Annotated in this window: 67 protein-coding genes, 8 tRNA genes and 1 other RNA gene (2 of these 76 running past the window's edge); 54 read left to right on the top strand and 22 right to left on the bottom strand. The window is 49.5% G+C overall.

Features of this window, described 5'->3' with window-relative positions; all coding sequences use genetic code 11:
- A protein-coding gene (gene map / locus FZP57_RS08325) for a type II methionyl aminopeptidase (RefSeq protein WP_191216234.1) crosses the window boundary here: on the bottom strand, positions 1-678 show its 5' portion. 213 nt of this gene lie to the left of the window's left edge; the window shows 678 of its 891 coding nt (coding positions 1-678); it begins with the start codon at positions 676-678; the stop codon falls past the left edge of the window.
- 101 nt (positions 679-779) lie between these two features.
- On the opposite strand from map, the gene FZP57_RS08320 reads away from it, so the two are divergent.
- From FZP57_RS08320 to rnpB, 4 genes are all read left to right on the top strand, one after another.
- Positions 780-1178, top strand: a complete 399-nt coding sequence (locus FZP57_RS08320; RefSeq protein WP_238337901.1) for a hypothetical protein — start codon at positions 780-782, stop codon at positions 1176-1178.
- 13 nt (positions 1179-1191) lie between these two features.
- Positions 1192-1659 carry a hypothetical protein gene (locus tag FZP57_RS08315; RefSeq protein ID WP_074359535.1) on the top strand — a complete coding sequence of 156 codons (468 nt, stop codon included), beginning with the start codon at positions 1192-1194 and terminating at the stop codon, positions 1657-1659.
- A gap of 42 nt (positions 1660-1701) precedes the next feature.
- Positions 1702-1776: transfer RNA gene (locus tag FZP57_RS08310), tRNA-Met, on the top strand.
- 32 nt (positions 1777-1808) lie between these two features.
- Positions 1809-2105: RNase P RNA component (gene rnpB, locus FZP57_RS08305), an RNA gene on the top strand.
- A 144-nt stretch (positions 2106-2249) separates the two neighbouring features.
- Here rnpB and dnaJ read toward each other — a convergent pair.
- The 3 genes from dnaJ to grpE form a co-directional block, all read right to left on the bottom strand.
- Complete coding sequence (gene dnaJ, locus FZP57_RS08300) at positions 2250-3380, bottom strand: molecular chaperone DnaJ (protein ID WP_074359534.1); 1131 nt, start codon at positions 3378-3380, stop codon at positions 2250-2252.
- 78 nt (positions 3381-3458) lie between these two features.
- Positions 3459-5312: a molecular chaperone DnaK gene (gene dnaK, locus FZP57_RS08295; protein WP_191216232.1), complete on the bottom strand. Its 1854-nt coding sequence runs from the start codon at positions 5310-5312 to the stop codon at positions 3459-3461.
- A 13-nt stretch (positions 5313-5325) separates the two neighbouring features.
- Positions 5326-5844 (bottom strand): nucleotide exchange factor GrpE, encoded by a 519-nt coding sequence (grpE, locus tag FZP57_RS08290; protein WP_074359532.1) that lies wholly within the window; start codon positions 5842-5844, stop codon positions 5326-5328.
- 113 nt (positions 5845-5957) lie between these two features.
- On the opposite strand from grpE, the gene FZP57_RS08285 reads away from it, so the two are divergent.
- A complete protein-coding gene (locus FZP57_RS08285) occupies positions 5958-6458 on the top strand; it encodes an ArsR family transcriptional regulator (RefSeq protein WP_191216231.1) in 501 nt (166 codons plus the stop codon).
- Between the two features lie 110 nt (positions 6459-6568).
- Here FZP57_RS08285 and hypF read toward each other — a convergent pair whose 3' ends face one another.
- A complete protein-coding gene (gene hypF / locus FZP57_RS08280) occupies positions 6569-8869 on the bottom strand; it encodes a carbamoyltransferase HypF (protein ID WP_191216230.1) in 2301 nt (766 codons plus the stop codon).
- Between the two features lie 63 nt (positions 8870-8932).
- On the opposite strand from hypF, the gene larB reads away from it, so the two are divergent.
- Positions 8933-9688: a nickel pincer cofactor biosynthesis protein LarB gene (gene larB, locus FZP57_RS08275; RefSeq protein ID WP_074359529.1), complete on the top strand. Its 756-nt coding sequence runs from the start codon at positions 8933-8935 to the stop codon at positions 9686-9688.
- Between the two features lie 129 nt (positions 9689-9817).
- On the opposite strand, the gene FZP57_RS08270 is transcribed toward larB, so the two are convergent.
- A complete protein-coding gene (locus FZP57_RS08270; RefSeq protein WP_074359528.1) occupies positions 9818-10150 on the bottom strand; it encodes a helix-turn-helix domain-containing protein in 333 nt (110 codons plus the stop codon).
- A gap of 545 nt (positions 10151-10695) precedes the next feature.
- Here FZP57_RS08270 and FZP57_RS08265 point away from each other — a divergent pair.
- Positions 10696-11106 carry an N-acetyltransferase gene (locus FZP57_RS08265; RefSeq protein WP_191216228.1) on the top strand — a complete coding sequence of 137 codons (411 nt, stop codon included), beginning with the start codon at positions 10696-10698 and terminating at the stop codon, positions 11104-11106.
- A gap of 120 nt (positions 11107-11226) precedes the next feature.
- On the opposite strand, the gene hisE is transcribed toward FZP57_RS08265, so the two are convergent.
- From hisE to FZP57_RS08240, 5 genes are all read right to left on the bottom strand, one after another.
- Complete coding sequence (gene hisE, locus FZP57_RS08260) at positions 11227-11517, bottom strand: phosphoribosyl-ATP diphosphatase (protein ID WP_074359526.1); 291 nt, start codon at positions 11515-11517, stop codon at positions 11227-11229.
- Positions 11507-12316, bottom strand: coding sequence for a CBS domain-containing protein (locus FZP57_RS08255; protein WP_074359525.1), 810 nt, complete (start codon positions 12314-12316; stop codon positions 11507-11509). Before FZP57_RS08255 ends, hisE begins: the two co-directional genes overlap by 11 nt.
- 1 nt (position 12317) lies before the next feature.
- Positions 12318-12557 (bottom strand): DUF504 domain-containing protein, encoded by a 240-nt coding sequence (locus tag FZP57_RS08250; RefSeq protein ID WP_074359524.1) that lies wholly within the window; start codon positions 12555-12557, stop codon positions 12318-12320.
- A 5-nt stretch (positions 12558-12562) separates the two neighbouring features.
- Positions 12563-13912 carry an Asp-tRNA(Asn)/Glu-tRNA(Gln) amidotransferase subunit GatB gene (gatB, locus tag FZP57_RS08245; RefSeq protein WP_074359828.1) on the bottom strand — a complete coding sequence of 450 codons (1350 nt, stop codon included), beginning with the start codon at positions 13910-13912 and terminating at the stop codon, positions 12563-12565.
- Between the two features lie 66 nt (positions 13913-13978).
- The gene (locus FZP57_RS08240; protein ID WP_074359523.1) at positions 13979-14980 is read right to left on the bottom strand and encodes a radical SAM protein; all 1002 of its coding nucleotides are present in this window, start codon (positions 14978-14980) and stop codon (positions 13979-13981) included.
- A 256-nt stretch (positions 14981-15236) separates the two neighbouring features.
- Here FZP57_RS08240 and FZP57_RS08235 point away from each other — a divergent pair, with 256 nt between their 5' ends.
- From FZP57_RS08235 to FZP57_RS08185, 11 genes are all read left to right on the top strand, one after another.
- Positions 15237-15635 (top strand): zinc ribbon domain-containing protein, encoded by a 399-nt coding sequence (locus FZP57_RS08235; RefSeq protein WP_074359522.1) that lies wholly within the window; start codon positions 15237-15239, stop codon positions 15633-15635.
- 153 nt (positions 15636-15788) lie between these two features.
- A tRNA-Asn gene (locus FZP57_RS08230) sits at positions 15789-15861 on the top strand.
- A 4-nt stretch (positions 15862-15865) separates the two neighbouring features.
- Positions 15866-15939 (top strand) — tRNA-Ile (locus FZP57_RS08225).
- A gap of 18 nt (positions 15940-15957) precedes the next feature.
- Positions 15958-16032 (top strand) — tRNA-Glu (locus FZP57_RS08220).
- 48 nt (positions 16033-16080) lie between these two features.
- Positions 16081-16164 (top strand) — tRNA-Leu (locus FZP57_RS08215).
- Between the two features lie 19 nt (positions 16165-16183).
- A tRNA-His gene (locus tag FZP57_RS08210) sits at positions 16184-16259 on the top strand.
- 148 nt (positions 16260-16407) lie between these two features.
- A complete protein-coding gene (locus tag FZP57_RS08205) occupies positions 16408-16704 on the top strand; it encodes a hypothetical protein (RefSeq protein ID WP_074359521.1) in 297 nt (98 codons plus the stop codon).
- Between the two features lie 64 nt (positions 16705-16768).
- The gene (gene hjc / locus FZP57_RS08200; protein ID WP_074359520.1) at positions 16769-17179 is read left to right on the top strand and encodes a Holliday junction resolvase Hjc; all 411 of its coding nucleotides are present in this window, start codon (positions 16769-16771) and stop codon (positions 17177-17179) included.
- Positions 17180-17224: 45 nt separating this feature from the next.
- Positions 17225-17296 (top strand) — tRNA-Cys (locus tag FZP57_RS08195).
- A 20-nt stretch (positions 17297-17316) separates the two neighbouring features.
- Positions 17317-17458, top strand: a tRNA-Trp gene (locus tag FZP57_RS08190).
- A gap of 26 nt (positions 17459-17484) precedes the next feature.
- On the top strand, positions 17485-18102 hold the full coding sequence (locus FZP57_RS08185) for an MBL fold metallo-hydrolase (RefSeq protein WP_191216227.1): 618 nt from the start codon (positions 17485-17487) through the stop codon (positions 18100-18102).
- A 129-nt stretch (positions 18103-18231) separates the two neighbouring features.
- On the opposite strand, the gene FZP57_RS08180 is transcribed toward FZP57_RS08185, so the two are convergent.
- The 3 genes from FZP57_RS08180 to FZP57_RS08170 form a co-directional block, all read right to left on the bottom strand.
- Positions 18232-18882 (bottom strand): TrkA family potassium uptake protein, encoded by a 651-nt coding sequence (locus tag FZP57_RS08180; protein ID WP_191216226.1) that lies wholly within the window; start codon positions 18880-18882, stop codon positions 18232-18234.
- A gap of 118 nt (positions 18883-19000) precedes the next feature.
- Positions 19001-20431 (bottom strand): TrkH family potassium uptake protein, encoded by a 1431-nt coding sequence (locus FZP57_RS08175; RefSeq protein WP_191216225.1) that lies wholly within the window; start codon positions 20429-20431, stop codon positions 19001-19003.
- A 195-nt stretch (positions 20432-20626) separates the two neighbouring features.
- Positions 20627-20848 carry a TRAM domain-containing protein gene (locus FZP57_RS08170; protein WP_013296439.1) on the bottom strand — a complete coding sequence of 74 codons (222 nt, stop codon included), beginning with the start codon at positions 20846-20848 and terminating at the stop codon, positions 20627-20629.
- Positions 20849-21000: 152 nt separating this feature from the next.
- Here FZP57_RS08170 and FZP57_RS08165 point away from each other — a divergent pair, with 152 nt between their 5' ends.
- The 4 genes from FZP57_RS08165 to fhcD all read left to right on the top strand — a co-directional run bounded on the left by FZP57_RS08165 (position 21001) and on the right by fhcD (position 24980).
- Positions 21001-21492, top strand: a complete 492-nt coding sequence (locus FZP57_RS08165) for a metallophosphoesterase (RefSeq protein WP_084531290.1) — start codon at positions 21001-21003, stop codon at positions 21490-21492.
- Between the two features lie 120 nt (positions 21493-21612).
- Positions 21613-22629, top strand: coding sequence for a UPF0104 family protein (locus tag FZP57_RS08160; protein WP_191216224.1), 1017 nt, complete (start codon positions 21613-21615; stop codon positions 22627-22629).
- 169 nt (positions 22630-22798) lie between these two features.
- The gene (locus FZP57_RS08155; protein ID WP_191216223.1) at positions 22799-23875 is read left to right on the top strand and encodes a sensor histidine kinase; all 1077 of its coding nucleotides are present in this window, start codon (positions 22799-22801) and stop codon (positions 23873-23875) included.
- Between the two features lie 211 nt (positions 23876-24086).
- A complete protein-coding gene (gene fhcD / locus FZP57_RS08150) occupies positions 24087-24980 on the top strand; it encodes a formylmethanofuran--tetrahydromethanopterin N-formyltransferase (protein WP_191216222.1) in 894 nt (297 codons plus the stop codon).
- On the opposite strand, the gene FZP57_RS08145 is transcribed toward fhcD, so the two are convergent.
- Together FZP57_RS08145 and FZP57_RS09640 are read right to left on the bottom strand one after the other, a co-directional pair.
- Positions 24981-26744, bottom strand: coding sequence for a 3H domain-containing protein (locus FZP57_RS08145; RefSeq protein WP_255477805.1), 1764 nt, complete (start codon positions 26742-26744; stop codon positions 24981-24983).
- Between the two features lie 16 nt (positions 26745-26760).
- Positions 26761-26976, bottom strand: coding sequence for an ion channel (locus FZP57_RS09640; protein WP_255477803.1), 216 nt, complete (start codon positions 26974-26976; stop codon positions 26761-26763).
- Positions 26977-27081: 105 nt separating this feature from the next.
- Here FZP57_RS09640 and FZP57_RS08140 point away from each other — a divergent pair, with 105 nt between their 5' ends.
- Positions 27082-28584 (top strand): NAD(P)H-hydrate dehydratase, encoded by a 1503-nt coding sequence (locus tag FZP57_RS08140; protein WP_191216221.1) that lies wholly within the window; start codon positions 27082-27084, stop codon positions 28582-28584.
- Between the two features lie 176 nt (positions 28585-28760).
- On the opposite strand, the gene FZP57_RS08135 is transcribed toward FZP57_RS08140, so the two are convergent.
- Both FZP57_RS08135 and FZP57_RS08130 read right to left on the bottom strand, forming a co-directional pair.
- Complete coding sequence (locus tag FZP57_RS08135) at positions 28761-29030, bottom strand: pro-sigmaK processing inhibitor BofA family protein (protein WP_191216220.1); 270 nt, start codon at positions 29028-29030, stop codon at positions 28761-28763.
- Complete coding sequence (locus FZP57_RS08130) at positions 29031-30215, bottom strand: argininosuccinate synthase (RefSeq protein WP_074359512.1); 1185 nt, start codon at positions 30213-30215, stop codon at positions 29031-29033.
- Positions 30216-30346: 131 nt separating this feature from the next.
- On the opposite strand from FZP57_RS08130, the gene FZP57_RS08125 reads away from it, so the two are divergent.
- From FZP57_RS08125 to FZP57_RS08035, 19 genes are all read left to right on the top strand, one after another.
- Positions 30347-31051, top strand: a complete 705-nt coding sequence (locus tag FZP57_RS08125; protein WP_238337899.1) for a succinylglutamate desuccinylase/aspartoacylase family protein — start codon at positions 30347-30349, stop codon at positions 31049-31051.
- Positions 31052-31055: 4 nt separating this feature from the next.
- Positions 31056-31718: a metal-dependent hydrolase gene (locus FZP57_RS08120; RefSeq protein WP_074359510.1), complete on the top strand. Its 663-nt coding sequence runs from the start codon at positions 31056-31058 to the stop codon at positions 31716-31718.
- A 161-nt stretch (positions 31719-31879) separates the two neighbouring features.
- Positions 31880-32191 carry a monovalent cation/H+ antiporter subunit E gene (locus FZP57_RS08115; RefSeq protein WP_074359509.1) on the top strand — a complete coding sequence of 104 codons (312 nt, stop codon included), beginning with the start codon at positions 31880-31882 and terminating at the stop codon, positions 32189-32191.
- A gap of 10 nt (positions 32192-32201) precedes the next feature.
- Entirely contained in the window at positions 32202-32459 is a 258-nt protein-coding gene (locus tag FZP57_RS08110) for a monovalent cation/H+ antiporter complex subunit F (protein ID WP_074359508.1), read from the top strand.
- 4 nt (positions 32460-32463) lie between these two features.
- Complete coding sequence (locus FZP57_RS08105) at positions 32464-32730, top strand: cation:proton antiporter (RefSeq protein ID WP_191216218.1); 267 nt, start codon at positions 32464-32466, stop codon at positions 32728-32730.
- Positions 32731-32967 carry a DUF4040 domain-containing protein gene (locus FZP57_RS08100; protein WP_084531284.1) on the top strand — a complete coding sequence of 79 codons (237 nt, stop codon included), beginning with the start codon at positions 32731-32733 and terminating at the stop codon, positions 32965-32967.
- Complete coding sequence (locus FZP57_RS08095; protein WP_074359507.1) at positions 32968-33330, top strand: cation:proton antiporter subunit C; 363 nt, start codon at positions 32968-32970, stop codon at positions 33328-33330. It abuts the gene before it with no gap.
- Positions 33331-33390: 60 nt separating this feature from the next.
- Complete coding sequence (gene ehbF / locus FZP57_RS08090) at positions 33391-34887, top strand: energy conserving hydrogenase EhbF (RefSeq protein WP_074359506.1); 1497 nt, start codon at positions 33391-33393, stop codon at positions 34885-34887.
- An 11-nt stretch (positions 34888-34898) separates the two neighbouring features.
- Positions 34899-35225, top strand: a complete 327-nt coding sequence (locus tag FZP57_RS08085) for an energy-converting hydrogenase B subunit G, EhbG (RefSeq protein ID WP_074359505.1) — start codon at positions 34899-34901, stop codon at positions 35223-35225.
- Complete coding sequence (locus FZP57_RS08080; protein WP_074359504.1) at positions 35218-35496, top strand: EhbH; 279 nt, start codon at positions 35218-35220, stop codon at positions 35494-35496. The genes FZP57_RS08085 and FZP57_RS08080 overlap by 8 nt, the downstream gene beginning before the upstream one ends.
- A gap of 25 nt (positions 35497-35521) precedes the next feature.
- Positions 35522-35968 (top strand): MnhB domain-containing protein, encoded by a 447-nt coding sequence (locus FZP57_RS08075; RefSeq protein ID WP_191216217.1) that lies wholly within the window; start codon positions 35522-35524, stop codon positions 35966-35968.
- Between the two features lie 130 nt (positions 35969-36098).
- A complete protein-coding gene (locus tag FZP57_RS08070) occupies positions 36099-36326 on the top strand; it encodes an energy-converting hydrogenase B subunit J (protein ID WP_074359502.1) in 228 nt (75 codons plus the stop codon).
- Between the two features lie 21 nt (positions 36327-36347).
- Positions 36348-37700 (top strand): 4Fe-4S binding protein, encoded by a 1353-nt coding sequence (locus FZP57_RS08065; RefSeq protein ID WP_074359501.1) that lies wholly within the window; start codon positions 36348-36350, stop codon positions 37698-37700.
- Positions 37701-38213 (top strand): 4Fe-4S dicluster domain-containing protein, encoded by a 513-nt coding sequence (locus tag FZP57_RS08060; RefSeq protein ID WP_074359500.1) that lies wholly within the window; start codon positions 37701-37703, stop codon positions 38211-38213.
- 5 nt (positions 38214-38218) lie between these two features.
- Positions 38219-38665 (top strand): NADH-quinone oxidoreductase subunit B family protein, encoded by a 447-nt coding sequence (locus FZP57_RS08055; RefSeq protein ID WP_191216216.1) that lies wholly within the window; start codon positions 38219-38221, stop codon positions 38663-38665.
- Between the two features lie 64 nt (positions 38666-38729).
- Entirely contained in the window at positions 38730-39848 is a 1119-nt protein-coding gene (locus FZP57_RS08050) for a nickel-dependent hydrogenase large subunit (protein ID WP_074359498.1), read from the top strand.
- 8 nt (positions 39849-39856) lie between these two features.
- The gene (locus tag FZP57_RS08045; RefSeq protein WP_074359497.1) at positions 39857-40846 is read left to right on the top strand and encodes a respiratory chain complex I subunit 1 family protein; all 990 of its coding nucleotides are present in this window, start codon (positions 39857-39859) and stop codon (positions 40844-40846) included.
- A 13-nt stretch (positions 40847-40859) separates the two neighbouring features.
- The gene (locus tag FZP57_RS08040; RefSeq protein ID WP_074359496.1) at positions 40860-41114 is read left to right on the top strand and encodes an energy-converting hydrogenase B subunit P; all 255 of its coding nucleotides are present in this window, start codon (positions 40860-40862) and stop codon (positions 41112-41114) included.
- Positions 41115-41119: 5 nt separating this feature from the next.
- Positions 41120-41776: a DUF5612 domain-containing protein gene (locus FZP57_RS08035; RefSeq protein WP_191216613.1), complete on the top strand. Its 657-nt coding sequence runs from the start codon at positions 41120-41122 to the stop codon at positions 41774-41776.
- A 50-nt stretch (positions 41777-41826) separates the two neighbouring features.
- Here the strand turns inward: FZP57_RS08035 and FZP57_RS08030 are convergent, their stop codons facing one another.
- The 4 genes from FZP57_RS08030 to FZP57_RS08015 all read right to left on the bottom strand — a co-directional run bounded on the left by FZP57_RS08030 (position 41827) and on the right by FZP57_RS08015 (position 45409).
- Positions 41827-42096: a hypothetical protein gene (locus FZP57_RS08030; protein WP_074359495.1), complete on the bottom strand. Its 270-nt coding sequence runs from the start codon at positions 42094-42096 to the stop codon at positions 41827-41829.
- Between the two features lie 159 nt (positions 42097-42255).
- On the bottom strand, positions 42256-43023 hold the full coding sequence (locus tag FZP57_RS08025) for a Dna2/Cas4 domain-containing protein (protein WP_074359494.1): 768 nt from the start codon (positions 43021-43023) through the stop codon (positions 42256-42258).
- Positions 43024-43071: 48 nt separating this feature from the next.
- Positions 43072-44343: a homoserine dehydrogenase gene (locus FZP57_RS08020; RefSeq protein ID WP_191216215.1), complete on the bottom strand. Its 1272-nt coding sequence runs from the start codon at positions 44341-44343 to the stop codon at positions 43072-43074.
- Between the two features lie 46 nt (positions 44344-44389).
- The gene (locus tag FZP57_RS08015; protein WP_074359492.1) at positions 44390-45409 is read right to left on the bottom strand and encodes a DNA polymerase subunit beta; all 1020 of its coding nucleotides are present in this window, start codon (positions 45407-45409) and stop codon (positions 44390-44392) included.
- Between the two features lie 48 nt (positions 45410-45457).
- Between FZP57_RS08015 and FZP57_RS08010 the strand changes: the two genes are divergently transcribed.
- From FZP57_RS08010 to FZP57_RS07955, 12 genes are all read left to right on the top strand, one after another.
- Positions 45458-45814: a PPC domain-containing DNA-binding protein gene (locus tag FZP57_RS08010; protein WP_238337897.1), complete on the top strand. Its 357-nt coding sequence runs from the start codon at positions 45458-45460 to the stop codon at positions 45812-45814.
- 50 nt (positions 45815-45864) lie between these two features.
- Positions 45865-46431 carry a DUF366 family protein gene (locus FZP57_RS08005; protein ID WP_191216214.1) on the top strand — a complete coding sequence of 189 codons (567 nt, stop codon included), beginning with the start codon at positions 45865-45867 and terminating at the stop codon, positions 46429-46431.
- A gap of 53 nt (positions 46432-46484) precedes the next feature.
- Entirely contained in the window at positions 46485-46961 is a 477-nt protein-coding gene (locus FZP57_RS08000) for a 6-carboxytetrahydropterin synthase (protein WP_074359824.1), read from the top strand.
- An 8-nt stretch (positions 46962-46969) separates the two neighbouring features.
- Positions 46970-47704, top strand: a complete 735-nt coding sequence (locus FZP57_RS07995) for a 7-carboxy-7-deazaguanine synthase QueE (protein ID WP_074359489.1) — start codon at positions 46970-46972, stop codon at positions 47702-47704.
- Positions 47705-47716: 12 nt separating this feature from the next.
- On the top strand, positions 47717-48280 hold the full coding sequence (locus FZP57_RS07990; RefSeq protein WP_074359488.1) for a CBS domain-containing protein: 564 nt from the start codon (positions 47717-47719) through the stop codon (positions 48278-48280).
- Complete coding sequence (locus FZP57_RS07985; protein ID WP_074359487.1) at positions 48273-49091, top strand: CBS domain-containing protein; 819 nt, start codon at positions 48273-48275, stop codon at positions 49089-49091. Before FZP57_RS07990 ends, FZP57_RS07985 begins: the two co-directional genes overlap by 8 nt.
- 120 nt (positions 49092-49211) lie before the next feature.
- Entirely contained in the window at positions 49212-50153 is a 942-nt protein-coding gene (locus FZP57_RS07980; protein WP_074359486.1) for a CBS domain-containing protein, read from the top strand.
- A gap of 13 nt (positions 50154-50166) precedes the next feature.
- The gene (locus FZP57_RS07975; RefSeq protein ID WP_074359485.1) at positions 50167-51003 is read left to right on the top strand and encodes a CBS domain-containing protein; all 837 of its coding nucleotides are present in this window, start codon (positions 50167-50169) and stop codon (positions 51001-51003) included.
- A gap of 10 nt (positions 51004-51013) precedes the next feature.
- Positions 51014-51835, top strand: coding sequence for a CBS domain-containing protein (locus FZP57_RS07970; protein ID WP_074359484.1), 822 nt, complete (start codon positions 51014-51016; stop codon positions 51833-51835).
- A gap of 36 nt (positions 51836-51871) precedes the next feature.
- On the top strand, positions 51872-53002 hold the full coding sequence (locus FZP57_RS07965; RefSeq protein ID WP_191216213.1) for an RNA ligase: 1131 nt from the start codon (positions 51872-51874) through the stop codon (positions 53000-53002).
- Positions 53002-53817, top strand: a complete 816-nt coding sequence (pheA, locus tag FZP57_RS07960; protein ID WP_191216212.1) for a prephenate dehydratase — start codon at positions 53002-53004, stop codon at positions 53815-53817. The genes FZP57_RS07965 and pheA overlap by 1 nt, the downstream gene beginning before the upstream one ends.
- A 136-nt stretch (positions 53818-53953) precedes the next feature.
- Positions 53954-54438 carry the 5' portion of a hypothetical protein gene (locus tag FZP57_RS07955; protein WP_074359481.1) on the top strand. It continues 100 nt past the right edge of the window, so the window shows 485 of its 585 coding nt (coding positions 1-485); its start codon is at positions 53954-53956; its stop codon lies off the right edge, out of view.

Below are 54438 nucleotides of genomic sequence, written 5' to 3'. Positions count from 1 at the left end.
CCTGCCAAGCACCCTCCTTGCATGGACAAGCCTCAGCGGACGGTCCCTCAGGAAACGGAAGATATGTGTCTCGGGCATGTCCGTTACAAGACCAACACCATCCGTTGCAAAGGGTTCGATTGCAAGGACATCACCCTCCTCAAGGAGATGCGGATTTCTTTCCGTTATATTCGGAATTGAAAGGCCTGAATGAAGTATCCACCGGTCCATGCTGTGCCCTGTGAGGTTTGCAACGGGTTTCATTCCATGGGAGTGTATTTTCTCCTCAATAACCCTCCCTATTTCACCAACCTCAACCCCAGCCCTTATAGTGGCCAAGGCATCCTCGAGGGCCTCCCTGGCAGCATCCATCATGACGTAGCACCTTTCATCTGCATCACCAACAGCAACCGTGATTGCAGTATCGGCTATGAATCCATCAACATGGGCACCAAGGTCCAGCTTAACAAGGTCACCTTCCTTTATCAGGGTTTTATCTCCCGGTGGTGATGTATAGTGGGCGGTCACATCGTTAATTGAGACGTTACAGGGGAATGCCGGTTCGGAACCCTCACTTCTTATAGAACCCTCAACATGGTTCACCAGCTCCAGTACCGGCATACCATCCTTTATGAGCTTTGAGGCATCGTCACGGACCTTTGAAACTATTTTACCTGCCTTCAGATATGAACTGATCATATTCATCACTAAAATTCACTGATTAAAATTACTTAAGGGTGGAAGTATATATTCTTACCATTAAATAATATATTATGGTGAGGTATATGGTGTCGGGCACGGTGATTTCACAGCAGAATATTATATGGCTTATAATAGCCATCCTGGGTTTTATAACGGTTATAATAGTCTCTATACAGTGGAGGAGGGTCAGGGAATCCCAGAATGATATAGTCATTCTTGAGAAGCAGATTGAACTTAAAAAGATATCACTGGTGGAGAACGACCTTAAGGCCAAACGTTTAATGGAGACAACGATACCGCTTCCCAAGGAAAAACAGGAAAGGCTTTCTGCAATAAGGAAGGATACAATGAGTCTCATGCATGAGCTGGGATACCTCCAGAGTGAGATAAGTGAGCGCCTGGCACTCCTTGAAGCCCAGACAGAATTCAAAAAACTCAAGAAAATGCTCAGGGATATTGAGAAGAAGGAAGCGGAACTGGGCATTAAACTGAAATGATAGGGGTGATCCTATGGGTCCTGTGGAGCTACTTGCAATCCTGATACTTGCAGGTGCGGTTATTGTCCTGATATACTATTATCTGATGGAGTCAGGTAACGGTAGAGGCGTCAGGACACAGATATATGGTATAGGTGAAAGGATAGGTGCTGAGGAGGGAGAAGGCTACATGAGTGGTGTTGGAGAGAAGGTCTCTGGAATGGGTGACAGGATTATGGGAAAGGTCAGGGATGTTCCCATAAGTACCGATGTGATTTCAAACAAGATTGATGCATTCCTCAACGAAAAGAGTGATGAGCTAATTGAGGACTGGGAACTCGCAACAAAGAATGATATCAATGACCTTCAGAAGAGGCTGAACCTCATATCAAGGAACATCGATGAGCTTGAGCGGAGGTTCAATGAGTACAGGGGCTACACCAATAAGAAACTTGAATCCCTGGATGAACGCCTGAAGAGGCTGGAAGAGGAGAGGGAATAAACACCGCAACCTTTATATACTGAAATAACAAATCTAATGTTTAGCGGGGTGGGGTAGTCTGGTGATCCCGCGGGGCTCATAACCCCGAGATCCCTAGTTCAAATCTAGGCCCCGCTATCAGTTCTTATTTCTCATGTTTACTTACCGGGGCAAGCCGGAGGGCAGCTGACGGTCCTTAAAGGGCTGAGGAAACTCCACCCATCATACAGAACCGTGGTGCTGTGAGGCATCAGCTGAGAGGCTGGACCCTGGAACAGAAACGACACGTCTCCTGGTGGATGATAATGATGCTTCAGCTGAAGAAGCAGACTGACATCAGGAGGATCGGTGAAACGGCCATTCCACGGGATGCAAGGACAAATACTGCCTGTGACTACTGTAGGAGGCAGAGGTAGTCCGCCAAGATGAATGCTGCCAAAACAGAAGGTGGGTTACTCCCGGCATGCCCCACTCAATTATAAACTTCAGAGAAGGAGCGTTTCTCAATTTTAAGTAAAAAATAAGTGGCTTCAATGGATTCAGATTCAGTTAAAAAATTGATTTTGATGGTATCATCCTTCATTCCGGTGGCTGTCCGCTGTGGTGCAATGTTAGTGGATTATGGCGTCCTTCACCTTATCAAAGAAGCCCTTATCGTCATGGATCTCATCACCGCTTATACTTGCAAATTCCTTCAGCAGCTCCTTCTGTCTGGAGCTTAGTTTTCTTGGGGTCACAACCTTCACCTTCACATACAGGTTGCCGTAGCCGTTCCATTTAAGGTGTGGCATCCCGTGCCCCTTAACACGGAAGGTTGTGCCGCTCTGGGTGCCTGCAGGTATCCTGAGCTTCACGGGCCTGTCAAGGGTCGGAACCTTAACGGTGTCCCCGAGGGCCGCCTGCACGAAGCTTATAGGCTTTTCAGTGTAGAGGTTCGCACCATCCCTTTCAAATATCCTGTGGGGTTTGACCTTTATCACAACGTACAGGTCTCCTGGCTGGCCTCCGCGAAGACCCATCTCACCCTCACAGGGTATCCTGAGCCTTGAACCTGTTTCAACACCAGGGGGGATCTTCACGTGTATCGTACTGGTCTTCTTCACGATCCCCCTGCCGTTGCAGTTACTGCAGGGTTTTTCAACGACTGTTCCCTCACCCTGACAGTCCGGGCAGGTGCTTATGTTCATCATCTGACCCAGTATTGTGTTCCTTACCTGCCTTACCTGCCCGCTACCGCCACATGTTGAGCAGGTCCTTGTACCTGTACCCGGTTCTGCACGTGTACCTTTACAGACAGGGCACTTCTTTGTATGGGGCACCCTTATGTCTGTTTCAAGTCCCCTGTATGCGTCTTCAAGGCTTATTTCAAGGGTGTACTCCAGATCAGCGCCTCTCTGGGGTCCACGTCTTCTTCCCCGTCCAAATCCGAACATATCGAAGATGTTACCCACGTCAAATCCAAGGCCGCTGAATATGTCCTCAAAGTTGATGTTGCTGAATATATCCTCCTGGCTGAAGCCATCCATACCGGCATGGCCGAACTGGTCATATCTTCTTCTTTTCTCATCATCGGATAACACTGCGTAGGCTTCACTTATCTCCTTGAACTTTTCAGCTGCAGCGGGGTCATCACTGACATCAGGGTGGTACTTTTTTGCAAGCCTACGGTAGGCCCTTTTTATTTCCTTCTTATCAGCACCCCGATCAACACCGAGGACCTCATAGTAGTCACGCTTCGCCATCGAATTTCACCTGTACTCTAAAAGTAGTCCTGAAAATCAGTATGAGTTCATGGTATAAAAAAAGTTTGGGATGGAAGGTTAATTTTTAACCTCAAAGTCGGCGTCTATTGTGTCATCACCCCCGGCCTGGCCCCGGGATGCCTGGTCTTCGGAGGTGTTAGCTGCCTGCTGCTGGGCTGCCTGCTGGTATATGACCGCACCTATTTCCTGAACGGTCTTTGTGAGCTCCTCTGTCTTTGCCTTTATGGCCTGGATGTCATCACCGGCGATGAGTTCACGGAGTTCGCTGACCTGTTTTTCAACCGCCTCCTTCCTGTCTGATGGCACCTTATCACCGAGTTCCTGGAGGGTCTTTTCAGCCGTGTAGATCATTGAGTCAGCGTTGTTCCTTATTTCGATTTCCTCCTGCTTCCGCTTGTCTTCTTCGGCGTGTTTCTTGGCCTCCTCGATCTTCTGTTTTATTTCTTCCTCTGATAACTTGTTTGGTGCTGTTATGGTTATAGCTTGCTCCTTTCCGGTTCCAAGGTCCTTTGCTGAGACGTTCAGTATACCGTTGGCGTCAATGTCAAAGGTGACCTCTATCTGGGGCACTCCACGGGGTGCGGGGGGTATCCCGACAAGCTGGAACCTTCCAAGGCTTGTGTTGTCCGCTGCCATGGGCCTTTCGCCCTGAAGCACATGTATGTCAACGGATGTCTGGTTGTCTGCCGCGGTTGAGAATATCTGACTCTTCTTTGTGGGGATCGTTGTGTTCCTCTCGATCAGTTTGGTGAAGACCCCTCCAAGGGTCTCTATACCCAGGGATAATGGGGTTACATCAAGGAGCACAAGGTCCTTTATTTCACCTGCAAGGACCCCTCCCTGTATGGCCGCACCCATCGCAACACATTCCATGGGGTCTATTCCCCTTTCAACGGGTTTTCCTATGAAGTCCTCAACGAATTTCTGGACTATGGGCATCCTTGTAGGTCCACCCACAAGGATTATCTTATCAACGTCCTCCCTGCTCATGCTGGCATCCTTGAGGGCCTGTTCCATTGGACCTGCACATCTCTGGACGATGGGGTCAACAAGTTCTTCCAGTTTGGCCCTTGTGATGGTCTTTATGAGGTGTTTTGGACCGTCCTGTGCAACGGTTATGTATGGGAGGTTTACCTCGGTTGTGAGGGTTGTTGAGAGCTCTATCTTTGCCTTTTCGGCAGCTTCCCTCAGCCTCTGAACCGCCTGGTCATCCTCCATGAGGTCTATTCCTGTCTCTTTCCTGAATTCCTCGGCAAGATAATTCATTATGGCGTTGTCCATGTCTGTACCGCCGAGCTGGGTGTCACCGCTTGTGGATCTTACCTCAAAGACTCCTCCACCGAATTCCATTATTGTAACGTCCAGTGTTCCACCACCAAGGTCAAAGACCATTATGACAAGGTCCTCGTCTTCCTTGTCAAGGCCGTAGGCGAGGCTTGCTGCTGTTGGCTCGTTGACCAGTCTGACAACTTCCAGTCCTGCGATGGTACCGGCATCCTTTGTTGCTGTCCTCTGGTTGTCGTCAAAGTATGCGGGTACCGTTATAACTGCCTTCTTTATCTCCTCGCCAAGGAAGGCTTCGGCGTCCTTTTTAATCTTCTGGAGTATGAATGCAGAGATCTCCTGTGGTGTGTACTCCTTCCCCTGGACCTTGACCTTGCGATCGGTACCCATACTCCTCTTTATGGCCGTGATGGTGTTTTCAGGATTGGTGACCGCCTGTCTTCTTGCCGGTTCACCCACCAGCATCTGGCCGTCCTCTGTAAATGCCACGCAGCTAGGGAATGACTTACCATACTGGGAGGCACCCTCTGCACTGGGTATGATGGTTGGCTTACCACCTATAAGGACTGCGGCTGCAGAGTTACTTGTTCCAAGGTCAATACCGATGATTTTTTCTTTCTTCGCCATATGATCACCTCAATCAGCTTTTCTTACATACCTTAACAATTGAATGCTTTATTATTCGATCATTGAGCCTGTAACCCTTTGATAACTCCTCTATGATCATACCATCCTCGTATTCATCATGGTTTTCAACCATAACGGCTTCATGCTGGAATGGATCGAATTTCTCACCCTCTGCAGGGATTTCACTGAGGCCCTCCTTTCTGAGGGTGTCCCTGAACTTTTTATAGATCATCTCAAGGCCGTCATCCTCGGCCCGGTTTTCAAGGGCCCTTTCAAGGTCCTCGTACACATCAAGGAGTTTAAGTATCAGCCTTTCATTTGCGTTTTTTATGAGTTCTCTTTCCTGTTTCTGCACCTGTTTCTTGTAGTTCTCAAAGTCTGCCTGGAGTCTCTGGAGGTGTGAGGTGTACTCCTCTATTTTCTCATCCTTTTCACTCACTTCATCTTCAAGTTCACTTAAGCGTCTTTTAAGTTCGTTTAATTTTTCTTCACAGTCACTGTCTGGTTTAGAATCAGTTTTTTCCTTGCACATCACTTCACCTTTTTCTTCTTTTAAAAATAATTAAAGTTACCGTAGGTTACATATAGTCTATAGCTATTATACTAACAAAACGTTATATAAACCTTTCGACATAACATTATCCGATGACCGGAAATTCTACTGACGACGGAAACATGGAAGCAATCCTTGATGTTATGGGATGTAAAACAAGGAGGGAAATAATAAACCTCCTCCGTGAGGAGCCCAGGTTTGTCAGTCAGATATCAAGGGAACTAGATATCGGACAGAAGGCCATAATAGAACACCTCAGGGCCATGGAGGAGGCAGGGATTTTAAGTTCATTCTTCAGGAAGATAGAGAGGGGAAGGCCAAGGAAATACTATGACATCTCAAGGGACATACATGTCAGCATAACAATAAACAGGAACACATTCAGGGTCGATGTTGCCGACGAGGTCTTCAGGAGGAAACAGTTACCCCCCGGTGACGACTGGGCCAGGCTCATCAATATTGAGAGAAGAATAAAGAAGGGTGAATGGGAAGCCCTTGAGGAGCTTAAGAACCTCATAAGACTCTACGACCACCTTAAAAGAAAGGCCGAGGACATTTTATCAGAGGCAGAGGGCCTCAGAAGGACCGAGTAGGCGGCATCTTCTGAGGGTTCAGGATCACCATCTTTAGAAGGACTAAATAGTGGACTTATGTTGAGTATTCTGCATACCCTCGGCATGTCTGGAAGCACTGAAGGGTGAACTCAACCGTATTTGAGGGATGCAAGCACCGCCTGGCCAAGGGACACGGAACCGTCCCCGGCACATGAGTTCCTGTGCTGGATGAAACCGTAGCCCTCCCTGTTTATGTAGTCCCTCACGGCAAGGCTTATGGCTTCATTATAGAACACCCCACCTGTTCCACCTATACACTCAACACCCGTATCTACTGCTGCAAGGACAGCCATCTCTGCAAGACCCTCTGCAACAGCCCTCTGGCCTGCATATGCTATTTCATTCACATCTTCACCCCTCTCCAGGAGGTCCATCACCTGGAGGAGTATCCCTGACGTATTGAGGATGTACCTGCCCTTACTCCTTTTAACCTCAAAGGGGATTTTGAGGTGTCCCCTGGCAGCGAATGCTGCTGATTCAAGTTTCATTGTGCATTCCCCCTCATAGGTCCTCCTTCCGCAGATGTTAAGTGCGGCAGATATTGCATCAAGCACACGACCCGTACTGGTGCTTAAACTCACATTAAGACCTGATTCAAGCTGCTTTATCACTGTATCGATTTCCCTTTCACCGTGGGGGAAGTAGTGGATGTAACGCCTGGTGAAGATTTCCCTCAGTTCTTCAGCGTCATGGTACTCTCCAAGTATTGAAAGGAGCATCCTTGCAGGATACCTTGTTGCAAGGTCTCCGCCAGGCATCTTCTGGGGCATGAGGCTTCCAAGTCTCCTGTACTCGGGGCCAGTGCAGTGGAGGATTTCACCACCCCATGAGGTCCCGTCATCCCCGTACCCAACACCATCTGCAGCTATACATATGCACTCGTCCACCATGTTGTCGAACATGAGGGCAAGGGAGTGGGCGTGGTGGTGCTGGACCCTGAGGATTTCTGCAGATAATTCCTCAGCCACCTCCTCGGCGTACCCTGTGGTAAGGAAGCGGGGGTGGAGGTCGCATGCCACAACGTCCAGTTCATCTGTCCCTGTTATGTTCATGAGGTGCTCCACGGCTTCCTTCAGGAACAGAAAGGTGTCGTATCTGGACGTGTTCCCTATGTGCTGGGACACATAGCACTGCCCCTTCCTCAGCACCGAGAAGGTAACATCAAGTTCGGGTCCAAGGCAGAGTGCAGATACGTCCCCTGATATACCTGTAAGGTCATAGGGTTCAGGCGCGTAACCCCTGGACCTCCTTATGAACGCCATCTCACCACCCCTGAAACGGACAACAGAGTCATCGCAGCGGTTCACTATCCTCCTGTTGTGGAGGAGGAAGTAGTCTGCAATACCATCCAGGCCTTCAATTATGTCCCTGTTCCTTACGAGCATGGGATCCCCTGGCCTGTTTGCTGATGTCATGACATATGCAGGTGCATCAGTGTACCTGAAGAGGACGTGGTGGAGGCCGGAGTAGGGCAGCATGACCCCTATGTTGTGGAGTCCCGGTGCAACAGAGGGGGCGAGGCAGTAGTCCCTGCTTTTATTGAGGACAACGATGGGCCTTCTCCTTGATTTAAGGACCTTCTCCTCCCTTTCTGATACCACAGCGTATCTGCGTATGGATTCAAGGTCCGGGGACATGCAGGCAAAGGGCTGGCCGGGTCTTCCAAGTCTTGATCGAAGCTCCATGACAGCATCATCATCATCGGCCCTGCATACAAGGTGAGTCCCCCCTATACCCTTGAATGCAATTATTTTACCCATATCAAGAAGTTCAGCAGCCCTCATGATGTGGTCATCAGTTTCCATAACCTTTTTCCTGTAGAGGAAGAGCTCCGGTCCGCATTCAGGGCAGCATGTTGCCTCTGCATGGTACCTCCTGTCCAGGGGGTTGAGGTATTCCTCCATGCAGGATTCGCAGAGGGGGAATTCACGCATACTCGTCCTTTCACGGTCATAGGGCACAGATTCAATGACGGTGAATCTGGGACCGCAGTCTGTACAGGCCGTGAAGGGGTAGAGGTGGCGCCTGTTATCTTCATCCATTATCTCCCCAAGGCAGAGGTCACAGGTTGCAACATCTGCGGGTATGACGGATGTGCCTGAAAATTCAGATGAACTCTCCTTTATACTGAAATCATGGAAGCTCAGCTTCCCAATCCTTTCAAAATCAACGTTAACATTGCTGATTCTTGATATTGGGGGTTTTTCGGTTTTTAACCGAGCTATGAATTCATCCAGCCGGGAACGTTCACCTTCAACGACTATTTCAACGGCGTTTCCAATGTTTCTAACGTATCCTGTAAGTCCGGTTTCATCTGCAAGTCTGTAAACGGAGGGTCTGAAACCAACACCTTGCACTATTCCCTCAACTATGATATGGGCCCGGTACATTTTATGCTCCTTAAGGGTTTTTATGCTAAGATTATATTCATGGACTTATAAAATTAGGTAGTGATGTCGGTCAGATCAATTCTGAGGAAACTTATTGAGGGAGAGATTTCACTGGAAGAGGCTGAAAGGGCAATTGAATCAGGCTCCATGATCATCGGTGACGGTATAAGGTTTGATGTGTCACGCAAGATGAGGACAGGATTTCCTGAGGCGGTTCTAGCGTCTGGGAAGAGTGATGATGATCTTGTTGACATCATACTGGATGTCAGGGATGTTATTGTAACAAGACTACCCGGGGAGAGGTTTGAGGCCATCCGGGACAGGGTGGAGCATCTCAGGGAGGATGGATACCGGGTGGATTATCATGAAAGGGCCCATGTACTGGTTGTTAAATCAGGAAAGCCAGCAACAATTGGGAAGGTGGGTGTACTCGCTGCAGGAACATCTGACATACCCGTTGCCGAGGAGGCCAGGGTGGTTGCCGAGGAGGCAGGATGCGAGGTCATGACGGCCTATGATGTGGGGGTTGCAGGTATACACCGCCTCATCGAGCCCCTCAGGGAGATGCTTGAAGCTGATGTGAGGGTCCTCATTGTGGTGGCAGGCATGGAGGGGGCGCTTCCATCTGTTGTTGCGGGACTCGTCCATGTCCCTGTTATAGGGGTCCCGACATCGGTCGGTTATGGTGTGGGGGAGGGCGGCTTCACAGCCCTTAACTCCATGCTACAGTCATGTTCCCCGGGCATAGGTGTTGTTAACATAGATAATGGCTTTGGAGCTGCTGTGCTGGCCGTTAAAATCCTCAGGGCCATGGAGTAATCTGTTAGGGGGTTTTTTGAAGGTCTGCACCTCCACCTTCCATAGAATCTTTTTCAGGGGTTAATCTGGAATTATGGATTCCTGTAGGGCCCCGGGTCACAGCGGTTGCAGGTGAGATGACCATAGTCTTTAATCTGAGTCCGAATTCCTGTAGGACCCGTAACGTTTGCCCCATTCACAAAGCTCGTCGAGTATGGGTATAACCGATTTTCCCTTCTCTGTGAGGCTGTACTCGACCCTTGGAGGCACCTCAGGGTAAACGGTCCTGCTGATGAGGCCGTGAGCTTCAAGCTCCCTCAGGGTCTTGGTGAGCATCCTCTGGGTTATCTTGGGTATTTTACGGTTTATTTCACTGAAACGCAGCTTACCGTCCTTGAGAGCGCACAGGACAAGGGATTTCCATTTTCCACCTATCTCATTCACCGCAACCTCAACTGAGCATATGTAGTCATCCTCATCCATAACAGACACCAGTTACTTCTATGTGTGTAAGTATACTTTATGTATGTATATAGTTTCGCTGTAAGTACTAACTTTAAATACTTTAAGTTACTTTATTATATTAAAAAGGGTTGAGAGGTGAAAAATATGATGGTAAGCTTTGACTTACAGCACTTCTGCTGCGGTCCAAAGGGCTGTCAGATAGAAATAGAGTACGGCGAAATGCTTGATGCCGAGCAGTAACATTCCTATTTTTATTTTCTCATAGGAAACTATTTTTATTTTATCCGCTGATCTGCACTATGATGTTTTTTAAGATGGCTATGCCAGGTACTCATGTCCATGTTCCACTGCTGGATGTAGCATGGAGCTGACTTGACACTGGAGCCATTGATGTGATAGTATGGATATAGTAAAGTTTGAACATCTTACCACAGCCCAAGGAGGGTAAGCGAACTCATATACCTGACAGACAGGGAACTATTTGACAGGTTCCTCAGGGACCCGGTTGATGTCATTGAAAAACTTCTCATTGCAGGTGATAACCCCTACGGACAGGAAGAGTGATGGTAGCATCTGAGGAACAGGAAGTCCTTGGCGCCATGCTTCATGGAACTGCAGATGCCACCGGCAGCATTCACAGGGTTTGCAGGAATCTGGGGTTCTCTGACTTCATAAGGTTCACCATAATGGAACTTGTGGACTCGACCGTCACATTCCCCCTTGAGGAGGATGACCTCTACATCGCTGCACTGGCAGTTTCTCCTGAATCAAGGGGCAGGGGTATTGCAACAGCCCTCCTGGAAACTGCGGTTGAAATGGGTGTTGAAGGTGGATTCAGAAGGCTTGCACTTGATGTAGACCCTGGAAATGAAGCTGCAATCAACCTCTACATAAAATTCGGCTTCAGATTCAGGGGTAAAAGGGAGATGAAACTATTCAGAAGGGGATTCCATCAGATGGAACTCCTTCTTTAACCATGGCCTGATGATTCTTTTGGGCCAGTAATAACGGGCCTCATAGGTAGGACCATGATTATTATCCCTTGCTTGAATGCATTCCTGGTATCTGGTAGCTGTACCCGGTCCAGTTCCTGATTATTTTCTCCTTGATGAGAACTCATCAAGAAGTCTTTCAAGGGGGACCCTCTTGTAAACCAGTAGAAGCAGTGTGTGGAATATGAGGTCAGCGGCCTCCTCAACAAGGTTCTCATCGTTCTTTGAGGCTATTATAACTTCAGCTGCCTCTTCACCGATCTTCTCAAGTATCTTATCCTCGGCCCTCTTTTCATCGTCGGTCATGAGCCCTGAAGTATATGAGTCTACAGGATTGTCCCTCCGGTCCTCAAGGACCCTGTAAACCTCCCTTATTATACCCTCATCTGTCATGTTTTCTACCTGCCATAGCCTTCCGCATACTTGTTGTTATTGCTATCAGGGGGTGCTGGGCATCATCAATGACCTCAATGTCATCAAGGGTATGGATGCCATGGAGGTCTGCTGTTTTCTCCATGCCCAGCTTCATATCCTTTTTTATATCAATCACATAGGAGTCGATCTCATCATAGCCAAGCCTATATGATGCAAGGGTCCTGTGGTGTCCGTCCACAAGGACGTACCGGTCCCCGGTCTTGACAACGATTGTTGGTTCTGCAAGGCCCCTCTTGATCTCGTAGGTCCTGCCCTGGAGCTCATCGGCATAGACCTTGCTCTGGGTCGGCCTCAACTTTTCAATGGGGACCTTCATCCTTTTAACCTCAGGTTTAACACCGTATAACTGTTCAAGGGTTTTCTTGAAATAGTTCACCTTCATTGGAGTGGATCTCTCAATGTGGGACCTCACTATATCTGTATTTGTTATTATACCGACCAGTTTTCCCTCCTTGTTTATCACAGGGAGCCTGGATATCCCCATCCTGAACATAACCCTCGCAGCATCGTTGAGGGACATATCCTGGTCCGCCACCACAACGTCCCTTGACATTATCTCGGAGACCGATTTGACCCATGGTTTTATAAGGAGGTCAAAGGCGGTCACCATACCGATGACGGTACCGTTGTCCTTAACAGGAAAACCATCATGGCCTGTTTCCTTCATGAGCTGGATTATCTCTGCTGTTGATGTATCCGAGGATACAGTAATAACGTCCCGGGTCATATAGTCCTTCACAAGCGCCTTGTTACTCATCCTATCCCTTCTCCTGTTTTTTCCAGATGAAACTGTCGCCGCAGACAATCTTCACCACCCTGTGGTAGGGTATTGACCGCCCATCTTTGAGTATTATAAAACCCCTCTCAAGCCTGCTGATCTCTGAACCATTTATAGTTTTAAGGTTCCTCTGAGCTCCACGGTGAACATAGCTTATCACGCATTCTTCAATATCCCATTTCGGGTGCCACATCAGCAGATCCAGGACGTTCTTGGCCATGCACCTCAGATCCTTTCCTTGATAAGCTCAACTGTACGTTCTGGCTCGGCCTTTCCACGGGTTATGCGCATAACCTGCCCTACAAGGAAGTTTATGGCAGCCTCCTTACCATCATGATAATCCTTAACGGCCTGGGGGTTTTCCTTTATGGCCTGCTCAACGGCACTTACAACCTCTGATTCATCAACGATCCCTATAAGGCCCAGGTCCTCAGCTATTTCCCTGGGGCTCCTATCGCTTACAGGCATCTCCTCCATGATCTTCTTCCCGGCCTTGCTGGTTATCTCCTTATTCTTCATCATGTTCAGGAGTTCAAGAATGTCTGATGCAGTTATACCGCTCTCTGCAAAGGTCATCCTGTTGTAGTAAAGGACCCTCTTGAGTTCATCCCTCATCCAGAGGGCTGCAGCTTCAGGGTCAAAGGACTCAGCCACCTCCTCAAAGGCATCTGCAAGTTCAAGTTCTGATGTGATGACCCGGGCATCCTCCTCCCTGAGGCCGTACTCCTCCATGAAACGTTTAACCTTGAGGTGAGGAGCTTCAGGTATGTTCTCCTTTATTTCATCAACCATTTCACCTTCAAACTTCATGGGGGGAAGGTCAGGGTCCGGTATGTACCTGTAATCCTCTGCCTCCTCCTTCATCCTCATGGACACGGTTATCATCTGTGACTCAAGGAAGGCCCTTGTCTCCTGTTTGACCTCAACACCCCTCTTCAGGAGGTTCTTCTGCCTCACCATCTCAAATTTCAGGGCCCTGTACGCCCCCTTTATGGAGTTTATGTTCTTTATTTCAACCCTGCGCCCTCCCTCGAGGGATATGTTAACATCAGCCCTCATGGTACCCTCTCCACGGGCACAGCCACTGTACTCAAGCACCCTTATAAGTTCACGGAGGAAGCTCCTTGCCTCCTCAGGGGATCTCATATCAGGTTCTGTTACGATTTCAATGAGGGGTATGCCTGAACGGTTGAAATCAACGGTTCCATGGTCCGGCCTGTACTGTCCAGGGTCCTCCTCTATGTGGACCTCCCTTATCCTCACACCGTTCAGTTCACCGTCAAGACCGAGGGGTATTGATGTCCTCTGGTAACCTGAGGGGAGGTCAGGGTAGTTGTAGTGTTTACGCATGAAGTAGCTGATCTCAGGGTTTATACTGCAGTCAAGCATAAGGGCTATCCTCAGGGCACCTTCAAGGGCCCTTCTGTTTGGGGGGTGGGGCTTTGCCCCTGGCTGGTTGAGGCAGACTGGGCAGATGTTGGTGTTGGGCGGTGCGTCCTGGTAGTTGGTTGGACAGTTGCAGAAGAGCTTTGACTTGGTATCAAGCTGCACATGAATTTCAAGGCCACACTTCATCCTAATGGTCATTCCTCCTTATGGTATGATGATTTAATGCACATTAAATTGGTCAGGTATCAGATTTTAAACTACTTTAATATTTTTCAGACACCCCTTAACATATCTTTCTATGAAGGGGTCGAGTTCAGGGTAGGACCTTCCAGTCATGAGCCTTTCTGTGTCGGTGAAGGTGCCCCTGAGCTTCCTACCTGCCCAGCGGACCTCCTCCTCAACCCTTTTACCGTAGCGGGTTCCGAACATGCGGAAAAGGGGGAACTTGGTTATCCCGTTTGCTCCGCTAAGGATCAGGGGTCCGATATTTGCAAGGTTGTCTATCCAGGTGCCTGTTATGATTTCAAGGTGAGGGAATTCTATCCGCGTCGCAGCCACCGTGCCTGCATAGTAAAGGGATGCTGGCTGGGGCTGGTCATCAAATACGGTCCCCTCATGGGGGTTAAGTGAGTAAAAGGTCACCCTGTCTATCCTGAGGTCCCTTATGAATTCAAAGAGGTATTCAAGGTCTTCAGGGGTTTCCCCGAGGCCAAGGATTAATGTTATCCCCTTTTTGAATCCGAGGTCCCCTGCGGTTTCAAGCATATCTATGATATCCTTTCGGGGTTTGCTGGGGCAGAGCTTCCTCTGAAGATCAGGGTTTGCAACCTCAAGGGCTCCTGTTATGCCGGCGACTTCAGGGCCGTAAATATCCAGTTCTGAGGTTATACCTGTGTTGAGCCATACAGGGGCGCCTGTTATCTCCTTTATCCTCTCTGCTATCTTCTTTATTTCCTCTCCTGAAAATGAGCCGTAACCACCTGATAGGAACTCTATGTTCCAGCCTATCCGCCGGCATATTTCAGCCTCTGCAAGTATGGCGTTTATGTTCCTCCTGGCCTTTGAAGGTTCCTTTATCCTTGGTTTCTGGGTGCTCATGTAACAGAAGGCACAGTCACCCCTTTCACACCACCAGGAAAGAAAAACAGCCCTCTCGAGGGTTATGGTGTCACCGTGATTTTTAAGGGTGATCTTGCCGGCCCTTTCAATCATTTTCAGTATGTCCCTGTTTTTCAGTGATTCTATGACATCCATATCTAAACACTCTTTGAATGGTTGAGTATTTCCAGCAAGCCAGATCTAACTTTAATCTTCGGCACTCTTTGAGAATGCCCTTATAAATTCTGTATATTTATCATCCTGCACTCTTTGAGAATACCTTTATAAAGTTTCAGATGATACCGGTGCAGGTGAATGCAACAGCACCATCACTCTTTGAGAATACCTTTATAAAGTTTCAGTGAAATAAACTTGATGTTGATATCTTCTTTATATAAGAGGAGTGGTACTCATGGTTTTCTGTCCGGAATGTGGTGAGCGCAATCGTGAGGGCTCAAAGTTCTGCAGGAACTGCGGAGCGCTCATTGAGGAAAAACCACTCAAATCACGGTTCATATCAGGGGATAAATTTTCAGAGACCCGCGGGGCTCTGGAGAAGAAGGAATATCATCGGGCACCTCATGAGGGAAAGGAAGGCTTTGACTGGGGGACAGTGGTCTCCGGCGCCCTTTTACTTGTTATTCTCATGCTGATCCTTGGGAGGATAATGGGTTTTACGGGTGTCCTTATAGCCACAAGCATATCAATAATTTATGTTATTTCCTCAGCCAGGAGGAAGGCCTCGGTACCTGCACTAATCATCATGACCCTCATGAGCGCTGCAGCCATATCAGCCTACTTCAGCGTATGATTTCATATCCTTGTTCATCATACCCTGTGCAATGTCAGCAGGGAGAAGGACCGAAAACTTTATATACTATGGGTGTAAATCTAATTGTACGCCTTGGGATGTGCACCGCAAACCACTGGTTTGTTATCCCTTAAGGACTTGTACTTGGCAGGTGCCGCCGTAGCTCAGTAGGTAGAGCGTTCGGCTGTTAACCGATTGGTCACAGGTTCGAGCCCTGTCGGCGGCGTCATGGGCCCATAGCTTAGCCAGGTAGAGCGCCCGGCTCATAACCGGGCGGCCATGGGTTCGAATCCCATTGGGCCCACTTAATCGGTAATCAGAGGCTCCGGTAGTGTAGTCCGGCCAATCATTTCGGCCTTTCGAGCCGAAGACTCGGGTTCAAATCCCGGCCGGAGCATTCTTACCTTTTATGATTTTACTTCATTCATCTTACATGATCATCGCTGCGGGGGTGCCCGAGCTGGCCAAAGGGGACAGGCTTAGGACCTGTTGGCGTAGGCCTACCAGGGTTCGAATCCCTGCCCCCGCACTGTGATAGAAATTCAATTGCCGGGGTGGGGTAGGTGGTTATCCTTCGGGACTGTGGATCCCGCGACTCGGGTTCAAATCTCGGCCCCGGCCCCATTCTCATCTTATCAGCCATAAAGTGGGAGCGGGGGATTCAACCCCTGATAACCCTTCTTTCTGTTGATTTTAACCTTGAGAAATGTAGGGAAAATTATTTATTCTAAACATGACCTAAGAGTATGTTAATAGTTCCTGGTTGATCATAATGATACGTATTGAAAGGACATGCGCCTGCCTGAAGGCGTCTGTGCTTCTGAACGGTGAAGAGATAGGGGTCATGGAGGGCATCTACCTTACCCAGTGGTTCCTGAAAAACAGGTACCACTTCACAGGGACCTTCATACGATTCACACCCCTTGATGAAGAGTTCAATCGCTCGGGTATAAAGGTTGACATATATCTCCCGGATCAGAACATCATCCTTAAGGAGGCCCTCATAGACTGGCTGAGTGATACAGGGAGGGGCACATTCCGGGCCCGGAGGATTGAAAGCAGTATCTAGTGCCTGGGATCATATAGGTTCAAAATAGCGTTGCCTGATGATTGAAGGCATTCAGGGTGTAATGATGGTTAAGAAGGGATCAAGGGAGGAGAGGGATCTGGTTAAACTCCTCTGGGACAATGGCTTCGCTGCAATGAGGGCGCCCGCCTCTGGGGGCGCAACAAAGAAACCACTCCCTGATGTAATTGCAGGTAATGGGAGGATATACCTTGCAATTGAGGTTAAAACCACATCAAGGGACAGGATATATATTGATTCCCGGAAGATGAATGGTTTAAAGGAGTTTTCAGACACCTTCGGGGCCAGGCCCTACATAGGAATAAAGTTCAAGTACAGGGACTGGATATTCCTCTCACCCGAGGACCTTGAAGTCACACGGGCAGAGAACTACCGCCTTGACCTGGACATAGCACTTGAGAGGGGCAGGGATATACATGAGATACTGGGGAGGGAGAGGCAGACCCGCCTCGGATGACTGACCGCAAACTTTAAATACTAATTCTAATATTAGTTACTTTATGCCAAGGTAGCTTAGTGGCGAAGCGGTGGACTGCAGATCCATTACACGTGAGTTCAAATCTCACCCTTGGCTTCAAAATATTTCCTTTGTATGGGGTCATGGTGTAACCAGGCTATCATCTGGGACTCCAGTTGTCTTTGAAGAAAATGCGCGCTCTGACTACAGTATGATGACCAATTGGAGTACTGAGACAAGAGAAATCCTAGGATCTGGGTTCAAATCCCAGTGACCCCATCACCCCCTTTTTCTGAGGCATAATAATGATCCAGAGATTAGGAGATATCACAGCGATAGAAGGAGCACTTTTTGATTCTAACGTCTACATAATCGCTGATACAGCAGTTGATACAGGTACAGGGATGGATCCACGGAGCCTTCTGGGGAGGATGAAGGAGGCGGGGATAGAACCCTCCAGCATAAAGCATATCGTGAACACCCACTGCCACTTTGATCATACCGGAGGCAACCACCTCTTCGATGCAGACATTGCAGTGCACCGCCTGGATGCAGAGGCCCTGCGGACGGGTGATGATAAAAGGACGGTGGCCTACATGTTCTCAGCGTCAAGTGAACCCATGGAGGTGGCGGTTGAACTGGATGACGGCGACTTTATCGGCGACTTTGAAGTCATACACACGCCAGGCCACACCCCTGGAAGCATCTGCCTCTACGATGGAAAATCGCTCATCTCAGGGGACACGGTGTTTGCCAACGGGGGCTTTGGACGTGTTGATGTTGGAGGAGACATCAACGACCTTTCAGAGTCCATTAAAAAACTCAGAAGACTCGATGTTGATAACCTCCTTCCCGGCCATGGGCCCTGGGTTGATAATGGTTCATGGCACATAGAACTCGCAGCGAGATTTCTGGGCCTTTAGAACGGGTTTTTATTTAACCGGAGTTTGCAGGGGACAGTGCTAAACTGGATGTTACATTGAGGAGGATGAAACTCCCTGCTCCCATGACATGCTCCCCTATGAAAAATTAATAATGCTTTGTGAAAGGTATTAACCCGTGAACCTTTTTGTGGCTTCATTCACGGCATCAGATTTAACCAGGACAGATATCTTGGCCCCCCTCTCAAGGACCATGTCTGGCTGGGGTATCATGAGGTCACCGTTACTGTAGATGGCAACGATTATATAGTTCTCTGTTGGTGAAACATCCTTAACCTTCTTGCCAACGATTTTGCTGTTCTTGATTTCCATGTCAAGGATCTCAGCATCACCATGCCCCAGAACTATGAGGTCGGCCACCTTGGGCCGTGTTATCAGTTTTTCAAGGTACCCTGCGGCTGTACGCTCAGGGCTTATAACATAATCAATACCTACCTTGTGGAAGGCATCCTCATGGTCAGGGTTGCTTACCCTAGCGATTATCTTCGGGATATTATACTCCCTGACAAGTATGCAGCTTAAAAGGTTCGCCTCATCATTCCCGGTTGCAGCGACAAAGACATCGGCGTTTTTAATGTTTGCCTCCTCAAGGGTCTTTATGTCGGTCCCATTGCCGCAGATCACAAGGGCGTCCAGTTCAACCGCTGCATTGGCACAGAGGGTCTCATCATTCTCTATGAGGGTAACATCGTTTCCATCTGATATAAGGAGGTTTGCCAGTGTTAATCCAACTCTTCCTCCACCCATTATAACAACATACATATCCACACCTTTAAAATTTCAGGAAGAAACAAGATAAAATTCACTAGTTCTTCTGTCTCAATCATCCTTAATAAGCTTTTCACAGGCACACTTTTATATGTAGGGGTGTATATGGGATTCACTGGAATTTGAAGATCTCAAGGAAGCTGCGTATAAGGACAAGAACAGGGATTATTTCAAGTCTTCCAAGCCACATGCTGGTTATAAGTGCCATTTTAGGTACAGGGGGGAGTTTGAAGCTTGTTATACCCATACTGAGGCCGACGTTTCCCTGTGCGGATGCGGCCTCAAAGAGGGAGTTAAGGGGATCATAACCATAGATGATGAGGACTGACCATGTGAAGATTAAAAGAACAAGATAGAGGCTTATATATGAACCAGCCTCCTTTATCTCAGTGTCACTCACACTCCTACCCGATATCTTTTTCGGTATAACCGAGCCCTCAGGGGTGATTATACGTATTATGTCCCAGTAGACCCCCCTGAGTACCGTGATAACCCTTATGATCTTCACTGCCCCGGTGGTTGAACCGGCAGCCATCCCTATGATCATACAGGTTATAAGGATTACCTTGAAATAGGCAGGCCAGGCAATAATCCGTGCAGCTGAATCTATACTTGAACCCGTGCAGCTCAGGGCGGATACAACGTGATAAATTGACTCCAGGGGTGCGATGCCCCCAACGTACACCGCGAGGATGGTGAAGAGGCCTATGAACACGAAGGTGGTCTGTAACTGTATATCATGCAGGACATCCATGAAACGCCCCTTAATGGCCTGGTAGTGGACCAGGAAGCTTGTACCACCGATTAGCATGAGAAGGATTGTTATCATGTACACAGCAGGGTTCTGATAGTATCCGATGTTCTGGTTCTTAATGGACATCCCGCCGGTGGATAGATTGGTGAGGGTGTTGTTCACGGCGTCAAAGAGGGGCATGCCCGTCAGGCCGTAGAGTACTATGCCAAGGAGGGTGTATGTGAGGTATATCCACCATATAGTTTTAACGGTGTTTGCTATGCTGGGCTTTATCCTCTCTTCACGGGCTTCTGATTTGTATAAACGTGAAGCAGCGGTCCCGGGCCTTATCAGTATACCTATAACCACGATTACAACACCAAGACCACCTATCCACTGCTCCAGACTTCTCAGAAACAGTATTGATGCAGGGAGGGATTCCACATCACTGAAGATTGTAAGGCCGCTACCCGTCCAGGCAGACATGTTCTCGAAGAATGCGTTGAGGAAGTCTATCTCCAGTACAAGGATCATTATAAGGCTCCCTATGAGGGCCGCCCATAACCATGCCAGGCATGCAACCATCATACCATGCTTCAGTCTTATGTTGCATGCTTCAGGTGAGTACCTTTTCAGGAGGGTCCCGAGGGATAACGATATAAAGGAGGGTATAAGGAAACCCGTGAAGTTACCCTCACCGTAAATAAGGGCGACTATCATCGGCAGCGCAACAACAAATCCCACGCCCTGCATTATTGTCCCAAGATACTTGCCAACAGTGAACAGATCCCTCTTCCCAAAGTACCTCATGTTACCATATAAGAAATGGGGCTATCGGAATATAAATTTTTGGAAGGGATAATCGACTATTAAAAACAGGATTCAGTATCAGGTGCATGTATAATCAGTAGAGGGATTCCATAGCTCAATGTATGGGTCCAGTTAAAAAATAAATTTCGGTCAGTAGAATGGATTCTACTGCAATTCAGAACTTAATAATTTAATTTATTCCACAACTTCAGCGAAAGCGAATTTACGCCTGGTTGCACTTATCCTTATTTTAACTTCGTCCCCGACGCCTGCACCGGGCACAAAAACAACGAAACCTTCAACACGGGCTATTCCATCGCCATCTCTGCCGAGGTCTTCAATTTTAACTTCGTACTCCTCACCAACATTTACGGGTGTGGAGTATGTTTCCTTCCTGTAGTAACTATCTCCAAACAATTCATCACATCCTTATGCAGGGACCGCATAAAAACCATAAATTAATTCAAACCAGAAACAGTAAGAAATAATAAATGACCTCAATGCAATCCCATACATTAACCTTAAACCTCATGCTATATAAAGGTATGTGAACTCATCTCATATCACAGGTGATTTCTTTGCTGGGCATAATATCAGATTCACATGACAACCTTGAAGCAATAAGGAAGGCGGTTGAATTCCTTAACACAGAATCTGTGGATCTTGTTATCCATGCAGGGGACCTTATATCTCCCTTCACAGCCCCTGAGTTCCGGAAGCTTGAGATGAAGTTTGAGGCCATATTCGGAAACAATGATGGTGAGAGGGATGGCCTCAGGGAGGCCTACAGCGACATCACAGACCTATCTGACTTCAAATCCCTGCAATTCGATGGCCTCAGGATAGCTGTTATCCATGGCCACAGCAGGGACGTCCTTGAATGTGTGGTGGACTGCGGGAGATACGACCTTGTTGTGTGCGGCCACACCCACCGGCCGGAAATATCAGACTCAGGGGCCTTAACCGTGAACCCGGGTGAACTCTGCGGCTACCTCTCCGGGAAGCGGACACTGGCCCTCCTTGACACTGACAGGCTTTCATGTGAAATCATTGAGCTCTAAGGGGTGCTGATTTCTGATGGTGGATGGGAGATGGTAGGCTGAAGTTTAAGATTTCATTTGCTGATCCGTGATACGGGTGGGGATATTTTAATTGAACTTTAAGATCTGGTTGTTGATCCGATGAAACATAAAGGAATAATCCTCATAATAATAGGTGTAGCTGCCCTTGCAGGGATGATAATCTTCATAGGGCCCGGTGAAATTGAGGGAGCCCTGCAGAGGGCCGATCTCCTCTATGTAATCATGGCAGTTATCCTTGAATTCCTGATACTCTGGCTTCTTACGTTGAGGTGGTCCATAACCACCAGGGCTGTTTCCATAGACGTAAGAAAGAGGCACCTTTTTCCGATGTTACTTGTTGGAATGGCCATTAACAATCTGACACCGAGTGCAAGGGGTGGTGGCGAGCCTGTAAGGGCATACATGCTTGGTAAGTATTCAAGGGCATCCATGGAGTCATCCTTTGCAACCGTGATAGCGGACAGGGGCCTTGACACCTTCCCCTTCATCTTCCTGGCAATACTCACAATCGTGGGCATAGTACTCTACTTCAACCTGGCCCTGTGGATGGTGGCATTACTGATAGTATCGGTTGTTATAGTTGTGGCAGCATTCTTTCTGGCCCTCTATGTGTCGGTTGACAGGGAGTCAGGGGAGAGGATTGTGAACTGGGCCCTGGGTATTGTGAAGAGGTTCTACAGGAGGAACTATGCGAAGATTGAGGCGAGGGTGAGGGGTGCGCTCAGGGAGTTCCAGAGCACCATGAGGATCATGCTGGCCGACAGGAACGTCCTGATTTATGGCATTCCCCTCTCATTCATCCTATGGTTCCTTGAGATTCTGAGGGTTTACCTTATCTTCGCCGCCTTCGGGGCCCCTGTCTCAATTCTTGTAATAGCAGAGGTATTCATACTGGCAACCCTCATAGGGATGATACCCCTGCTTCCAGGGGGGGTGGGTGCTGTTGATGGGATAATGATAGTCTTCTATTCAGCTGCAGGTGTTTCACCATCGGTAAGCGCGGCGGTAACGGTTGTTGAAAGACTGATCTCATTCTGGATGGTCTCTGCAATGGGAATCGCCGTCCTCCCGTACTTCGGATCATCTGTTGCAGAAAAACTCATGGATAAACTCTAACCCGGCGTAGATTTATAGGAATGCCTGTATAAACGGTGAGAACCTGCCATTAAATGCACTTTGTGCCCAGATTCACACAAATACAAAAGGATTTATCTGGTGAGGACATAAGTACATACAGATAGGGGACACCGAGAAAGGAATATGATTCCATGGTTAGGGGGATACCATGATTGAAAAAATTTTCTTAACTGAGAAACTGCAGGATGAAAACCCGTATGAAAAACTGGTGAATGAAATACGTTCATCACCAGATTACCTTAATCTGATCCTTGAAGCATCTGATCCCTGGATCCTACAGGATATGAATGGGTTCATACTGGACCTGAGCGCTTCATTTGCAGATAAAATTGGCTATGATCCCGATAAACTCAGGGGCAGGTATCTGCAGGCCCTCAGGGCGGTTCCACTCATACAGAGGTCAAGGCTGAGGATAGTCCTGGACAGGATAGGGGAGGGAGTACTCCCTGAACCCACTGTTTTTGAATTCATGGATCCTGAAGGCCAGCCAGTTCCCCTGGAACTCAATTTCAGACCCCTCGAGATTTCAGGACAGATTTTTGTACTTGTGACTGCGAGGGATGCTTCGGGAAGGCTGGATGAGGCTGAAAAACTTGGAAGAAAGGTTGAGGAACTTGAGAACATCATAGGCAACCTTTACAGACAGATCGACAGGAACCTGCAGATCATAACGAGTATTGTGAACCTCCAGTTCCCCTACATAAAGGATGATGCCGACTTCGAACTTCTCAGGGATACCCAGAACCGGCTTAAATCCATAAGAAAGGCATATGAGAAACTCATCCAGGAGAATTCCTTTGACAGTATAAACTTCTCAGGATACGCAAGGAGTATTGTATCGGGGATTTTAAGCACCTACTCCCCTGAACCCGGTAACATAAAGCTTGAACTTTACTTTGAGGATGCTGACATGCCCCTGGATCTGGCGGTGCCAATGGGGATGATACTCTCAGAACTCCTTTCAAACAGTTTCAGGCACGCCTTCACAGATGGACGTGATGGAAGGATAAGGGCGGTTTTCAGGAATAAGGAAGACCATTACATGCTTGAAGTCAGGGATAACGGGATGGGGTTCCCGGATGGTGTTGGCTTTGAAAACTCGGATACCCTGGGACTCCAGCTCGTTAGGAACCTCATCAATCAGATTGAGGCAAAGCTGGATTACACGCTCTCACCAGGCACATGTTTCAGGATAAAGGTTCTAAAGCCGGGGATCAATGATTGATTTTCTCCTGAGGATTATCTAAAGGAGGGAGCTGTTCCTGATTTCACAGTAAGGTTAACGGTATTCTGAGTTCGTGCTGATGAAACCGTACTATTTTTCCCTATAGGATCCTGTATTCTGGATGGGCCGGGCACTTCATTCTATTTTTGGCGGGGATTAAAGTAGAAAGATATATTAGACATTCCTTTATTAATTCAATCTGGTGATAATCATGGAGATAAACGGTGTTGAAATAGAAGACACATTTGCAGAGGCCTTTGGGATTAAGGTTTCAAGGGTCCTTGTAACTGCTGCAACAAAAAAACTTGCCAGAATAGCTGCAACAGAGGCAACGGGTTACGGAACATCTGTCATAGGCTGCCCTGCAGAGGCTGGCATAGACAGCTACATCCCACCGGAGGAAACACCCGATGGAAGACCAGGATACACCATAATGATCTGCAACCCATCCAAGAAGAACCTTGACCATGAACTCCTTGAAAGGGTGGGTATGGGTATACTCACAGCACCCACCACAGCAGTCTTCGATGCCCTTGAAGATGAGGATGAGAAGCTGAACATAGGTTTCAAGCTCAAGTTCTTCGGAGACGGGTATGAGAAGGAACTTGAAATCGAAGGCAGGAAGATCCACTCAATACCAATAATGTCAGGCGACTTCCTCATCGAGAGCGAACTCGGAATAAAGGATGGAGTTGCCGGTGGAAACTTCTTCATAATGGGTGACAGTCAGGCATCAGCCCTCCTGGCGGCACAGGCAGCAGTGGATGCAATAGAAGCTGTTGAAGGCACAATCACACCCTTCCCGGGTGGTGTGGTGGCTTCAGGTTCCAAGGTGGGTTCAAACAAGTACAAATTCCTGAATGCATCCACCAATGAGAAGATGTGCGTCACCCTCAAGGACGAGGTTGAGGGCAGTGAAATCCCTGAGAACGTCAACGGTGTCTATGAGATAGTCATCGACGGTGTAAATGAGGAAGCAGTCAGGGAGGCCATGAAGGAGGGTATAAAGGCTGCCTGCACGGTTCCGGGCATAATCAAGATAAGCGCCGGGAACTATGGAGGTAACCTTGGAGCGTACAAGATAAAACTCCACGAACTCTTCTGATCATTCTATACAGAATTTTTCCATCATTTCATTTTCAACGATCTCCCATATCTCCTCCTCGGTGAGGTTCACACCAAGAAGGATGTTCCTCTTTCTGAGTTCGGCTTCAATCTTCTTTATAGCCCGGACACTATCCGCTGCAACGGTATGGGAGTGGATGTTCCTTGATATGCTGTAGAGGGCTGTGAGGGATCTCCTGGCATCGGGTTTCTTCAGTTCCTCCTGACACCTCTCAAGGTCCTCCCTGTTCCTGATGTTAAGGTTCCTGGTGACGACCTGGCGGACCCCCGGGAGGTAGTGCTTGGCATCAAGTATGCGGCCCCCATGTCTGATTATGATCTCCTTGTCATCGGTCTCCTCCACACCATGCTTTATCAGCATCTCAGCAACCCTCCCGGATTTCTGGATCAGGGACTTGATCTCCTGGAGGTTAAGGTTAACGCCCAGGAGGAAACCGGCATCCCTGAGTTCCTTCTCAACCCTTTCAAGACTCTTTGTGTCAGGGCCTGAGATCCTGTGGCTGTGTATACCCCCACCTGAGAGGGTGTAGAGGCGGTCAAGGGATTCAAGCTTACGTGAATCGCTCCTCAGTGTTTGGATGAAGCGGTCAACATCCTCCATTGAATCCACACCGACATTACGCCTCAGGGGCTCTGAAAAGCCAGGGAGATAGTACTCTATGTCCTCTATGGTGCATCCATGGTTTATTATGATCTCAGCCTCCCTCCGGATATCCTCCACCCCATGGTTTTCAACGACACTCATCTCGGGCCTGATTATTATCTCAACGATACGCCCGTATTTCCTTGCAACCTCCTTTATCTCATCCTCATCCAGGTTCACACCCAGGAGGATGCCTTCCCTTTTCAGTTCATCAAGCGCCCTGTTCAGGCTTTCCCTGTCAGGCCCGGATATCCAGTGGGAGTGTATCCCGCTTACAGATTCATATATTCTGGTAAGGGAGGCCTTCCTGTTCCTGTCCTCTTCAAGACTCCTGAGGAACCTTTCAACCTCCTCCCTGCTGGAAACGCCTATCTTCCTGATGAGGGGTTCCCTGAACTCTGGAAGATGATACTCTATGTCCTCCAGGGTGCAGCCATACTTAACTATTATCTCGGCCTCCCTCCCGATATCATCAACATCATGCTTCACGGTGATCCTGACCATTGTGGGTTCCATGGCCGCGAAGTATATGTCCTCACCGCCGCTGATCTCTGGTGAAACCACACGGTCAGCTCCTGCACGGTAGAGCCTCCTTACGTTCTCCTTTTTACTGGCCCTCGTAACTATCCATATATCCGGGTTCAGCTCCCTGCAAGTGAGGGTTATGAAGAGGTTGTCGACGTCGTCGCCGGTGGCTATTATCACGCCCCTGGCCCTTTTTATACCGGCCGACATCAGGGTTTCCTCATCGGTGGCGCTTTCTGGTATGGCCAGGACCTCTGGATCATCCCAGAGTTCCTTTTCAACTATTTCACGATCCTTTTCAATTATTATAGCCTTCTGATTCCTCTTCTTGAGTTCATTAAAAACCGAAGATCCCACACGGCCAAAACCACATAGAATAAAATGGTTGTTCATCGATCTCATTAACCTGCGTATCCTTGCACCTGAAATGGTTTCCTGGAGGGTCATTGCCACCACCGAGACGGTTAAACTGAAGACGTATGCAATTAGCCCCACACCACCAAGGGCAAGGGTGACCGAGAATATCTTCTGGGTCACGGTAAGGGGGGTTATATCACCGTAACTTTCTTCCTTCATCAGGGGTGATGCTGTGTCAGGGGGTCACGGTAAGGGGGGTTATATCACCGTAACCCACCGTTGCAATGGTTATAACCGTGAAGTAGATTGCATTGTAGAAGTCAAGGCCCATTATATAGATTGATCCAATAACACCGTAGATCATGAGTGCCAGGAGTGCTGCCAGGGCATAGTAGATTACCGAGAGAGGAACATAGTATGCGTTCTCCATGAAGCTCTTCTGTGGTGGCATGGGACACCTCAGTTTTTATCAATGTTAAATAATCTGTTGAACAATAATATAAATTAGGACCATCTGGTTCGCAGCGAATCTTGAATTACTGGACTGGGGATAGTCATGAAGCCGGTTGATATGAATGCAGCTGATAGGAATGCGGAGTACCTGGGGATACCCGGACTCTCCCTCATGGAAAATGCAGGAAGGGTCATTGCAGAGGAGGTCAGGGGGGTAACCTCCGGGGGCAGGGTCGCGGTGTTCTGCGGTCCGGGGGGTAACGGCGGAGATGGCTTTGTTGCCGCACGCCACCTTCTTAACATGGGCTTTGATGTTGATGTCTATCTCCTTGCACACCCATCACGGATAAGGTCAGGGGACGCCCTTCAGAACCTGAGGGTTCTTGAGGCCATGCAGCCGCACCCCGGTGGCTTTAACATCATCATGATAAATGACTCCTCTGATATCCCTGAGGTTGATGCGGATGTCATTGTGGATGCCATCCTCGGGACAGGGGTCCATGGAAGGATAAGGGAGCCATACAGGTCAGCTATTAAGGTTATAAACCGTGCAGATTCATTCAGGGTTTCGGTTGATGTTCCAAGCGGACTCAACCCTGCTGATGGAACCGTTGAGGACGTGGCTGTCAGCGCCGACCTTACCGTGACCTTCCACAGGATGAAGGACGGTCTAAGGGAGGCGGACCCGGCGGTTACCGGTGAGGTGGTGGTGGCCGATATAGGGATACCGGGGGCCGCCGAGGTATTCCTTGGACCGGGAGACCTCCTCAGGCTGCCCTCAAGGGATCCCGGCAGCCATAAGGGAGAAAACGGCAGGGTCCTTGTGGTGGGTGGCAGCAGGTACTATTCAGGGGCACCCGCCCTTGCAGGGCTGTCGGCCCTCAGGGTCGGCGCGGATCTTGTAACGGTGGCCTGCCCCACCAGGGCCGCTGCAGCCCTCAGGTCCACCTCACCCGACCTGATAGTCAGGGAACTTGAGGGGGACCATATATCATTGGGGGCGGTTGATGAGATAATGGAACTTGCAGAGGCCTCAGATTCGGTGCTCATGGGCTGCGGTGCAGGCACCGACCCTGAAACCGGTGAAGCCTTCCTCAGGATTATAGGGGAGCTGGAGGGAACCGGAAAGCCCCTTGTACTTGATGCGGACGCCCTTAAACTGGTCCATGCATCGGATGTTGCCGGTTACAGGGAACTTGTGGTAACACCCCACATGGGTGAGTTCAGGAAGTTCTTCTCATTAAAATCAGAGATTTACGGGGACATGAATGAAAGGATAACAGCATTCCAGTCAGTATCCTCCAGGATAAGGGGCACGGTGCTCCTTAAGGGGAGAACCGACATCATACTCCAGGAGGGGAGGGTCCGTCTTAACAGGACAGGGTGCCCTGCAATGACGGTTGGAGGCACAGGGGACTGCCTTGCAGGTGTCACCGTGGGGCTCATGGCCATGGGATTATCCCCCTTTGACTCGGCGGCCCTGGCATCATTCATAAACGGATCCGCGGGTGAAATGGCTGCTGATCGTTACGGGGATGGCTTGAAGGCGTCAGATATACTTGAATTCATACCCAGGGCCATGAAGATGGAGAGTTACGGTTTATAATCAGATTGGAGCTTAGGTTTTTCCTTTGCTGACCTTTAGGGACTGGGGTGGAGAATGGTGTAAGCTGGAGGTCCAGTTTATCCCAGGCTCTAAAAAATCTTCCATGGTATATCTGCAGGGGCACCGACCTCCCTGGATCCAGTTTATCCCATCCTCTAAAAAAATAAAATCATGGTTTAAATGAAACCCGCAATATTTCCTATTATCAGTATCCCCACCCCTGCGATTCCTCCAAAACCGGCCACGAGGATGGTGAGGAGGTTAAGGGGTAGGTTGATGAAGGGCAGCATGTTAACACAGATGAGGATAAGGAGGCCCGTTAACATGTTAGCTGCAACCGTGATGAGGGTCCTTCCCACGCTGAGGAGGACCCTGAGGAGGGCCAGGCCCCCTGCTATGAGGAAGGTCCCGAGGACCACAAGGATAAGGAGCGACATGGTCTCCATTCAGTTTTCCTTCCTGCAGACTTTTCTGTATATGGCTGCCTGGAGCGCGTAATTTTTAACCATTCCAGCCATTTCACGCTGGTCAAGGGTCTTATCTTCAAAGGAAACTATTTCTTCACTGTAGAGGCTGTAGGGTGATGATCTTCCTGTGATGCGCATGTTGCCCCTGTGGAGTTTAACCTTCACCGTCCCGGTCACACGCCTCTGCATGTGGTTTATTGCCATGTCAAGGTCCTCACGCAGGGGGTCGTGCCACAGTCCATTGTAGACGAGTTCAGCGTAGGTGCTGCTGATGATCTCTGCGAACCTGAGTTCGCTCCTTGTCAGTGTGAGCTGTTCAAGTCCGCGGTGGGCTTCAATCAGCAGGCAGGCTCCGGGTGTCTCGTAGACCTCACGGCTCTTCATACCGATTATACGGTCCTCCATGATATCAACCCTTCCGATACCATGAGTGCCTGCAATCTCATTTGCCCTTTCAACAATCTCAACCGGTTTGAGCTCCTCCCTGTTTATGGCCACCGGAACCCCGCCACTGAACTGGATCTCCACGGTCTCGGGTTCTTCAGGGGTTTCATCCACAGGTTTTGTCCATTCAAAGGCATCCTCAGGTGGTTCAACAGCAGGGTCCTCGAGGACGTCCCCCTCTATTGCGCGTCCCCAGAGGTTTTCATCTATACTGTAGAGTTTGTCTGATGGGAGGGGTATGCCGCAGGACCTTGCATACTCCATCTCCTCGGTCCTTGTGAGGTTCAGATCCCTTATTGGGGCTATCACATCAAGGTCGGTTGTGGACCTTATAACAGCCTCGAATCGGAACTGGTCGTTACCCTTACCTGTGCAGCCATGGGCTATTGCAGAGGCACCCTCCTTCTCAGCCACTTCAACTATCTTCTTTGCAATGAGTGGCCTTGCAAGGGCGGTGCTCAGGGGGTAACCCTCGTAGACGGCATTTGCCTTTATGGCGGGGAATATGTAGTCTGATGCAAACTCTTCCCTGGCGTCTATTGTGTGATGTCTGTAATTACCCAGTTCCCTGGCCACCCTGGCCGGTCTTTCAATCTCATGTCGCGGCTGACCCACATCAACGCATGCAGTTATCACTTCCATATCATACTTTTCCTCGAGGAGCTTTATGCACACGGATGTGTCCAGGCCTCCGCTAAAGGCAAGAACCACTTTATCCATAATCAATCACCTTCATTCAGCAAAGCTTATGATCATCTTATTTATTAACAGCATTATAGATTATAGTGAGTATGAGTTATAAGTCTATGGTGGCCCCCATGTTTGCTCGGGAAGGTTCATTGAGGATCTCGTTGATATATGATGGATCGGGCGGTGATGTTGCCTGCAACCCGGCTTTAAGACCCTATATAGTGGGTGCTGATTGCAGGTTGATAGCGGAGCAGTCCCTCAGGGGAACCGTGATGCTTGAATTCGGGGGTTCAGGCCCCTCTGTCATGGTCACGGCAGGGGTTCATGGTAACGAGATACCACCCCAGGCCGCGGCCCTGAGGCTTGTGGAGTTTCTTGGATCTTCCAGGGTCAGGGGAAAGGTCTATCTGGTGCCCTTCGCTGCGCCATGGTCAACAATGAGGAACAGCCGTTGGTTCCATGGGATGGACCTTAACAGGTCTGCAGATGTTGATGGGTCAGTTACAAACATGCTGTTCCGGATCGCCAGGAAGCTGGGGGTTGATGCCGTAGGGGACTTCCATTCAACGGCACCAGGCAGCAGGCCGGGAGTGGAGGGAGTGTTCTGTTCAGATGAACCGGAACCACGGAGCCGGGACATTGCAGAGTATATAACATCCAGGACATCATCAAGGCTCCTGTGTTATGAAAGGGCATCATCACATTACAGGGGGGCCCTTGAGGATGAATGCAACCTTGCAGGAATCCCCGCGGTGACATGTGAGGTTCTATCTGAGAACGGAGCCATAAGGGAGGGTAGCGTGGAGAGGTCACTGCTCCAGATGAAGCTCTTCCTGGAGTGCATGGGTATCGGGATCATGAGGTGAGCTAATGTCTTCCTACAGGCAGCACGGACTTCTATCTATACTGATGGCCATACCCTTCTTTCAGGCTGTTTTTCCCCTGGCCCTTGCACTCATAGGGGCCATGGTGCCTGATATGGATCATGAGGTTAAATCAGGTAATGTTTCAACGGCATTCCTCATCGGCCTTGTGATTTTCATGGTGTTTTACATTCTGGGGCTTCCCTATATTGCAGGAATAGCCCTCATGGACCTTGCACTCATATTCTATCTCTCAAGGCACAGGGGCTTCACCCATTCCATCCTGGGTGCATTCATACTTTCAGCATGCCTCACCGTATTTGTCTTATCCATTTTCTTCCTTCTCAGATCCTTCGGTGTTGATGAGAGAGGTTCAGTTGCGGTTATATTGATTTCTCTGGGCTTCATAATTCTTAACAGGGCTCTGATTCTTCCCTTCATCCTTTTAACGGTAATCGGTGTCTTCCTAACACCATTCCCTGTCATGAACCTTTACACCATTATGGGGCCCTTTCTTCTGGGGTTTCTGAGTCATGCTGTACTTGATTCCTTCACACCATCTGGGGTCAGGTTCATGAGGCCCTTTTCAGGGAGGACCTTCAGGAAGGGGTTCGGTGTTTCGGTCCTTTTACTCTGGGGGGCTGCGGCCGTTTATTACATTATCTTCTAGTCCATTTCCCTGGGCACTGGCAGCCCCCATCACATGAATGGACCCGGATATCCCGTAGTCATGATTTTAAACTTTTTATTACGATTTATATAGAAAACTTTATATTATCATAAATAATCATGTTAATTGTTGGTAATTAAAAGGGAAGGGAGCTAATATAAATGTTTATCACAAGGATTCTGTATGGTATCGCCTACTTCATCGTCCTGATATTTGAAATACTCAAAGCAACCATCGACGTGGCGGCAAGGACACTCACAGGGAACGTGAAGCCGGTTATCGTTGAAATAGAGACGGTACTGGAAAGACCGGTCTCTCAGACAGTACTTGCAAACAGCATAACCCTCACACCAGGAACACTGTCCGTTGACCTTGACTCTGAAGGCAGGGTGCTGAGGGTTGCAGCAATCTATCCACGGGAGAAGGAGGATATAATACCATTCGAACCTTACATTAAGGGCATGCTTGAATAGGGGGTTTTTAATGGGTTTACTGATAGTCTCAGAGTATGTTCTCATGGCATCGCTTGCAGTATTCAGCATAGCAGCCGTCAGGATAGCCACAAGGAAAAGTATAGGCATGGGTCTCGTGGGTATCTCAGGACTCAGCATCGCCATTGCAACACTCCTTATACTCATAAACAGGGTCTACGGAATCGGGTTCTGTCGTGATATTGCATATGCACTGGTCCTTCTCGGACCCGTGGGTACAATAGCCTTTGCAAGGGTTCTCAGGGGTTGATATTATGGATTTAATCATTATTATACGGCCGGTGATTCTCCTAGCATCCTCAATACTGATCATACTGGCTGCCGTGGGGATACTCAGATTTAAGGATGATATTGAAAGGGTGCTCTATGCAAGGATACACATACTCGGCATCGCGGATGTTGCATGCATACTGGCTCTCCTTGTCCTGGGGGAACCACTACTTGCACTGACATACTTTGTCCTTGTCCCCTTTGTTTCACATGCCATAGCAAATGCCCATTACCATGGAGAGGGTGATTGAATGATTGAGTACGTAATAATGATCATAGCGGTACTGGGAGCGGTCCTTGCCCTGCTTCAGAGGGACCTGCTCAAGGCAGCCATACTCACAGGTGTACCGGGGGCTGCAATAGCGGCCCTCTACCAGATCCTCCTGGCACCTGATGTTGCCCTTACACAGGCAATTGTGGGATCAGCCATCATACCGGTATTCTTTGCCCTGGCGGTTTACAGAACAATGAGAATGGAGGAAGAATAAATGTTGCTCTCTCTACAGCTTGCATCATTTTTCACTGCAGCCAGCCTCATGGTCCTCGGCGCGGTTGCGGTGATATTCATAGACAACCTCATAAAGAAGGTCATAGCCCTTTCCTTCATAGCCGACGGTGTTAACCTCTTCCTGGTCACCCTGGGCTACAGGGAGGGGGGAATAGTCTACATTTATCTACCTGGAATGTCATCTGCATGGTTTGCCCAGCATGCATCATATCCCCTGCCCTTCGCACTTGTACTCACAAGCATAGTCATCGGGGCAAGCACGCTGGCGGTCATGCTCGGCATAATAATAATACTCTACCAGAAGCATGGCACCATAAGCGCATCAAGGGTGCTTGAAGACTGATAATCATGAAGAAGGTGCTTGAGGAATGTTTAAAATCATAAAGATAAAGGGTGAGGAGTTATGAATCCACTTATACCTGTCATGGTAGTTTTACCGATTCTATGCGCGCTTCTCCTGAACCTGCTCCACGGGAAGGATAGAAGCGTTAAGGCACTTGCAATCATAACAGCACTTCTCCTGCCGATCATACCATTAATTGCAGGTTACGGCGTCCATTATTTCGGAGGCTACGCCCCCCTGTCCGAGAACCCATCGATAGCTTCGGGCCTCCCATCATCACTGGCATCATCATACCTTTATTCATTCCACCCTGCAATAACATACGTCTTTGGAAGCCCCCAGAAGATATTCCTCCTTGTATTATCCATAGTGGCCTTCCTGGCGGTCCTGACATCAATGAACGAGGTTAAACGACCATCAGGAGTCTACGCCTTCCTCATGTTCATGGGGACGGCGGCCGTAACAGCAGTTGTCCTCACTGACGACATATTCAACCTCTACGTCTTCTTTGAGATAGCTGCCCTTGCACAGGTGGGGGTGATACTCTGCTCCGGTGTGGAGAGGAACTATGAAACAGCCCTCAAATACATGCTAATAGGGGGGGTTGCGGCCCCAATGCTTCTACTGGGCGTAGCCATACTCCTGGGTATAACAGGAAATGTTAACATATCAGACATAGTTTTCTCACTGAGGAACGGAATCGTGGACCCTGCAAATCCACTATTCCTCCTGGCATCGTCACTCCTAATCTTCGGATGGCTCTACGGTACAGGTCTACCACCGTTTCACACCATCAAATCAGCGGTGTACAGCAGGGCCCTCCCCCATGGAGCCTCACTCCTCCAGGCCTTCTCGGTGTTCACATTCACGGCCCTTGCCATCGTGATACTCAGGATGTTCTACTACCTCCCCATCGTAAGGTGGGCCATGGTCTTCTTCTCCCTGGCAGGCATGGTCCTTGGGATAACCATGGCCCTCATGCAGACAGACCTCAAGAGGATGATAGGTTTCCTTGCCGTCGGTGAACTAGGATACATAGGCATAGGCATCGGCCTCGGTACGGCAATGAGTATAACCGCTGGACTCTTCCAGGCCATCAACGAGGCCCTTATAACAGCATGCATCTTCCTGGGCTTCGGCACCATACTCTACATGACCGGAAAATCAGATACAGAGGAGCTGGGTGGACTGATGAAATACAGGCCGGGACTCGCTGGCCTTGTGATGCTATCAGGGTTCATAATGGCCGGTGTGCCGCCCTTCAACGTATTCCAGAGCAAACTCCTCCTGATACAGTCCGCCATAAAGGCTGGAGTCCCTGAACTTGGAGTTATAATGATACTCCTCAGCATAGTCACTTTCATGACCTTCATGAGGGCCTTTTATTCGGTCTACCTCAAGCCGGAACCGCGGGGGATGAAGGTCGAGTCAGATTCGGTGCCATGGACAACGGTCCTTTCAATCACCGTGCTTATTATCATATGCACGGTCCTGGGGCTACTGCCATGGATAGCAACCTCACAGTTCACTGGAATTGCACAGGGTCTTATAATATGAGAGGGGATTCTATGAGCTTCTACAACGAGATTATTGAAAGGATAAGGAAGGTTACAGAGAAGGATAGGGTGACCAACATTTCAGCTTCAACAGCACTGACTGCTGAGATAACGGTCATAGCCAGCGTCCTGATTGCGGTGATAATGCTGAGAAAGATAAACTTCATCCTGATGGTGGTGGCGGTCCTGATACTCGCCCCGGTCCTCCTGACATCGGTTCCATTATCAGCAAGGCTCAGGGAGGAACAGGGGGACGGTTTCAGCAGGATGATATTCTACGTCCTCATGACCCTCGGGATAATGGTCTCAATATTCTACTGGGGTGGTTCAGGTGTCTGATTCCCTGAGGAACCTAATGGCCACGGTGGCCCTTGGACTCTTTGGAGTGACGCTCTTTGACGCCATCATAGACTTCAGCAGGATAATAAACCCTGGGATCAGCCAGATATACAATTACCTGGGCACCAGCATAGCCCCGAACATGGTCACGGTGGTTGTGTTTGACTGGAGAGCCTACGATACACTTGGAGAAGCACTTATACTCGTAACCGCAGTGCTTGTAACCCTGCTGGTCTTCGGGAGAGGCAGGGTTCAGCTGGGGGAAAAATAATGGTATGCGCATGGAGGGAAAATGAATGAGCACAATACTTAAGATATTCGCATTCCCGGCAGCAATGCTTATAATGTGCCTCGGGATTCTCACAATACTCGGAGGTCATATAACACCTGGAGGAGGCTTCCAGGGAGGTGCAATGATAGCAGCAGGATTCATATTCTGCGCGGTTGTATACGGGATTGAGAAGAGCCCCTTCCAGTTCTCCCATGAGTTCATGTCTGCAATGGAGAGCATAGGAGCACTGGGATACGTTGGCCTCGGACTCTGCGGGCTGCTCTTCTCAGGTTTCTTCCTGTATAACCTTGGAGTTGACCTCTACGGCATCACACCCGCTGTCAGCAGATTCTTCAACTATCCAGATCCTGTAAATGCCGGAATAATACCCTACCTGAACATAGTTGTTGGACTCAAGGTCCTGGTGGGGCTCAGTGCAATAGTGATCACATTCATGGAGTTCAGGGGGTGAAGGGTCCGGTGAATAGGGGAGTTCAGGCCTCTCCCGGAATAGGATTTAATGGTTTTGATGAGGGATTATAATGTTCAGGGATATTTATAAACACAGTACACGTAAAGGGGAGCAGGGAGGGATGATTTAAATGTTTCCAGGTCCGGTGATCTTCGGATTCCTACTCGGCCTGATACTTGGAAGCAGAATAAGGGAAGACATGTTCCCTGCATCATCATACCTGGTGGTGCTGGTGGTCCTTGTCCTTGTGGCATGGAATCTGGGGCCCTTCCCATACTACACGGATCTGCCCATCGCCACGGGATTCGTAGCTGCAGTACTGGGTATAATGACTGGTAAAATCTTATTCAGACGCTAATCAGGTTATGAGGTCATCATCATGTTTATATCAACGGGAAAATGCGAGGGACTCGGGGAATGTGTTAAGGCATGCCCGACAAAGGCCATAAGGATGATTGATGGGAAGGCCTTCAGCTGCATAACCTGCGGTGCATGCATGGAGGCATGTCCCAACAAGGCCATACGGAGGAACAGGTACGGAGGATACTTTGTAGACAGGGCAAAATGCAATGCCTGCGGTATATGTGAAAGGACATGCCCAGTGAACAGCATAAAAATAGAGGATGGAGTAGTATGGGGGATATGCGCCAGGTGCGGGCTATGCGTTGACTCATGCCCCCTGGGGGCACGCGTGGACGCATTCGATCTTATAGAGGACAGGCAGCTCCAGTTCCTGGAATCACTCAACCTTGCAGTCAGGCCACCGGTTAAGAGAAGGCCGGTGAAGCATGAAGCATCAAGGGTGAACGTGGTCACAGACACCGACAGGTGCACCCTCTGCAGGAGATGCCAGTACTACTGCCCAACAGGCGCCATAATCGTGGAAACCGATACTGAGAGTGTATGTACAGAGTGCCGTGTCTGCCAGGACGTCTGCCCTGTCGGCGCAATAGAGGACCTTGAAATAGACCCTGAAAAATGCACACTCTGCCTCAAATGTCTCAGGGAATGTCCTAGCAGGGCAATCTACCTTGATGACTTCGCGGTTAAGATCAGGAAGTCCCCTGAAGGGGCAGCTGGCAGCATAGTCTCCTGCCTGAACTGCGGCCTCTGCGCAGAGAGGTGTGAGAGGGGAGCCCTCAGGATGGTTGATGGTAAACTCCGCCATGACCCAACACTCTGCAGGGACTGTGAGGATGAACCATGCCTGGACGTCTGCCCTGTAGGAACACTCCGGATGGTTGATGGTGAGCTCAGGGGTTACTGTGTCTCATGCGGGCGCTGTGTGCAGGCCTGTGACGTCAGTGAAGCCCGAAGCTTCAGAACGGTTAAATGGGATGGTTCGGTGTCAGAAGACTGCATATCCTGCGGTATATGTGCCGAGATATGCCCTGAGGATGCCATAACCCTCAGGAGGGGTTCAATAGAGGTTGACACTGACCACTGCATACTCTGTGAGAAATGCGGAATCCACTGCCCTGCGGATGCCATACCACGAACAACCATGAGGAAGAGGAGGATTAAGGAAGGATTCACCCTTATAGATCCAGGGCTCTGCATAGGATGCGGGCTCTGCATGGAGCTATGCCCCGAGGATGCCATATCCCGGGATGAGGATGGAAGGATGATTGTTGATGATGATAAATGCATATACTGCGGTGCATGTTCAAATATATGCCCTGCAAGGGCCGTGATCTTTGAAAGGGAGTTCGATGAGAGAAAGGTGAGCTAGATGAAGAATATTCTAAGGATAATGCTGGAGGGTTCATACACGAACCTCAAGAGGATCCTCTTCGCCGCCGACAGGGTAACCGACATGGAGTTGAGGAGGAGAATCCTTGAGGGGAAGGTGCAACCGGAACCAAAGGTTGCGGAGGTTCCATGTATAGGATGCGCAGGATGCTCCAACGCATGCCCGACAGGTGCTGTTGAAATGAAGGACCTTGATGAACCCGTTGAGATAGCCGAGGGACTGGTGAAGACACAGATACCCGTAATCAACAGTGAAAAATGTGTCCACTGCTACTACTGCCACGACTTCTGCCCCCTCTACGCCCTCTTCGGCCAACCAGGGACCATACACCCCAATGATGTAGGTGAGGTGGAATTCGATGCAGGGGAAGTCATCCAGAAACCCGTTAAGATATCCGAGGATAAAATCAAATTCATAGCACAGTTCCTGGCTGATAGGAGCATCATAGAGAGGAAAAACTCACTCCTGGAGGCAGGTAAAGGATTCAGGTGATTCTTATGGGTCTCAAATCATATTCAAGGGCAAGGGCGGTACATGCAATGCTGGTATACACCGGGGGCTGCAATGGCTGCGACATAGAAATTGTGAACGCGGTCCTATCCCCCAAATATGATGCTGAACAGTACAAGATATTCCTCACCTGGAACCCCAGAGAGGCCGATGTCCTGATAGTCACGGGTCCGGTGACAAAACAGAACGAGGAACCACTCAAGGAGATATACAATGCAATACCAGAACCGAAGGCCGTTATAGCAGCAGGAGCCTGCGCCCTTATGGGCGGAGTATACAGGAACATCCACGGGGACATACCATCAGAGGAGATAGCAGGACCCGTTGACAGGGTCATCCCTGTGGATGCCAGGGTGCCGGGCTGTGCTGTCAGACCCGAGGACGTCCTTGCAGGGGCGGTGGCGGCACTCCCAAAACTTCTGGAAGCAAAATAAGATTCTGTAGATTTCCGGGATAAAAACAGGGAGATGATCTGATAAAGCTTATCAAGGTGCTTTTATGGATAGAAAACAGGAGATAATAGAAACCGAAATAACGATGGGGACGGTGCACTCAGCTGCAATAGAACCCTACCGTGTGAGGCTCTTCGTCGAGGATGAAATCGTCAGGGACGCGGAGATCACGGTTGGAGTCAACCACAGGGGCATCGAACGGATAATGGAGGGACTGCCGGTTGAGAAGGCCAACAGCCTCACGGAGAAGGTCTGCGGCATCTGTTCAGGGGTGCACCTCTGGAATTCAGTCCTCGTGGCTGAGAAGGGACTTGAAATAGACATACCTGAAAGGGCATCCTACATAAGGATCATCGTGGGGGAACTTGAGAGGATCCACAGCCACCTCCTCTACCTGGCCCATGGAAACGAGGTCCTAGGCCATGAAACATTCTCAATGAGACTCTTCTATATAAGGGAGACCGTAATGGAGCTTTTAAGGCTCATAGGGGGCAACAGGGTCCAGTACGGCGTCCCGATAATCGGTGGTGTGAGGCCAAGGGCGGACCTCACCGAGATGAAGATAAAGGGGATACTTGAGGGCCTTGATGAGATCGAGGAGAATCTAGCTGCATTCGCAGAGAGGTTCACAGCCGACCCCATGATAATGTCCCGTATAACAGGGGTCTGCCCCATAAGCAGGAAGGACGCCCTGAGGTTACATGTAACAGGCCCGACCCTGAGGGCAACAGGGGTTGAATTTGATCTCAGACGTGAAATGGAGTGCTACGACCCCTTCGAATTCGATATCATAACACAGGATGATGGTGATGTTAAGGCGAACCTCCTGATGCGCGTCCTTGAAATCTTCGAGTCAATAAAGATCCTGAGGCAGGCTGTAAGGGACCTGCCAGATGGAAGGGTTGCTGACAGGAGCTGGGAGATGCAGGATACAGGTGTTGTGAAGAGCTATGTGGAGGCTCCCAGGGGAAAACTCTACCACTCCTATGCAATTGAGGATGGCCGCGTCAGGAGTTCCATAATCAGAACACCCTCAATGTCAAATATAGGGGCCATGCAGTACGCCTGCATAGGACACCACATCACAGATGCCCAGCTGGGAATAGTGCAGTGCGACCCCTGCTTCACATGCACTGACAGGGCAATTGAGATAATAAGGCTTTAGGTGATGGAATGGAACCGTTATACTCTCTTTCAGCTGTTTTAGGCACGATCATCCTGGGCCTCATAGTCAGTCTATGGCTCCCGGGTATTGAAAGGAAATTCGTACATGCAAGGATACAGCAGAGGATAGGGCCGCCGGTCTCAAGCCCGGGACTGATGGCAGCCCTTAAATTCTTCTACAAGAAGACCATAGAACCATGCTCACCACTCCCAAGGCTCTACAACTCCCTCCCCCTCATAGGATTCATATCAGCCCTCCTGATACTCCTGTTCCTCATACCCCCAATGTACAGCCTGGCGGGACTTGCAAGCCTCGTTGCATTTGTGGGTTTCCTCAAGATAGAGGAGGTCATATACGTCTTCATGGGGTCACTGTCAAGGTCCGTCATGTCACTGAGGATGCCCTTCCCTGACCTTGCAAGGGGGGCCAAGCACCCGGATGTCCAGAGGTACTTCCTTGAGGACCTGAGTTCCATGAGGGCATTCCGTCTGATAGCCTTCGGATCATTCCCCATCTACATAGCAATCTTCGTACCCGCAGTCATGGCAGGGAGCATATACCTCAGGGACATTGTGGCCTACCAGGCAACCCACGGACCGGTTCTTTTCTCAGTGGCGGGCGTCATCGGTGCGGTGGTGTTCTTCATAGGTTACATGATACTCCTCAACGAGTACCCCTTCGCAATCCTCAAGACCAAGGCGGATGTTATAGAGGGACCCTACATGGAGTACGCGGCAAAGTACAGGGCCTTTGTCTATATAACCAGGGGTTTCCTCATGTTCACCCTGGGGTGCCTCTTCTCAGCACTCTTCCTTGGAGTGCCACCCAACATAATGGACTGGGATATACTAATCAACATAGCGGTCGCGGTACTTTTCCCGGTGTTGATGGCCATATTCAGCGCCTTTGCACCAGTATTCACATATAAACAGTTCTATCCGGTGACAGCCGCAGCATCGGTTCTGGGTGTACTGGCACTGCTCGTAGCGTTTGTCTAGGAAGGTGATACTGATGAAAATAGTTATAAGACCCCACCACATGATAAGCCTTGGAGGATACATAGTTGAACTTGAATTCCCCTACCGGAACCTTATAGTCGTAAACCCCACCGATGAACATATAAAGATAGAGGTGCCTGTCTTTAATGAGGAATGGATAGAGGAGCACAGGAGCCTTGGACTTAAAATAGTCCCTGTGGGTGAAGATGATAACTACCTGCGCCTCTGGAGGAGGGAGAAGGCCCTCCTGGAGTCCGGTAACAAGTGATCATGATGAGTTCGGTCGCCATAAGCATAAGGACCCTTGAACGGCCAGGCGTCCTCAGTGAAATAACGGGTATGCTGGCAGCCAGGGGGATAAACATCACATACGCCCACCTTTACGTTGAGAGGGATGGTTACGGGTCCATATACATGGAACTTGAGGATATAGATGATGTTGATGGGCTGGTTGAGGAGATAAGGTCCTCCAGGACCGTTGTTGATGTGAGGATTCACAGGTCCCTTGAAAAGATATACGGTAAGAGGATAATCATAATAGGGGGAGGGGCGCAGGTATCCCAGGTTGCCATGGGAGCCATCAGTGAGGCGGACCGCCATAACATAAGGGGTGAGAGGATAAGCATCGACACCATCCCCCTCGTGGGTGAGAAGGAGCTTGCAGAGGCCGTAAGTGCGGTGGGGAGGCTCCCCAGGGTGGCTGCACTGGTCCTTGCAGGTTCACTCATGGGTGGCGCCATCACGGAAGCCGTTGAAAGGGTTAAGAGGGAGCATGACATCATCGTCATAAGCCTCAACATGCCAGGAAGCGTCACCGGCGCCGCCGACATTGTTGTAACCGACCCTATACAGGCAGGGGTTATGAGTGTTATGGCGGTGGCCGATACCGCTGTCTTTGACATTGAGAAGGTGAGGGGTAAAAGGTTTTAATGAAAAAGGCATCCCGGCCTTAGGGGATAATAAAAATTAAAAATAGGGTTCTAGCTCATCTCAATGGCCCTTATAAGTTTACTTGCAGCGTTTTTGAGTTCGGTGTCCTTTATATCCCCGCTTTCCCTTATCTTGAGGGCAAGCTCAAGGACCTTTGAGACGTCTGATGGCTTGAGGTTCTCTGCCATTTCAAGGTATGTCTGATCCTCCTTATCGAGCTCCTCCTTCTTCTGGGCGGCCAGTTCAAGGAGAACACGGCAGCTGCTCATAACATCCGGGCTGTCAAGGTTCTCACATTTTTTAAGAAGTTCCTCCTTCATCATATCACCATTCTAATTTATGTTCCAATCATTATTTATATTTATATTTTCATTTTTTCATCAGATGATGATGTTTTTATTCCTTCATTGGCCTTAAGGCACGTGATTGTGTTCTTCCATGATTTTTCCCGGAGGAGGTGCAGTGCTTCACTATCCCATTCAGGACTGATCCTCCCCGAGGCATTCATCTGAGAGACCGCATTTTTCACACCTGGACGGCTTTACATCCACGGAGGGAACCTCACCATCCTCGATTATCTTCCTTATCTCATCAAGGACATCGAAGAGGCACTCCCTTCTCCGGTAATCCGTTACAACCGTGCGTCTTTCTGCCAGGGGTATGTAGTCTATGAAGGATACCAGGCTCTCGGTTTCGAATTCCCTTTCAACCAGGAGGGCCTGGGCCGTGAGCTCGAGGCTGTCAGATGGCCAGGCACCACCTGCAGGGGGCAGCACACCCTTAATCTTCACAGGGTAATGGTGGCCGTCGATTATCTCCATGTTCACACGACCATAGAGCTCCAGGGAGGGATCATGGATGGTGTAGTCCCTTATGAATGGCGGGAATATCCTCCTGGCAACCCTCTCCCCAGGGGCCCCCATCAACTCCATGGCACCTGTTATCCTGAGGGCCGCTGATCTCACCTGAAACTTCATGGTATCCATCACCTTCTCCCTGACCCCTCCCTCAAGGCCATTAAGTATCCTTTCAAGGTCCCCCATAAGGAGGCCCTCAACCTCCCCTGGATCCGTCCCTGGCTGGAGCTTCCTTGCACGGGACTCTGCAGCCAGTCTGAAGTCAAGGTAGGCGTCCCTTATGGCCATGGCTTCATGGTTGAAGGGGCTCCTTATGCCAAGGAACTCGGTGAGGTACAGCTTCATCGGACAGAACATGAATTCAGAGATGCATGAGACGGATACAGCCATCTTTTCACCACAATAATTATTAATTTATTACACACGCCTAAAAAAAAATTAGAGTATCCTGAGGCTCAGAGGTTCACCCATCACCCATTCCATCTCCATGATTTCGGAGAGGGCCCTCTGGAGGTCCCCCTCCATGGTACTGTGGGTTACAATGTATATGGGGACCGTTTCACCCTCAACGGCACCCCTCTGGGTCACCGATTCAATGCTTATACCATGCCTGCTGAAGGCACCTGCCATTTCATGGAGGACCCCTGGCCTGTCAACCGCTTCAAGCCGGATGTAGTATCTTGAAGTGGTTCTTGAGAACTCCCTCACTGATTTAACGGCTTCAAACCCAGGACCCATGGGTATCCTCTTCTCAGGGTTTATCACTATGTCCATGCAGTCAGCAACAACGGCACTTGCAGTGGCCCTCCTCCCGGCGCCCTTACCATAGAACATCACGGGTCCTGTGAAGTCCCCCTCAATGTATATTCCATTATAAACTCCTGTAACGGATGAGAGGAGGTGGTCTGCAGGTACAAGGGCGGGCATAACCCAGAGTTCCAGTTCCCCATCCTCAAGCCGGGCGGCTGCAAGCAGCCTGACGGTATGGTTGAGTTCTTCAAGGGCGTATTCAATGTCATGCCTCTTTATATTGCTTATACCCATGACATGGAGTTTCTCTTCAGGTACGTAGACTCCAAAGCCCAGGAGGGTCAGTATTATCAGTTTCTGTGCCGTGTCATGACCCTCAATATCAAATGTGGGGTCCCTTTCAGCGTACCCCAGCCGCTGGGCTTCCCTCAGAACCTCCTCAAATTCACATCCCTCAGAGGCCATCCCTGTGAGGATGTAGTTGGCTGTACCGTTGATTATCCCGTAAATCGACTGTATCCTGTTGGCTGCAAGGGATTCGTTGAGTGCCTTGAGGACGGGTATGCCTCCACCCACACTGGCCTCAAATGCAACCCTCACCCCCTTCTCACTGGCCGCTGACATTATCTCATCCCAGTGCCTGGCAAGGAGGGCCTTGTTGGCGGTTACCACATGCTTACCATTCTCGATGGCCCTCAGGATGAAGCTGCGGGCAGGCTCGTATCCGCCTATGAGTTCTATGACGATGTCTATATCAGGATCCTCGAGTATATCATCAGCATCGGTTGAGAGTTTTTCAGGGTCTATCTCCACCCCCCGGGGTGTTTCAATGTCAAGGTCAACTACCCTTTTGAGTTCAACCTTTCTCCCGGTCTTCCTGTTGATGAGTTCCTGGTTCCTGTTAAATATCTCCACCACACCGGCGCCTATGGTTCCAAATCCTATAAGTCCCACCTTCACACTAAAACCTCCATATTACATAATCACATCATAAGTATTAATATTTTTATATTTTGAGTTCCTTCAGTTTTATGAACTCATCCTCAGCCTCACGGCTGGTGCCGACAACCACCCGGTAGCCATCATTCCTTCCTGTGAACCTTTCAAGTTTGCCCCTGGCCAGGATCCTCTCACCCTCCCTTGCCTGGCCAGCGTAGGTGTGTGTGAATGAGACAACCTCAGTGATTTCAACTCCGGGTCCCTCAAGGACCCTCACGTCTTCCACAAGGTACCTTGCAGGGTTATCAAAGGCTTCAAGGGCGTCACTGACCGTGCATTCAACCGTGATCCTACCGCAGGGTTCATATTTTGTATCTGCCCATGAACCACCTATCTCATCCCACTCCCTTGCTGCAAGTATGTCAAAGAGGGTGCCGTCAACGGTCCCCCTGTTGTTCTTCCGCATCTCATACCAGCAGAATTCCCTGAAGCTGAGGGTTTCATCAACTATCCGCTTCCTGTAGACCCTCATCCAGAATGATTCATCAAGGCCCTTCAATGGCCCCTCCTGACTCTCCCTGAGTTCTCCGAAGGCATCAAGGGCCCGTCTGTGGTTCTTAAGCCCGTAAACCACAAAGTCGATGTCAGAGTTTTCAGGGTCGTGGAGTCCGGGGAGGATGGACCCTGAAACACCCATACTCCTGTAGGGGATCCCTGCATGGTCATGGAGGGCGTCTGCGATCTTAATGACCTTTAAAAGCAGAGGATCGGAGGCATCTTCCATTATCTCACGTAGCCGGGCGTCCGGTCGGAGTATCCTTTCCACAAGGTCCCGGGGCACGCCCATCATGAGAACACCGAGTTCATGGTAGTGGTGCAGGTACCCTGGGTGGTGCTCCCCAAGGAACCTGTAGGCTCCCTCAGAGTTCACCTTTGAGTATCTTGATGAGTCCAGTGATCTTTCACCCTCTTCATCGGGTATGTACCGTAAAAATGAGATGATCCTGTCATCTGGATGGAGGTAGGATGTCACCGCAAAGAAAAGATCATCCATGGTATGTATGAAGTCACGGATTCGGGATCTCATAGATAAATAAATGTTGGGTGGAATTATAAATCTTTTCATATGATTCTGATGAGAATTGAACCAGGAAAGGATCTGATGGAGGAACTGGTGGCGCTCCCCCATGAGGGCGCCATCGTATCAGGCATTGGAAGCCTCCATGGAGCCAGGATAAGGACGGCGGATGAGAGTAAAGTGATGGTCAGGGGCCCCCTTGAGATGGTCTCACTCCAGGGGACGGTAACAGGCTACGGCGTCCACCTACACATCGCAGTTGCAGACTCCCGGGGGAGGATGACAGGAGGCCACCTCATGGGGGACTGCAGGGTGAGGACAACAGCTGAGGTGGCCATGATACCATATCAGGGTAAGATGCTCAGGGTAAGGGACCGGAGGACAGGATACAGGGAGCTTATGGTACTTGACTGAAATGGTAGATCTATATATGATCATAATCAGAGATAGGAAATGGTGATTTGATGATATATGAACACCTTGAGGAGCCACTCCTCTATGATGGGAGTCAGATAGAGCCTGTCTGGGCACTGAGTGAACTGGGTATAAAGGGCTCGAGTATAATAACATGGATCGGTCCGATGGATGTGAGGGATATAGTTGACTATGAGGACCTTGACCTTGAAATAAAGGCCGGGGAGGCCCTGCACTTCATCGTCGAGCACTTCGATGAGCAGCCATCAAGCCTGAGGCTTGCATACCACAGGCAGAGGATACTCGTGATGCTCCTGAAGGAGGAACTCTCAAGGGAGGGCTTTGATACAAGGAGGGATGGCGACGACCTCTACATAGGATCATCAAAGCTCACGGTCTCAATTGCCACGGCATCCATATCCAGCATGAAGATACACCTTGGCGTTAACCTCCACCGTGAGGGGACGCCCGATGATGTTGAAACCGTGGGACTCCTTGATGAGAAACCTGAGCTTGGAATGGACGGCGTTGTAAGGATAGCTGAGAACGTTGCAATGGCATACATCCATGAGCTTGATTCCATTGAGGAGGACATCTGCAAGACAAGGGTTTTCTGATTAGGGTGAACTGATCTCATGAGGATCGTTATGGATTAATCTGATGTGATATGATGAAGATCGTTATAAACGGTATACACGCCAATTTAAGGTTTTCGGCAGCCCACATGATACCCGAACATGAGTCATGTGGCTGCATACACGGCCATTCCTACATAGTTGATGTGAAGGTTGAGGGAAAGAGGTCAGGGAAGCACGGCTTCGTGGCTGACTTCAAGGATGTTAAGGGTATAGTGAGGGAGATGTGTAAGAAACTCGACCATAAATTACTGATACCCCTTAAAAGTCCACTTATAAACTTTGCATCAACCGACAGGGACGTTAAATTTGAAATTGCAGGTAAGAGGTACAGCATACCCTCCGAGGACTGCTGCCTCCTTGAACTTGAATCCACATCTGCAGAGGAGCTCTCAAGGTACTTTGCATCAGCCCTCTTCAGGAGGCTCAGTGAAAAATATGAAATATCCTCCGTGGAGGTCTGTGTGAATGAGGGTATAGGCCAGGGAGCCCTTTACACTATTTCAAGGTGAGGGTATAGATGAAGGCACCCATCATGGAGGTATTCAGCAGCATACAGGGTGAGGGCCTGCTCATGGGAAGGAGGCAGATATTCGTAAGGTTCGCCGGCTGCAACCTCAGCTGCAACTACTGCGACACGCCCGAGAGCAGGGACGCCTCCAGCGGAGAAAGGGTTTCAGTTGAAGAACTCCACGAGACCGTGAAAGGCCTTATAACTCCTGACTTTCACTCATTAAGCATCACCGGAGGCGAACCACTGCTTTACCCGGAATTTATAGAGGAATTTCTTGACGGATCCCCCTACAGTGCTCTGCTTGAGACGAACGGTTCTCTGCCAGAGAATGCCCGGAGGATAGCACACCTCTTTGACCACGCCTCGGTGGATATAAAAACACCTGAACATTTTTCAGAAGATACCCGTGGAGATAGTACTAAATCCGATATATCCTGGTCCCGTGACATCATTGACCGGGAGATTCAAGTCGTAAACATATTAATATCAAAAGGTGCAAATACATACTGTAAGGTGGTTGTGATGCCCACCACCAGGGCGGATTACATAGGGAATCTGGCTAAAAGGCTCCGTGAAGACGTTGATGAACCAGAAAAACTTTCAATGGTCATACAGCCATGCAGTTCCCCTGGAGGATGGGCAGGAAACACTCCTCGCCTGCTGGAAATGTCTCAGGAAGCCGGAAAGTATATGGATGTGTATGTGATACCCCAGATGCACAGGGCCCTGGGCCTTAGATAGGAGGTTTTACATATGGAGATGGAAACAAAGGTTACAGTCCATGATGCCATGACATCGAATGTCATAACAGCCGACCCTGGCATCAGCGTTGCAGAAGCAGCAGCAATAATGACAGAGAGAAAGGTCGGGAGCATCATCGTGAAGAGCAACTCAGAACCTGAAGGACTCATAACAGAGAGCGACATCATAAGGAAGGTGGTTTCCAAGGATTTAAGGGCCAGTGAAGTTAAAATCGGCGAGGTAATGAGCAGGAACCTGATAAGCATAGAACCTGAAAGGGAACTCAGCGAAGCAGCAAGGCTGATGGCCAAGAACAGCATAAGGAGACTCCCTGTTGTGAAGGACGGTGCCCTTGTAGGTATACTGACATCCTCTGATGTGATGATAGTGGCGCCGGAACTCACGGATATCCTTGTGGAAAACGCGAGGATGGAGGAGAACAGGGCTCAGATATCTGAGGACGGCCCTTCGGTTCCTGGTGTGTGTGAGGTCTGCGGCAACTATGAGGAGTACCTTGAGGAGTATGATGGTAAATACGTATGTGAGGAGTGTAAAGAGGACTTAGAGGGTGAATAATTTGTTTGTAAAAGACGTGATGACGTTAAATCCCGTCTCAGTCTCACTTGAAACTGCTGCCACCAGAGTAAGATCTATTTTAAGGGACGAAGACTTCAGATGCGTCCCTGTAGTTGAGGGAGATAAACTCAGGGGTCTTATAACAAGGGGTGATGTCCTGAACATCACCGCAACCAAGTCCAATATTGAGGCACGGGGGATAATGGAGAAACCAAGGGTTATCCTGACGCCTGAAATGGATATAATGAAGGCTGGAGAGGATATCCTCAGGGCGGGTGAGATACAGGCACCTGTGGTTGAGTCCACCGATAACATGAAACTTGTGGGGATAGTGAGTGTCATAGACATAATCTCAGGGTTCCTTGATAATGGCTATGAACCAAAGAGGAACCCTGTTGAGAATATAATGACCACCAGAACCGTAACCTGCGAACACAGCGATCCACTATCAGCGGTCTGGGACAGGATGGATGAATCCGGATTCTCAGGGCTTCCTGTAATGAAGGATGGTAAACTGATAGGCATCATAACAAGGAAGGACCTCATAAGGTATGGTCATGCAAGGATAGGCAGGGAATCCGGTGATGTGAAGTCTGTGGCCGTTGAGAAGATAATGAAGACACCCACGGTTGCCATAACACCCGACGAGTCCACTGAAAGGGCTGCTTTTCTAATGGTGGAGAGGGACATAGGCAGGATTCCGGTTGTGGAGGACCCTGTTTTTGTCAAGTCCGACCCTGACATGGTTAAGGAAGGCCGCCTTGCAGGGATAGTTTCCAGGGAGGACGTCCTGCAGGCATACATCAAGTGAACCGGTGCCTTCATGAGACCTGAAAGCCCCATCATCCAGAAATTAATTTTTATGATGAATAGAATGATATGTAATAACGATACTTACTCATGTAAGTATATCTCCCAGAGAGGTGTGTGAATGAGAAAAAAAGACACCATAAACCTGGTAAAGTCTAGGGACCGTGGTCCCGTTGAATTCGAAAGCAGAAACTTCGACCACGAAGGCGATGTCATGGCAATCGCCAGAAAGGAAGTGGTCTCAGTACCCCAGACAGCCACCATTAAGGAAGCAGCAGAGATAATGGTTAAGAACAAATTCAGGAGGCTTCCCATAACCAACCCAGGGACAGGGAAGCTCCAGGGAATCGTAACGGCCATGGATATCCTGGACTTTTTAGGTGGGGGAGATAAGTTCAGAATCCTTGAGGACAAGTATGATGATAACTTCCTGGCGGCGGTCAACGAACCCGTTAAGAGCATCATGACAAGGGAAGTCCTCTACGTAACCAGCAAGGACTCAATATCAGATGCGGTGAGCCTCATGCTTGAAAACAGCGTAGGGGCCCTGCCTGTTGTTGACCATGATGAGAAAATCACAGGTATAGTATCTGAGAGGGACTTCGTACTCCTCATGGCAGGAGTTTTCAACGACGAACTCACAGAGGACCACATGACATCAAGGGTTATCAAAACAACCCCAGGAACACCAATAGAGGGCGCCTCAAAGATAATGGTGAGGAACAGGCTCAGGAGGATCCCGGTTATAGGTGAGGAAAGGAAAACACCACACCCAGAGGAGGATAAACTTGTGGGCATGGTGACATCAACTGACATCCTGGAATTCCTGGGTGAAAACAGGGCCTTCAACAGCATGAAGACCAACAGTGCAAATGAGGTCCTCGCAACACCCGTAAATGAAATAATGGAGACAGAGGTCTGCACGGTCACATCCACCACACCCCTGGGAAGGGTCTGCGAGATCATGGAGAAGCATGGCATCGGGGGACTCCCCGTCGTTGACTACGGAAACCTGACAGGAATGATAACAGAAAGCGATTTACTGAGGGCAATAGCAGGATGATGGAGGTGGAAACATGGACATCAGGAGTATAATGAGCGAGGACCCGGTGGTCATGGAGGACACACAGCAGGTTGCATATGCAAGGAACCTGATGCTCAGGAACGGGATAAGCAGGGTTGTGGTGGTGGACCCTGACGGGAAACCCGTGGGCATCGTGACGGAAACAGACATAACAAGGAAACTGAAGGTCAGGGGACCGGCATGGAGGAGAAGGCCGATAGATAAAATATCAATAAGGAGGGTCATGAACGAGAACCCCATCAGCATTGATGTAAATGACACGCCCCGTGACGCCGCAGACCTCATGCTGAAAAACAGGGTGGGTTCACTCCTGGTAATGGACGGGGATGAACTTGCAGGCATAATAACCAAGAAGGACCTTCTAAGGTTCTTCAAGGACAGATGCGCCGGCAGATGGAAGGTCAGGGACCTCATGACAGGTGATGTTAAAACGGTAACAGAGAACCACACCATCTCCCATGTCATAGGCATCATGGAGGAAAACGACATCTCAAGGGTTGTTGTAACCAGGGATGGTGGTGTTGCAGGGATAATAACCTCTGAGAACCTTTCATTTGCAACATTCGAGGATCCTGAGAAGGGAATACCCGTTGAGAAGGTTTACTTCATAAGAAAAACCTCAGAGGATAAAAGGAAGGTCAGAACGATATCCATGCTGACCGCAGGTGACATAATGACAGAGGATGTTATAACGGTGGACCCCTCTGCCGACGCCTCAGAGGCGGCCTCAATCATGCTTGAGAACAATATAAGCGGGCTGCCTGTGGTTGAGGACGATGAACTGGTGGGGATAATCACCAAGACGGATATAATAAGCGGAATCCAGTAGGGGTGGTAGAATGATAATTAAAAACCTCATGTCCACGGATCCTGTCTGCATCGACAAGGACCAGAACGTATGCGACGCCCTTCGCCTCATGGGTAAAAGGGATGTTTCAAGGCTCATAGTCATAAACACCAACAGTGACCATGAAAAGGAAATGGTGGGCATAGTTACAGAGAAGGACATAGCAATGAAACTCGGCTCATCAAGGTACGGTAACATGGCACCCTCCCACTTCCATGTCTCAACGGTCATGACCCCCGATCTTTTAACTGCAGATCCAGACATGGACGCGGGAAGCGCGGCAAGCATCATGCTTGAAAATAACATTGGAAGCCTCCCGGTTGTGGATGATGATGAACTCCTGGGAATCGTCACCAAGTCAGACCTCCTCGATGTATGCCGGGGGAAGGCCTACGATAAATACACTGCAGGGGATGTTATGAGCACGGAGATGATCACGGTAACCCCTGATGAGAGGCTCGTCCATGCAAGGAGGATGATGATCGACGCGGGCATTGGAAGACTGCCGGTGATGGATAACCAGGAACTTGCAGGTATACTGACAGCCAGTGACATGACCCGGGCGGTGATAAACTTCAGGAAGCTTGTCCCGGACAGACACAAACCCTCAAGGATAAGGAACCTCCTTGTTGGGGATGTGATGAAGCAGAACGTGGAGACGGTAGACGCCGAAACCCCTGTCACAGACATAGCCTCAATGATCCTGGAAAAGGGGTACGGGGGATTCCCTGTAACAGCTGAAGGTGAACTGGCAGGCATAATAACAAAGACGGACCTCCTGGATCTCATAGTTGAGATAGAGGGCGTCTTCTAACCCCCATTCTATTTTTTAATAACTTGAGTGAAGCTAATGAAGGACATACCATTCGAGAGGATCTCAGAGAAGACAGGGGTCCCGGCCGAAAGACTTGAAACATCATTTAAGAAGGGCAGCAGCCGGCTCCTTGAATCAGGGGGCTTAAGGGCCCTCCTCTTTAAGAAGCAAGTAATGGACCTTGAAGCGGGAACCGTAGCCTACCTCACGGGGGAACCAGAGGTTATACGGGGCTTTCCAAAGATAAGGAGGACGCTGCTCCTTTCACCGGCCATCGAGAAACACTTCACTGAAAGCGTTGCCGTGGAGGAGAAGATGAACGGCTACAATGTGCGGATAGCCTCTGTTTCAGGGAGGATCCTTGCACTTACAAGGGGAGGCCATGTGTGCCCATTCACCACAGAGAAGGCCAAGGAGCTCATGGACCTCCAGGAATTCTTCAGGGATCATGGGGACCTTGTAATATGCGGGGAGATGATCGGCAGGGACAACCCCTACGTCTCACATGACTACCCTGAGGTGGGCCCCCTGGGATTCAGGGTCTTTGACATCCGGGAGAAAAACACCAACACACCCCTACCGGTAATGGATAAGAGAAGGATCCTTGAATCCTATGAACTCCCGGCGGTCAGACTCTTCGGCATTTTCCCGGTGGAGGAGGCCCCAGGGAGGGTGGCGGAGATAATAAGGATGCTGGGTGCCGATGGAAGGGAGGGGGTTGTCATGAAGGACCCTGAAATGAAGCTACCCCCACTGAAGTACACATCATCCCAGGCCCATGCACGGGAGATAGCATACGCCTTCAACTACCCCTTCGACTTTGGAAGGCCATTCTTCTTCAGCAGGGTTATACGTGAAGGGTTCCAGGCATATGAACTGGACGAATCCGACGAGGAGACCCTTGAAAGGGCCCACCGCCTCGGAGAGGCCATAATATACCCCATGCTGAAGAGGATAAAGAGCATAGCTGAGGGCGAACCAGCCTGTGAGGACACGGTTATAGACGTTGAGGACAGGGAAAGGGCCGAGGAATTCCTCAGGCACCTATCACGCCTTGGTGTCTCAGCAACCATTGCAGACTACAGGGACGGTAAGGCAACCATAAGGAGGTTCTACCAGTCAACAACCGACAGGATAACCAATTACCTTGAGGGGGGCCTGTACTGATGCCGGGGGAAACCATAGCCTACCTCGGACCCAGGGGGACATTCACCGAGGAGGCCGCCCTGGAGGTCGGGGACAGGCTCGTGGCCTGCGACTCCATCCTGGAGGTCCTGAGGGCTGTTGACTCCGGCAGGGTGGATATGGGAGTGGTCCCCATTGAAAACTCAATCGAAGGCCCTGTTGGGGTTACACTCGATCTCCTTGCAGGTGAATACGACCTCTGCATAAAGGGGGAGATCATAATAAGGGTCAGGCACAACCTCCTGGTTAACAGGGGCGCCAAGATGGAGGATATCAGGGAGGTCTACTCACACCCCCAGTCCCTGGCACAGTGCCGGAGATTCATTGAGGAGGCAGGGCTCATCACCCACTCAACACCCAGCACCGCCGCTGCCGCCATGATGATCAGGGGCAGGCAGGAACTTGCAGCCATAGGAACCAGGAGGGCCGCGGAACTCTATGGCCTCGAGGTCCTTGCAGTGAACATACAGGACCATGACCCAAACTTCACAAGGTTCATAGTACTTGCAGCTGAGGACCATGAACCCACGGGACAGGATAAGACATCAATAGTATTCTCCCTTGCAGAGGACAGGCCGGGGGGCCTCTACGAGGTCCTTGGGTTCTTTGCAGAGGTCGGAATCAACCTCACAAAGATAGAGTCAAGGCCATCCAAGCTGGGCCTTGGAAGGTACATATTCTTCATAGACTTTGAGGGTCACAGGAAGGATGAAACAGTGGCAGGGATACTCTCAAAGATAAGCCAGAAGACCCCTTTCATGAAAATACTCGGCTCTTATCCTGAATACAAAATCTGAGCCCTGATAAACTGATTTTTCACTCCATAAAGACTGCCGGGGTTCAGGGGGATCGCAGGTTAAAAGATATATATACCTCCACGGCGAATATTAGAACACCGATTAATTGTTCATCAAACATGTTCAGGAGATGGTAATGATTAACCCAGATAAGAGGATGCTCCTGAGACAACTTAAAAGGATTGAAAGGGACCTTGAAGAGGGCAGAATTTCAAGGGAGGAATACAGTTCCCTCAAGGAGAGGTACACGGAGGAACTTGAAACCCTGGAGGCGGTGGAGAATATAAGGAAACTTCAGGGCCAGAAATCCCCTGAAAAACCACTCGACCACTGGGTGGAGGAGTCCAGAAGAAAGAAGGACGAGACCGAGAAGAGGGAGCTCATGAAAAAGTATATCAGCTCAGGGGAGACCCGAAAAAAGCCAGGGATAAACCTCTCACTCATAGGCACCATAATACTTGTCCTGGCCTTCTTCTTCGGCACAGGCTTCGGCCTTTACTTCATGAATCCTAAAACAGAAACCCCTGCAACAGGGACGGTAACCGTGAATGAAAGCGCATTCCCATCCTTTAACAATACACTGAAGAACACCACAAGGATCGTGAACCAGACATCTGCACC

Origin of the sequence: Methanothermobacter sp. THM-1, from assembly GCF_009914355.1 — an archaeon.
In the GTDB taxonomy this organism is placed as follows: domain Archaea; phylum Methanobacteriota; class Methanobacteria; order Methanobacteriales; family Methanothermobacteraceae; genus Methanothermobacter; species Methanothermobacter wolfei.
The sequence above is the reverse complement of the archived record's forward strand: the minus strand, read 5'-3'. Positions and strand labels throughout refer to the sequence as shown.

What these genes read in the sequence shown, in the direction of transcription:
- FZP57_RS08315 (WP_074359535.1), top strand. Translation starts at nt 1,192, where the DNA reads ATGGGTCCTGTGGAGCTACTTGCAATCCTGATACTTGCAGGTGCGGTT.
- dnaJ (WP_074359534.1), bottom strand. Translation starts at nt 3,380, where the DNA reads ATGGCGAAGCGTGACTACTATGAGGTCCTCGGTGTTGATCGGGGTGCT.
- dnaK (WP_191216232.1), bottom strand. Translation starts at nt 5,312, where the DNA reads ATGGCGAAGAAAGAAAAAATCATCGGTATTGACCTTGGAACAAGTAAC.
- grpE (WP_074359532.1), bottom strand. Translation starts at nt 5,844, where the DNA reads ATGTGCAAGGAAAAAACTGATTCTAAACCAGACAGTGACTGTGAAGAA.
- FZP57_RS08285 (WP_191216231.1), top strand. Translation starts at nt 5,958, where the DNA reads ATGACCGGAAATTCTACTGACGACGGAAACATGGAAGCAATCCTTGAT.
- hypF (WP_191216230.1), bottom strand. Translation starts at nt 8,869, where the DNA reads ATGTACCGGGCCCATATCATAGTTGAGGGAATAGTGCAAGGTGTTGGT.
- larB (WP_074359529.1), top strand. Translation starts at nt 8,933, where the DNA reads ATGTCGGTCAGATCAATTCTGAGGAAACTTATTGAGGGAGAGATTTCA.
- FZP57_RS08270 (WP_074359528.1), bottom strand. Translation starts at nt 10,150, where the DNA reads ATGGATGAGGATGACTACATATGCTCAGTTGAGGTTGCGGTGAATGAG.
- FZP57_RS08265 (WP_191216228.1), top strand. Translation starts at nt 10,696, where the DNA reads ATGGTAGCATCTGAGGAACAGGAAGTCCTTGGCGCCATGCTTCATGGA.
- hisE (WP_074359526.1), bottom strand. Translation starts at nt 11,517, where the DNA reads ATGACAGATGAGGGTATAATAAGGGAGGTTTACAGGGTCCTTGAGGAC.
- FZP57_RS08255 (WP_074359525.1), bottom strand. Translation starts at nt 12,316, where the DNA reads ATGAGTAACAAGGCGCTTGTGAAGGACTATATGACCCGGGACGTTATT.
- FZP57_RS08250 (WP_074359524.1), bottom strand. Translation starts at nt 12,557, where the DNA reads ATGGCCAAGAACGTCCTGGATCTGCTGATGTGGCACCCGAAATGGGAT.
- gatB (WP_074359828.1), bottom strand. Translation starts at nt 13,912, where the DNA reads ATGAAGTGTGGCCTTGAAATTCATGTGCAGCTTGATACCAAGTCAAAG.
- FZP57_RS08240 (WP_074359523.1), bottom strand. Translation starts at nt 14,980, where the DNA reads ATGGATGTCATAGAATCACTGAAAAACAGGGACATACTGAAAATGATT.
- FZP57_RS08235 (WP_074359522.1), top strand. Translation starts at nt 15,237, where the DNA reads ATGGTTTTCTGTCCGGAATGTGGTGAGCGCAATCGTGAGGGCTCAAAG.
- FZP57_RS08205 (WP_074359521.1), top strand. Translation starts at nt 16,408, where the DNA reads ATGATACGTATTGAAAGGACATGCGCCTGCCTGAAGGCGTCTGTGCTT.
- hjc (WP_074359520.1), top strand. Translation starts at nt 16,769, where the DNA reads ATGGTTAAGAAGGGATCAAGGGAGGAGAGGGATCTGGTTAAACTCCTC.
- FZP57_RS08185 (WP_191216227.1), top strand. Translation starts at nt 17,485, where the DNA reads ATGATCCAGAGATTAGGAGATATCACAGCGATAGAAGGAGCACTTTTT.
- FZP57_RS08180 (WP_191216226.1), bottom strand. Translation starts at nt 18,882, where the DNA reads ATGTATGTTGTTATAATGGGTGGAGGAAGAGTTGGATTAACACTGGCA.
- FZP57_RS08175 (WP_191216225.1), bottom strand. Translation starts at nt 20,431, where the DNA reads ATGAGGTACTTTGGGAAGAGGGATCTGTTCACTGTTGGCAAGTATCTT.
- FZP57_RS08160 (WP_191216224.1), top strand. Translation starts at nt 21,613, where the DNA reads ATGAAACATAAAGGAATAATCCTCATAATAATAGGTGTAGCTGCCCTT.
- FZP57_RS08155 (WP_191216223.1), top strand. Translation starts at nt 22,799, where the DNA reads ATGATTGAAAAAATTTTCTTAACTGAGAAACTGCAGGATGAAAACCCG.
- fhcD (WP_191216222.1), top strand. Translation starts at nt 24,087, where the DNA reads ATGGAGATAAACGGTGTTGAAATAGAAGACACATTTGCAGAGGCCTTT.
- FZP57_RS08145 (WP_255477805.1), bottom strand. Translation starts at nt 26,744, where the DNA reads ATGAAGGAAGAAAGTTACGGTGATATAACCCCCCTTACCGTGACCCAG.
- FZP57_RS09640 (WP_255477803.1), bottom strand. Translation starts at nt 26,976, where the DNA reads ATGCCACCACAGAAGAGCTTCATGGAGAACGCATACTATGTTCCTCTC.
- FZP57_RS08140 (WP_191216221.1), top strand. Translation starts at nt 27,082, where the DNA reads ATGAAGCCGGTTGATATGAATGCAGCTGATAGGAATGCGGAGTACCTG.
- FZP57_RS08135 (WP_191216220.1), bottom strand. Translation starts at nt 29,030, where the DNA reads ATGGAGACCATGTCGCTCCTTATCCTTGTGGTCCTCGGGACCTTCCTC.
- FZP57_RS08130 (WP_074359512.1), bottom strand. Translation starts at nt 30,215, where the DNA reads ATGGATAAAGTGGTTCTTGCCTTTAGCGGAGGCCTGGACACATCCGTG.
- FZP57_RS08120 (WP_074359510.1), top strand. Translation starts at nt 31,056, where the DNA reads ATGTCTTCCTACAGGCAGCACGGACTTCTATCTATACTGATGGCCATA.
- FZP57_RS08115 (WP_074359509.1), top strand. Translation starts at nt 31,880, where the DNA reads ATGTTTATCACAAGGATTCTGTATGGTATCGCCTACTTCATCGTCCTG.
- FZP57_RS08110 (WP_074359508.1), top strand. Translation starts at nt 32,202, where the DNA reads ATGGGTTTACTGATAGTCTCAGAGTATGTTCTCATGGCATCGCTTGCA.
- FZP57_RS08105 (WP_191216218.1), top strand. Translation starts at nt 32,464, where the DNA reads ATGGATTTAATCATTATTATACGGCCGGTGATTCTCCTAGCATCCTCA.
- FZP57_RS08100 (WP_084531284.1), top strand. Translation starts at nt 32,731, where the DNA reads ATGATTGAGTACGTAATAATGATCATAGCGGTACTGGGAGCGGTCCTT.
- FZP57_RS08095 (WP_074359507.1), top strand. Translation starts at nt 32,968, where the DNA reads ATGTTGCTCTCTCTACAGCTTGCATCATTTTTCACTGCAGCCAGCCTC.
- ehbF (WP_074359506.1), top strand. Translation starts at nt 33,391, where the DNA reads ATGAATCCACTTATACCTGTCATGGTAGTTTTACCGATTCTATGCGCG.
- FZP57_RS08085 (WP_074359505.1), top strand. Translation starts at nt 34,899, where the DNA reads ATGAGCTTCTACAACGAGATTATTGAAAGGATAAGGAAGGTTACAGAG.
- FZP57_RS08075 (WP_191216217.1), top strand. Translation starts at nt 35,522, where the DNA reads ATGAGCACAATACTTAAGATATTCGCATTCCCGGCAGCAATGCTTATA.
- FZP57_RS08070 (WP_074359502.1), top strand. Translation starts at nt 36,099, where the DNA reads ATGTTTCCAGGTCCGGTGATCTTCGGATTCCTACTCGGCCTGATACTT.
- FZP57_RS08065 (WP_074359501.1), top strand. Translation starts at nt 36,348, where the DNA reads ATGTTTATATCAACGGGAAAATGCGAGGGACTCGGGGAATGTGTTAAG.
- FZP57_RS08060 (WP_074359500.1), top strand. Translation starts at nt 37,701, where the DNA reads ATGAAGAATATTCTAAGGATAATGCTGGAGGGTTCATACACGAACCTC.
- FZP57_RS08055 (WP_191216216.1), top strand. Translation starts at nt 38,219, where the DNA reads ATGGGTCTCAAATCATATTCAAGGGCAAGGGCGGTACATGCAATGCTG.
- FZP57_RS08050 (WP_074359498.1), top strand. Translation starts at nt 38,730, where the DNA reads ATGGATAGAAAACAGGAGATAATAGAAACCGAAATAACGATGGGGACG.
- FZP57_RS08045 (WP_074359497.1), top strand. Translation starts at nt 39,857, where the DNA reads ATGGAACCGTTATACTCTCTTTCAGCTGTTTTAGGCACGATCATCCTG.
- FZP57_RS08040 (WP_074359496.1), top strand. Translation starts at nt 40,860, where the DNA reads ATGAAAATAGTTATAAGACCCCACCACATGATAAGCCTTGGAGGATAC.
- FZP57_RS08035 (WP_191216613.1), top strand. Translation starts at nt 41,120, where the DNA reads ATGAGTTCGGTCGCCATAAGCATAAGGACCCTTGAACGGCCAGGCGTC.
- FZP57_RS08030 (WP_074359495.1), bottom strand. Translation starts at nt 42,096, where the DNA reads ATGAAGGAGGAACTTCTTAAAAAATGTGAGAACCTTGACAGCCCGGAT.
- FZP57_RS08025 (WP_074359494.1), bottom strand. Translation starts at nt 43,023, where the DNA reads ATGGCTGTATCCGTCTCATGCATCTCTGAATTCATGTTCTGTCCGATG.
- FZP57_RS08015 (WP_074359492.1), bottom strand. Translation starts at nt 45,409, where the DNA reads ATGAGATCCCGAATCCGTGACTTCATACATACCATGGATGATCTTTTC.
- FZP57_RS08010 (WP_238337897.1), top strand. Translation starts at nt 45,458, where the DNA reads ATGAGAATTGAACCAGGAAAGGATCTGATGGAGGAACTGGTGGCGCTC.
- FZP57_RS08005 (WP_191216214.1), top strand. Translation starts at nt 45,865, where the DNA reads ATGATATATGAACACCTTGAGGAGCCACTCCTCTATGATGGGAGTCAG.
- FZP57_RS08000 (WP_074359824.1), top strand. Translation starts at nt 46,485, where the DNA reads ATGAAGATCGTTATAAACGGTATACACGCCAATTTAAGGTTTTCGGCA.
- FZP57_RS07995 (WP_074359489.1), top strand. Translation starts at nt 46,970, where the DNA reads ATGAAGGCACCCATCATGGAGGTATTCAGCAGCATACAGGGTGAGGGC.
- FZP57_RS07990 (WP_074359488.1), top strand. Translation starts at nt 47,717, where the DNA reads ATGGAGATGGAAACAAAGGTTACAGTCCATGATGCCATGACATCGAAT.
- FZP57_RS07980 (WP_074359486.1), top strand. Translation starts at nt 49,212, where the DNA reads ATGAGAAAAAAAGACACCATAAACCTGGTAAAGTCTAGGGACCGTGGT.
- FZP57_RS07975 (WP_074359485.1), top strand. Translation starts at nt 50,167, where the DNA reads ATGGACATCAGGAGTATAATGAGCGAGGACCCGGTGGTCATGGAGGAC.
- FZP57_RS07970 (WP_074359484.1), top strand. Translation starts at nt 51,014, where the DNA reads ATGATAATTAAAAACCTCATGTCCACGGATCCTGTCTGCATCGACAAG.
- FZP57_RS07965 (WP_191216213.1), top strand. Translation starts at nt 51,872, where the DNA reads ATGAAGGACATACCATTCGAGAGGATCTCAGAGAAGACAGGGGTCCCG.
- pheA (WP_191216212.1), top strand. Translation starts at nt 53,002, where the DNA reads ATGCCGGGGGAAACCATAGCCTACCTCGGACCCAGGGGGACATTCACC.